Annotated in this window: 49 protein-coding genes, 1 tRNA gene and 2 pseudogenes (1 of these 52 cut by a window edge); 32 read left to right on the top strand and 20 right to left on the bottom strand. The window is 63.1% G+C overall.

Going from position 1 to position 51717, the window contains the following annotated elements; translation table 11 throughout:
• The 5 genes from O7A70_RS03515 to O7A70_RS03495 form a co-directional block, all read left to right on the top strand.
• Nucleotides 1-127, top strand: a 127-nt coding sequence (locus O7A70_RS03515) for a 2-oxo acid dehydrogenase subunit E2 (protein WP_337139036.1), incomplete at its 5' end; no start/stop codon positions are given.
• Between the two features lie 238 nt (nt 128-365).
• Nucleotides 366-1352 (top strand): ABC transporter substrate-binding protein, encoded by a 987-nt coding sequence (locus tag O7A70_RS03510; RefSeq protein WP_337139012.1) that lies wholly within the window; start codon nt 366-368, stop codon nt 1350-1352.
• Nucleotides 1353-1494: 142 nt separating this feature from the next.
• A complete protein-coding gene (locus O7A70_RS03505; protein ID WP_337139011.1) occupies nt 1495-3198 on the top strand; it encodes an ABC transporter permease in 1704 nt (567 codons plus the stop codon).
• Nucleotides 3186-4265, top strand: coding sequence for an ABC transporter ATP-binding protein (locus tag O7A70_RS03500; protein ID WP_337139010.1), 1080 nt, complete (start codon nt 3186-3188; stop codon nt 4263-4265). The genes O7A70_RS03505 and O7A70_RS03500 overlap by 13 nt, the downstream gene beginning before the upstream one ends.
• Before the next feature lie 216 nt (nt 4266-4481).
• A complete protein-coding gene (locus O7A70_RS03495; RefSeq protein ID WP_337139009.1) occupies nt 4482-5648 on the top strand; it encodes a DUF930 domain-containing protein in 1167 nt (388 codons plus the stop codon).
• Here the strand turns inward: O7A70_RS03495 and O7A70_RS03490 are convergent.
• On the bottom strand, nt 5645-6319 hold the full coding sequence (locus O7A70_RS03490; RefSeq protein ID WP_337139008.1) for an HAD family hydrolase: 675 nt from the start codon (nt 6317-6319) through the stop codon (nt 5645-5647). The genes O7A70_RS03495 and O7A70_RS03490 overlap by 4 nt on opposite strands.
• A gap of 108 nt (nt 6320-6427) precedes the next feature.
• Nucleotides 6428-7069, bottom strand: coding sequence for a hypothetical protein (locus O7A70_RS03485; protein ID WP_149907509.1), 642 nt, complete (start codon nt 7067-7069; stop codon nt 6428-6430).
• Nucleotides 7070-7261: 192 nt separating this feature from the next.
• On the opposite strand from O7A70_RS03485, the gene O7A70_RS03480 reads away from it, so the two are divergent.
• The 5 genes from O7A70_RS03480 (at nt 7262) to ptsP (ending at nt 12040) form a co-directional block, all read left to right on the top strand.
• Nucleotides 7262-7699 (top strand): transcriptional regulator GutM, encoded by a 438-nt coding sequence (locus O7A70_RS03480; RefSeq protein ID WP_015315467.1) that lies wholly within the window; start codon nt 7262-7264, stop codon nt 7697-7699.
• A gap of 117 nt (nt 7700-7816) precedes the next feature.
• Nucleotides 7817-8584 carry a PTS glucitol/sorbitol transporter subunit IIC gene (srlA, locus tag O7A70_RS03475; RefSeq protein WP_027143558.1) on the top strand — a complete coding sequence of 256 codons (768 nt, stop codon included), beginning with the start codon at nt 7817-7819 and terminating at the stop codon, nt 8582-8584.
• A gap of 16 nt (nt 8585-8600) precedes the next feature.
• Nucleotides 8601-9599, top strand: coding sequence for a PTS glucitol/sorbitol transporter subunit IIB (srlE, locus tag O7A70_RS03470; protein ID WP_027143557.1), 999 nt, complete (start codon nt 8601-8603; stop codon nt 9597-9599).
• 26 nt (nt 9600-9625) lie between these two features.
• Complete coding sequence (locus O7A70_RS03465) at nt 9626-10006, top strand: PTS glucitol/sorbitol transporter subunit IIA (RefSeq protein ID WP_140616782.1); 381 nt, start codon at nt 9626-9628, stop codon at nt 10004-10006.
• 57 nt (nt 10007-10063) lie between these two features.
• Nucleotides 10064-12040, top strand: a complete 1977-nt coding sequence (ptsP, locus tag O7A70_RS03460) for a phosphoenolpyruvate--protein phosphotransferase (RefSeq protein WP_337139007.1) — start codon at nt 10064-10066, stop codon at nt 12038-12040.
• Between the two features lie 40 nt (nt 12041-12080).
• On the opposite strand, the gene O7A70_RS03455 is transcribed toward ptsP, so the two are convergent.
• The gene (locus O7A70_RS03455) at nt 12081-12881 is read right to left on the bottom strand and encodes a hypothetical protein (protein ID WP_337139006.1); all 801 of its coding nucleotides are present in this window, start codon (nt 12879-12881) and stop codon (nt 12081-12083) included.
• 155 nt (nt 12882-13036) lie between these two features.
• Between O7A70_RS03455 and O7A70_RS03450 the strand changes: the two genes are divergently transcribed.
• Complete coding sequence (locus O7A70_RS03450; protein WP_337139005.1) at nt 13037-14062, top strand: sugar-binding transcriptional regulator; 1026 nt, start codon at nt 13037-13039, stop codon at nt 14060-14062.
• On the opposite strand, the gene O7A70_RS03445 is transcribed toward O7A70_RS03450, so the two are convergent.
• The 3 genes from O7A70_RS03445 to O7A70_RS03435 are packed head-to-tail and all read right to left on the bottom strand — an operon-like array spanning nt 14049 to nt 17227.
• Nucleotides 14049-14900, bottom strand: a complete 852-nt coding sequence (locus O7A70_RS03445; protein ID WP_337139004.1) for a TIGR01459 family HAD-type hydrolase — start codon at nt 14898-14900, stop codon at nt 14049-14051. The two genes, O7A70_RS03450 and O7A70_RS03445, sit on opposite strands and share 14 nt — an antisense overlap.
• Nucleotides 14897-16171: an FGGY-family carbohydrate kinase gene (locus tag O7A70_RS03440; RefSeq protein ID WP_337139003.1), complete on the bottom strand. Its 1275-nt coding sequence runs from the start codon at nt 16169-16171 to the stop codon at nt 14897-14899. The genes O7A70_RS03445 and O7A70_RS03440 overlap by 4 nt, the downstream gene beginning before the upstream one ends.
• A gap of 15 nt (nt 16172-16186) precedes the next feature.
• Nucleotides 16187-17227 carry a class II aldolase/adducin family protein gene (locus O7A70_RS03435; RefSeq protein WP_337139002.1) on the bottom strand — a complete coding sequence of 347 codons (1041 nt, stop codon included), beginning with the start codon at nt 17225-17227 and terminating at the stop codon, nt 16187-16189.
• Nucleotides 17228-17407: 180 nt separating this feature from the next.
• Between O7A70_RS03435 and O7A70_RS03430 the strand changes: the two genes are divergently transcribed.
• The 8 genes from O7A70_RS03430 to O7A70_RS03395 all read left to right on the top strand — a co-directional run bounded on the left by O7A70_RS03430 (nt 17408) and on the right by O7A70_RS03395 (nt 25817).
• A complete protein-coding gene (locus tag O7A70_RS03430; protein WP_337131930.1) occupies nt 17408-18190 on the top strand; it encodes a DeoR/GlpR family DNA-binding transcription regulator in 783 nt (260 codons plus the stop codon).
• The gene (locus O7A70_RS03425) at nt 18187-19566 is read left to right on the top strand and encodes an FGGY-family carbohydrate kinase (protein WP_337139001.1); all 1380 of its coding nucleotides are present in this window, start codon (nt 18187-18189) and stop codon (nt 19564-19566) included. Before O7A70_RS03430 ends, O7A70_RS03425 begins: the two co-directional genes overlap by 4 nt.
• Complete coding sequence (locus O7A70_RS03420) at nt 19563-21107, top strand: sugar ABC transporter ATP-binding protein (protein WP_337139000.1); 1545 nt, start codon at nt 19563-19565, stop codon at nt 21105-21107. Before O7A70_RS03425 ends, O7A70_RS03420 begins: the two co-directional genes overlap by 4 nt.
• Nucleotides 21104-22102 (top strand): ABC transporter permease subunit, encoded by a 999-nt coding sequence (locus tag O7A70_RS03415; protein WP_337138999.1) that lies wholly within the window; start codon nt 21104-21106, stop codon nt 22100-22102. Before O7A70_RS03420 ends, O7A70_RS03415 begins: the two co-directional genes overlap by 4 nt.
• An 80-nt stretch (nt 22103-22182) precedes the next feature.
• Nucleotides 22183-23121 carry an ABC transporter substrate-binding protein gene (locus O7A70_RS03410; protein WP_337138998.1) on the top strand — a complete coding sequence of 313 codons (939 nt, stop codon included), beginning with the start codon at nt 22183-22185 and terminating at the stop codon, nt 23119-23121.
• 73 nt (nt 23122-23194) lie between these two features.
• Nucleotides 23195-24088, top strand: coding sequence for a sugar phosphate isomerase/epimerase family protein (locus tag O7A70_RS03405; protein WP_337138997.1), 894 nt, complete (start codon nt 23195-23197; stop codon nt 24086-24088).
• 134 nt (nt 24089-24222) lie between these two features.
• On the top strand, nt 24223-24576 hold the full coding sequence (locus tag O7A70_RS03400; protein WP_337138996.1) for a cupin domain-containing protein: 354 nt from the start codon (nt 24223-24225) through the stop codon (nt 24574-24576).
• A 362-nt stretch (nt 24577-24938) separates the two neighbouring features.
• Complete coding sequence (locus O7A70_RS03395) at nt 24939-25817, top strand: MBL fold metallo-hydrolase (RefSeq protein WP_337138995.1); 879 nt, start codon at nt 24939-24941, stop codon at nt 25815-25817.
• Between the two features lie 183 nt (nt 25818-26000).
• Here the strand turns inward: O7A70_RS03395 and O7A70_RS03390 are convergent, their stop codons facing one another.
• The 4 genes from O7A70_RS03390 to O7A70_RS03375 all read right to left on the bottom strand — a co-directional run bounded on the left by O7A70_RS03390 (nt 26001) and on the right by O7A70_RS03375 (nt 29312).
• Nucleotides 26001-26786, bottom strand: a complete 786-nt coding sequence (locus O7A70_RS03390) for an HIRAN domain-containing protein (RefSeq protein ID WP_337138994.1) — start codon at nt 26784-26786, stop codon at nt 26001-26003.
• 885 nt (nt 26787-27671) lie between these two features.
• Nucleotides 27672-27914: a hypothetical protein gene (locus O7A70_RS03385; RefSeq protein WP_337138993.1), complete on the bottom strand. Its 243-nt coding sequence runs from the start codon at nt 27912-27914 to the stop codon at nt 27672-27674.
• Between the two features lie 71 nt (nt 27915-27985).
• Nucleotides 27986-28062: transfer RNA gene (locus O7A70_RS03380), tRNA-Arg, on the bottom strand.
• Between the two features lie 86 nt (nt 28063-28148).
• A complete protein-coding gene (locus tag O7A70_RS03375) occupies nt 28149-29312 on the bottom strand; it encodes a M20 aminoacylase family protein (protein WP_224614642.1) in 1164 nt (387 codons plus the stop codon).
• Nucleotides 29313-29606: 294 nt separating this feature from the next.
• On the opposite strand from O7A70_RS03375, the gene O7A70_RS03370 reads away from it, so the two are divergent.
• Both O7A70_RS03370 and O7A70_RS03365 read left to right on the top strand, forming a co-directional pair.
• Nucleotides 29607-30773 (top strand): D-alanyl-D-alanine carboxypeptidase family protein, encoded by a 1167-nt coding sequence (locus O7A70_RS03370; RefSeq protein WP_337138992.1) that lies wholly within the window; start codon nt 29607-29609, stop codon nt 30771-30773.
• A 62-nt stretch (nt 30774-30835) separates the two neighbouring features.
• Complete coding sequence (locus tag O7A70_RS03365) at nt 30836-31933, top strand: CobW family GTP-binding protein (protein ID WP_337138991.1); 1098 nt, start codon at nt 30836-30838, stop codon at nt 31931-31933.
• A gap of 3 nt (nt 31934-31936) precedes the next feature.
• On the opposite strand, the gene O7A70_RS03360 is transcribed toward O7A70_RS03365, so the two are convergent.
• The 5 genes from O7A70_RS03360 to O7A70_RS03340 all read right to left on the bottom strand — a co-directional run bounded on the left by O7A70_RS03360 (nt 31937) and on the right by O7A70_RS03340 (nt 35954).
• Nucleotides 31937-32185 (bottom strand): sulfurtransferase TusA family protein, encoded by a 249-nt coding sequence (locus O7A70_RS03360; RefSeq protein ID WP_337139035.1) that lies wholly within the window; start codon nt 32183-32185, stop codon nt 31937-31939.
• A 53-nt stretch (nt 32186-32238) separates the two neighbouring features.
• On the bottom strand, nt 32239-33558 hold the full coding sequence (locus O7A70_RS03355) for a murein L,D-transpeptidase family protein (RefSeq protein WP_337138990.1): 1320 nt from the start codon (nt 33556-33558) through the stop codon (nt 32239-32241).
• Nucleotides 33559-33800: 242 nt separating this feature from the next.
• Nucleotides 33801-34751: an acetyl-CoA carboxylase carboxyltransferase subunit alpha gene (locus tag O7A70_RS03350; protein WP_337138989.1), complete on the bottom strand. Its 951-nt coding sequence runs from the start codon at nt 34749-34751 to the stop codon at nt 33801-33803.
• Nucleotides 34752-34848: 97 nt separating this feature from the next.
• Nucleotides 34849-35766: a site-specific tyrosine recombinase XerD gene (locus tag O7A70_RS03345; protein ID WP_337138988.1), complete on the bottom strand. Its 918-nt coding sequence runs from the start codon at nt 35764-35766 to the stop codon at nt 34849-34851.
• A gap of 35 nt (nt 35767-35801) precedes the next feature.
• Entirely contained in the window at nt 35802-35954 is a 153-nt protein-coding gene (locus tag O7A70_RS03340) for a hypothetical protein (RefSeq protein ID WP_015315495.1), read from the bottom strand.
• A 210-nt stretch (nt 35955-36164) separates the two neighbouring features.
• Between O7A70_RS03340 and O7A70_RS03335 the strand changes: the two genes are divergently transcribed.
• The 4 genes and pseudogenes from O7A70_RS03335 to O7A70_RS03320 all read left to right on the top strand — a co-directional run.
• Nucleotides 36165-36776, top strand: coding sequence for a shikimate kinase (locus O7A70_RS03335; RefSeq protein ID WP_337138987.1), 612 nt, complete (start codon nt 36165-36167; stop codon nt 36774-36776).
• Nucleotides 36773-37909 (top strand): 3-dehydroquinate synthase, encoded by a 1137-nt coding sequence (aroB, locus tag O7A70_RS03330; RefSeq protein ID WP_337138986.1) that lies wholly within the window; start codon nt 36773-36775, stop codon nt 37907-37909. The genes O7A70_RS03335 and aroB overlap by 4 nt, the downstream gene beginning before the upstream one ends.
• A 1-nt stretch (nt 37910) precedes the next feature.
• On the top strand, nt 37911-38801 hold the full coding sequence (locus O7A70_RS03325; protein ID WP_337131647.1) for an HlyC/CorC family transporter: 891 nt from the start codon (nt 37911-37913) through the stop codon (nt 38799-38801).
• A 184-nt stretch (nt 38802-38985) separates the two neighbouring features.
• Nucleotides 38986-39786: pseudogene (locus O7A70_RS03320) on the top strand (alpha/beta hydrolase); the annotation flags it as partial.
• Nucleotides 39787-39864: 78 nt separating this feature from the next.
• Here O7A70_RS03320 and O7A70_RS03315 read toward each other — a convergent pair.
• The 3 genes from O7A70_RS03315 to O7A70_RS03305 are packed head-to-tail and all read right to left on the bottom strand — an operon-like array spanning nt 39865 to nt 44701.
• Nucleotides 39865-41409, bottom strand: a complete 1545-nt coding sequence (locus O7A70_RS03315; RefSeq protein ID WP_337138985.1) for a SpoVR family protein — start codon at nt 41407-41409, stop codon at nt 39865-39867.
• Nucleotides 41410-41418: 9 nt separating this feature from the next.
• The gene (locus tag O7A70_RS03310; protein ID WP_337138984.1) at nt 41419-42732 is read right to left on the bottom strand and encodes a YeaH/YhbH family protein; all 1314 of its coding nucleotides are present in this window, start codon (nt 42730-42732) and stop codon (nt 41419-41421) included.
• Between the two features lie 19 nt (nt 42733-42751).
• Entirely contained in the window at nt 42752-44701 is a 1950-nt protein-coding gene (locus O7A70_RS03305; protein WP_337138983.1) for a PrkA family serine protein kinase, read from the bottom strand.
• Between the two features lie 259 nt (nt 44702-44960).
• Here O7A70_RS03305 and O7A70_RS03300 point away from each other — a divergent pair.
• Nucleotides 44961-45233 (top strand): annotated as a pseudogene (locus tag O7A70_RS03300) (thiamine pyrophosphate-dependent enzyme); the annotation flags it as partial.
• Between the two features lie 38 nt (nt 45234-45271).
• Here O7A70_RS03300 and O7A70_RS03295 read toward each other — a convergent pair.
• The gene (locus O7A70_RS03295) at nt 45272-45574 is read right to left on the bottom strand and encodes a BolA family protein (protein WP_337138982.1); all 303 of its coding nucleotides are present in this window, start codon (nt 45572-45574) and stop codon (nt 45272-45274) included.
• A 179-nt stretch (nt 45575-45753) separates the two neighbouring features.
• On the opposite strand from O7A70_RS03295, the gene O7A70_RS03290 reads away from it, so the two are divergent.
• The 6 genes from O7A70_RS03290 to O7A70_RS03265 all read left to right on the top strand — a co-directional run bounded on the left by O7A70_RS03290 (nt 45754) and on the right by O7A70_RS03265 (nt 51451).
• Entirely contained in the window at nt 45754-46383 is a 630-nt protein-coding gene (locus tag O7A70_RS03290; protein WP_032922426.1) for a J domain-containing protein, read from the top strand.
• A gap of 123 nt (nt 46384-46506) precedes the next feature.
• Nucleotides 46507-47493 (top strand): cobaltochelatase subunit CobS, encoded by a 987-nt coding sequence (gene cobS / locus O7A70_RS03285; RefSeq protein WP_127276014.1) that lies wholly within the window; start codon nt 46507-46509, stop codon nt 47491-47493.
• A gap of 11 nt (nt 47494-47504) precedes the next feature.
• Nucleotides 47505-49403, top strand: coding sequence for a cobaltochelatase subunit CobT (cobT, locus tag O7A70_RS03280; RefSeq protein WP_027143521.1), 1899 nt, complete (start codon nt 47505-47507; stop codon nt 49401-49403).
• Nucleotides 49400-50428 carry an esterase-like activity of phytase family protein gene (locus tag O7A70_RS03275; RefSeq protein ID WP_337138981.1) on the top strand — a complete coding sequence of 343 codons (1029 nt, stop codon included), beginning with the start codon at nt 49400-49402 and terminating at the stop codon, nt 50426-50428. Before cobT ends, O7A70_RS03275 begins: the two co-directional genes overlap by 4 nt.
• Nucleotides 50429-50600: 172 nt before the next feature.
• Entirely contained in the window at nt 50601-50969 is a 369-nt protein-coding gene (locus O7A70_RS03270; protein WP_337139034.1) for an ArsR/SmtB family transcription factor, read from the top strand.
• Entirely contained in the window at nt 50966-51451 is a 486-nt protein-coding gene (locus O7A70_RS03265) for an SRPBCC family protein (protein ID WP_337138980.1), read from the top strand. Before O7A70_RS03270 ends, O7A70_RS03265 begins: the two co-directional genes overlap by 4 nt.
• A 28-nt stretch (nt 51452-51479) precedes the next feature.
• On the opposite strand, the gene O7A70_RS03260 is transcribed toward O7A70_RS03265, so the two are convergent.
• Nucleotides 51480-51717 carry the 3' end of a spermidine synthase gene (locus O7A70_RS03260; protein WP_337138979.1) on the bottom strand. 437 nt of this gene lie beyond the right edge of the window, so the window shows 238 of its 675 coding nt (coding positions 438-675); the start codon falls outside the window, past its right edge; it ends in the stop codon at nt 51480-51482.

Below are 51717 nucleotides of genomic sequence, written 5' to 3'. Positions count from 1 at the left end.
CAAAATAGCCACCGTGATGTCGGTGACGCTGTCGACCGACCATCGCGCCGTCGACGGCGCGCTTGGGGCGGAGTTGCTGGTCGCCTTCAAGAAGCTGATCGAAAACCCGATGGGCATGCTGGTCTAGCACCGATCTCCGGCTTTATCGGATGACCTCCCGCCCACATTCATCCCGGCGGAGCCTTGCACAAAGCGCCTGTTGGGCGTCGACGCGCCTCTCGCGCGAGAAGGTGGTCCTGATCTCATCTTGATCCAAGCCTCGATGCGCTGTGTCATCCACCAGTCATATGCGCCGTGCAGGGAGGAAGAGACGGGGTGCTGGTCAGGGGCCAGACCGGTCATGCACAGACAGGACAGGAGGTCTCATGAAGACGCTATTCATCAAGCTGTTGGCCAGCCAGCTGGCGCTCGCGGCAACTTTGTTCGCCGGCGTGGCAAATGCCGAAACACTGACGCTCTACACATCCCAGCCGGAAGCGGACGCGGCCAAGACCGTGGATGCCTTCAAGAAGGCGCAGCCCGGCATCGACGTCACCATCTATCGCTCCGGAACCAGCGACATCCTGACCAAGATGGCGGCCGAGTTCGCCGCAGGCAGCCCGCAGCCCGACGTGCTGCTCATCGCCGACGCGGTCTCGATGGAACTGCTGAAGAAGGACGACAGGCTGATGGCCTATCCCGAGGCAAAGCTCGACGGGGTCGACGCGGATGCCTATGATGCCGACAAGACCTATTTCGGCAGCAAGCTGATCACCACCGGCATCGTCTACAACACCGCCGCCGCCGAAAAGCCGCAGCATTGGGCCGATCTCGCCAAGCCGGCTTATGCCGATGGCCTGGTCATGCCAAGCCCGCTCTATTCGGGTGCGGCCGCCTACCTGCTTTCGGGCTTCGCCGGCGATACCAACTATGGCTGGGATTTCTTCCAGAAGCTGAAGACCAACAACACCGTCAGCGTGCGCGGCAATGGCGCGGTGCTGAAGTCGGTGGCTTCGGGCGAGAAGCCCTATGGCATCCTCGTCGATTTCATGGCGATGAACGCCAAGAAGAAGGGCTCGCCGGTCGAGTTCGTGTTCCCCAGCGAAGGCGTACCTGCCGTGACCGAGCCGGTCGCCATCATGAAGACCACCAAGAACGTCGATGGCGCCAGGAAGTTCGTCGACTTCATTCTGTCCGATGAGGGCCAGAAGCTGGCGCTGTCTATGGGCTACCTGCCGGCACGCGCCTCGGTCGGCCGTCCCGACTGGCTGCCGGAAGGCGTCAAGGTCAAGGTGATGAAGTTCGACACCAAGGCGATCGTCGCCAAGACCGACGCCGACAAGGCGAAATTCCAGGAACTGTTCGGCGGCTGAACCGTCGATCGCGGCGGGGTGCCGGCAGCGGCATCCCGCTCGCTTCGCCAGAGCAATTCCAGGAAAAGTGCGAAGCGTTTTCCGTCCGGAATTGCGCCGAAATGAACCGCACCCGGTCGCATGGACCCCAGGAAACGCAATCATGCCGACACGCATCAGGGAAAGCCGTGGCCAGGAAATGGTCCTGACGGCGGCGGCGGCCGTCGTCATCGTCCTGCTTTCGATGTTGCCCATGCTACGCCTCGTCAAGGAGATCGTGGCGCCCGGCGGCATCTTGTCGACCACGGCCGTGGAAGCCGGGCTGAGAAGTCCGACAACCTGGATCGCGACGTGGCACACGCTGGTCGTCGGCATCGGCGGCACGCTTCTGGCGGTGCTTTCGGGAACACTGGTGGCCGTGCTTGTCTCGCTGACCGACATACGCTGCCGAAGCGCCCTGGTGCTCTGCTACGTCATGCCGCTGATGATCGCGCCGCAGGTGACGGCACTGGCCTGGCTGCAACTGTTCGGCCCGGCGAGCCCGTTCCTCAAGCTTTTCGGGGCGGCTCCCCCGCTCGGCACGAAGAACCCGCTCTATTCGACCTCGGGCATCATCCTCCTGCTTGGCGTACAATACGGGCCGCTGGTCTTCCTGCTGGTGCGGGCCGGCCTGCGCAAGCTGCCGCGCGAACTGGTCGAAGCCGCGCGTGCCGGCGGTGCAAACTGGTTCACCGTACTAGCCACCATCGTGCTGCCCTTGATGACGCCCTCCATCATGGCGGCGGCAGCACTTGCCTTCGTTTCCTGCGTCGGCAATTTCGGCATTCCGGCCTTTCTCGGCATTCCCGCCAACTACCTGGTGCTGCCGACCCTCATCTATCAGAAGTTGGCCGGCGGCGGTCCGGCGGTGCTCGGCGAGACCGCGTTCCTGTCCGTGCTGATCGGCATCATCGCCATGGCCGGCATCCTCGCCCAGGAGGTGATGAGCCGCCGCCGCGACTACCGCATCTCTTCGACATCAATGCCGGCCGAACCTTATGAACTGGGCCGCTGGCGGCCGGTCGTCCAGGCCGGCATGTGGCTGCTCATCGTATTGGTGCTGGTCCTGCCGCTGTTAGGGCTGGTGCTGACCTCGCTGGTGCCGGGCTATGGCATTGCGCTCACCGCCAATACGGCGACGCTCGACAATTACCGTTTCGTGCTGTTCGAGCATGATGCCGCCAATCGCGCCTTCTTCAACAGCTTCTGGCTGTCGATCGCCGCAGCGTTCTTCGCCGTCATCGTTGCCGTGCCGGTGGGTTACCTGATCGCCTGGGGCAAGCAGCGCTGGGTGCGGCTGCTCAATCTGTCGGTAGAACTGCCCTACGCCTTGCCCGGCGTGGTGCTGGCGATCGCTTCGCTGCTCTTGTTCCTGCGGCCGATCCCGCTGACCGGCATTCAGCTCTACAACACTGTCTGGATCATCCTCTATGCCTATCTCGCCCGCTTCCTGGTGCTGGCGCTGCGGCCCACCATCAGCGGCTATCACCAGATCGACCGGGCACTGGAGGAGGCAGCGCAGGTGGCGGGCGCCGGCCTGTTCACGCGCATGCGCACCATCATCTTTCCGCTGGTCGCGCCGGCGGCAATTGCCGGCGGCCTGCTGATCTTCATGACGGCGCTCAGTGAACTCACGGTCTCGGCATTGTTGTGGTCCTCGGGTTCGGAGACCGTCGGCGTGGTGATGTTTTCCTTCGAGCAGGGCGGCGATTCCAACTACGCGGCGGCGATGTCCGTCGTCACGGTCGCCGTCACCTTCGCGCTGATGCTGGTGACCAACCTACTTGCCCCTCATCTTCCGAGCGGAGTTCTGCCATGGCGCGACTGACCCTGGACCACGTGACCAAGAGCTTCGCCGATTTCGATGCCGTGAAGGATGTCTCGATCGATGTCGCTGACGGCGAGTTTCTGGCGGTGCTCGGACCTTCCGGCTGCGGCAAGACGACGTTGCTGCGGCTGATCGCCGGTTTCGAGAAAGTGACCTCGGGCGAAATCCGCATCGGCGGCGACGTCGTTTCGAACAGCGGCGGCAGCATCGCGCCGGAAAAGCGGCGCGTCGGCATCGTCTTCCAGAATTACGCCCTGTGGCCGCACATGAGTGTTGCCGAGAACATCGGCTATTCGCTGAAGGTGGCCAAACTCGACAAGGCGGTTGCGCGCCAAAAAGTGGAAGACGCGCTTGCCTTGGTCAATCTGCAGGGCCTGGGTGAGCGCAGGCCGGCCAATCTTTCCGGCGGCCAACGCCAGCGCGTGGCATTGGCGCGTTGCCTGGTGGCGACACCCTCGCTGGTGCTGTTCGACGAGCCGCTCGCCAATCTCGACGTGCATCTCAGGGCCTCGATGGAGGACGAGTTCGCCGCCTTCCACAAGCGGACGGGCACGACCATCGTCTACATTACCCATGACCAGACCGAGGCGATGGCGCTGGCCGACCGCATCGCGGTGATGGATCGTGGACGCCTGGCGCAGCTTGCGAGGCCGCGCGACCTCTATCATGAGCCGGCAAATGAAATGGTCGCTTCCTTCATTTCGCAAGGCATCCTGCTGCCGGCGGACGTGCTGACGGGCGAGGAAAGTGGCCATTGCAAGGTCCGGGTACTCGGAAGCGAGCTGGTGGTCCGCTGCCGGCGTGGCGAGCGGCCGCGGGCCGGCGCCAGGATCTGCTGCCGCTCCGCCGACATCGAGATTTCGGCCGATGCCTCGGGCTTCGACGGTCTCGTCAAGCGGGCGGTCTACCAAGGCGGCGCGGCGCGCATCGAATTCACGCCCAAGGCCGATCCCGACCTCACCTTGCATTTCGAGCAGCCCGATCCGGTTGTGCTGGAGAACGGGGCGCAGGCGCGCCTGCGCATAAAATGCGGCTGGCTGATCCCGGCGGCGGGACCAGCCTTTTGATGATGCTGGACCTGCTTGGCGGTTTCGGCGAAAAGGGCCGCACCCAGCCTCGCCGTGAGCAGCGGCAATGATCGCATCTTGCTCGATGTCGCGCCGGCGCCTCGGTAACACGGCCTTGCCCGCGGTGATCCAGATCACCAACCTGTCAGCGGCCAAATTGCGCCAATCCAATGCTTATGCTTGAAGCCGCCGCCATTTCATTCCACATCGGTCAGGATGAAGGGCGAGACAGGAGAGCGGCGTCGGAATTTGCTGTGGGGTATCCCCGCATCGCTGATCCTGCATGCGCTTGTCGCGGGGCTCCTGATCTATGGCCTGCCCACGCCTCGCCAACAGCCGCAGGAGGAGGAGCCGGTCAATGTTGCGCTCGTGCCCCCGCCCGATCAGCCAAAATCGAAACCTGCCCCTGTACCGTCCCCTAAGCCACCGGAACCGAAGGTTGAAAAACCGCCTGAGCAGAAAGTTGAAAAGCCGGCTCCGCAACCTCGGAAGCCTCCGCCAATCGAGGTGCTGAAGCCTGTTTTTCAGTTCGGCGACAAGGATGCGGGCCCCCGGAAGTCCCTGGATGGGGCCAGCGCTCAAGACAGTTCGCCGTCGCCGACCAAGGATGAGGATCCGAAGCCGCCGGTCGTGCAGAAGCCTGCCGAGACCCAATCCGACGTGCCGGCAGGCACCGAGAAGCCGGCGGATTCAGCTGAGGCCGGCGAAAAGCCGGTAACCGACGCGAAGGACACCGAGCCCGCGCAGGAGAAGCAGGCAACTCTGACCCAGGACGCAGATAAGCAGCAGGCCGCCAAACAACAGGCAGGAGTGCAGGACTCCGCCAAGCAGACAGGCGCGGCACCAACGCCGCTGGCCATAGACGGAGACGGTGAGGTCGAGCTTCCAACGTCGGCTGCGAAGCCGGAGCCTAAACCGACAAATACACCGAAGCCCAGCTCTTCAAAGGTTGCGAAGTCCCGAAACGGGGGCGCCGGAAGCCCAGGTTCCACTGACGTAGCCAGCGCCGCATCGCGCAGGTATTCAGGCCTTCCGGGCGTTCGCAAGCTTTACTCGCAGGGCGCTACGGGTGACGCGCTGGCCACGACCTCGATGGGTGGCGTGCCTCGCGGTCAGCGTGGTGCCAAACTTTGCGCCAGCGCGTTGCAGCAGCAATTGCTGGACGCCTCCTATTTTCCCATTTTGATCCCAAGTGTTCCGCTGAAGGCCGGCAATGTTCTTGACGCCCCTGACGTTGCTTTCCGTACCTCAACCACGTGGTTCCATCTGGGCTTCCGCTGCGAGGTCGACAGCGACGCGACCAGGGTCTTGTCCTTCGACTTCCGTGTCGGAGCTGTGATTCCGCCTGGCGAATGGGCGCGCCTTGGACTACCCGCTCGCTAGGCCGGCACACCAAGCCTAGCCAATTGCCGGCTAACTTCATGCCAGTCGGCGCAGATGAAATCGGCACCGGCCGCAGTCAGCCGAGCGGCATGCTCGGCATAAGTATGTCCGCCACCGATATAGCCGATCGCGGTCATGCCGGCGGCGACCGCGCCCTGGATGCCGAAAGGTGAATCCTCGATGACGATGCAGTCCGCCGGGTTGGCGCCCATCTTCGCAGCGGCGAACAGGAAAATGTCCGGCGCCGGCTTGCCGTTCTTGACCATCGAGGAGCTGTAGATCGCATCGCCGAAGAACCGCGCCAGTCCGGTGATGGCCAGGCTGTGGTTGATGCGCTCGACGGAGGACGACGAGGCAACGCAACTGCCGCCCTCGAGCGTTTCCAGGAATGCGGTGATTCCCGGTGTCGGCTTCAATTCCTGCGAAAACAGGGCTTTAGTCTCGGCCCAGATATCGCCGTCGGCCGTCGCGGGAAACTGATGGCCGGTCAATTCCTTGATCCTGACGATGATGTCGGCCTGCTTCATGCCGACGCACTGGGCGATGATACCGCCGTGAACGCCCGGCATGCCATGCTTGTCGTAGACACGTTCATAGGCCTTGGCGGCCAGTGGCTCGCTGTCGACGAGAACGCCGTCGCAATCGAAAATGATCAGTCTTGACGGCGCCACGCGTTTCTCCCGGCCTCTGTCAGATTTGGCACATCGCTATCGACAAAAAGTCAAATGTTCAATAGCGGGCACTCGCGGCCTCGTGAATAGGGGGCAATAGAGGCCAATTCAAAGCTGGCGCAAGGCGTCGCTGGCGCGGGAGGACCCCAACGCTCGTTGCATGGCCTGCCGCGACTGCGCACGGTCGGGCGTGATCCAGTTCGGTTCCGCGCCCAGGAAGCGGTCGAGGAAAGCCACGGCATAGGCCGGCATTTCGGTGACGTTTTCGCGATAGGACCACCAGGTGCGCAGGTCGTCGGCGCATTTGTCGATGCTAGGCGCTGAACCGAACTCCTGCTCGTAGATGGCCGAAATCACCGAGACGCAGTAGTTGGTGTAGAGAAAGCCTTCCGGCCAGAAGCGGATGATGTCCAGCGTGCCGGCATTCTGATCCGTTTCGATGAGCTGGGTAAGGCCGGAGATCTCCCTGGCCGGCGCCTGCTTGATCAGTTCGCGCAGCACGAGGCCGGCGGCAAAGACGATGAAATCGGCGCGGTCGATCGCGGCGAAGCGCTTCTGCGCTTCCATCACCTCGACCCAGTCGAGAAAAGCCCGGGTCAGCTTCGCCTCGTCGATTTCGAAGCGTACGCCGAATGTGTCAGAAACCACCTTGGCGCTGCCGCGGAAGGTGGCGCGGAACCAGCGCAACTGCCGAAGCCGGTGGCGCAGATCGGGCATGAGGGCCAGTTCATCCCTGAAGGGCAGTTCCATTTCCTGTATCCCGTTTCCCCACAGGCTAGCACAGTCGTGCCCCCGCCGAAATCGCGCGGCGGCCCTGTGGATGACCGTGGTTGAGGCCAATATCATACATATTGACATTCGCGGAAACAAATGTTCTCACTTTGCTGTTGTCGCGTGCCGGTCCAAGGTGCGCCTCGACTGAGGCTTCGGGAGGAGAACCGAATGGCGATTTGGCAGTGGGGACTGCTCCTGCTGGTTATTGTGTGGGCGTTGCAGTCGCTCGGCGTCTGGCTGCAGATGCGGCACTATTCGGATGTCTTTCGGGGCGTCACCGATCAGTACAAGGATGGCTTCGTCGGCGCTGGCAATTTTCGCGGTCGATTTGCCAAGGGAACAATCGCGCTGGTCGTGGTTACGCCCGACCTGATCGTGCGCCGCATGATGGTGATGAGCGGCCGTTCCGTGTTCACCAAATTCAAGCGACATGAAGAATTCGAGGGTGTCCCCCTCGATCGACTCCGGTCCAACCCTGCGATCATGGGGGAGGGGGAACCCGGTGTGGCCGAGGCCGTGAAGCGGGCGATCGAACAGATCGACAAAGCACGGTCGGAGCCGGGGAAGAAGCCGGGCCTGGCCGGCTTGAATGTAGCAAGGGCCTAGAGTCGGATGATTTCCAGGTCAAATCGACCTGAAATCTGAATCCGCCTCTGGATCAAAGGGATAGAGGAGGCCGTGCGCCGACTGGGATCAACCGGCGGGCCGGCATAAGGAGGAGAAATGTCTGTATTTTCGTTGTTGGCGCAGCATGCCGACATGGCCGTGCATAACCTGCATATCGCGGGTGCCATGGTTTCGGACGCTGCATTGCATGGCAGGCTCGCCGTCGAGCATGCTTCCGATCATCTCGTGATCCTTGCGCAGGCGCAGACCGACGGGGCGCCGGTTACCGCCGAGCAGCTGAAGGAACAGCTGAAAAATGTGCAGCAGGAAGAGCAGCTTGGCTGGCTCACTGCCATCGGCAAGTACTTCATCGGCATCTTCCAGAAGGGCGGCGAGGTTTTCGCCGGCTTTGTCACCGGCATCATCCCGACACTTGTCGTGCTGATGACAGCCTTCTACGCCGTCACCGAACTGGTCGGCGAAGAGCGTGTCCACGGCCTGGCGCGTGGTGCTGGCCGCATCGCGCTGACCCGCTATACCGTGCTGCCGCTGCTGGCGGTGTTTTTCCTCACCAACCCGATGGCCTACACCTTCGGGTCGTTCCTGGAAGAGAAGCACAAGCCCGCCTTCTACGACGCGGCCGTGTCCTACGTGCATCCGCCGCTCGGCCTCTTCCCGCACATCAACCCTGGCGAATATTTCGTCTGGGGAGGCATGCTCGTTGCCTTGCTCGATCTCGAGAAGCGGGGCGTTGTCGTCGCCGGTTACCACGTCAAGGTGGCGATCTGGTACGCGATCGTTGGTCTCGTCGTGATCCTGCTCAAAGGCATGCTGACCGAGCGCATCACAGCCATCATGGCACGCCGCCAGGGCGTTGAGCTGTAAGGGCGGGGAGGACATCATGGCCAAGACATACAAAGCCGTAAAAGTATCCCGGGGTTCCACCGGCTGGGGCGGCCCGCTCGTCATCGAGCCGACCGCGCAGCGCGACAAGGTCGTCTCCGTCACCGGTGGCGGGATCCATCCCGTGGCCCAGCTCATCGCCGACATGACCGGCGCCACAGCCGTAGACGGTTTCAAGGCGCCGCCGGTGGAAGGCGAGATGGCGGTTGTCGTCGTCGATTGCGGTGGCACCGCGCGATGCGGCGTCTATCCGCGCAAGCGTATCCCGACCGTCAACCTGACGCCGGTCGGCCAGGCTGGGCCGCTCGCCCAGTTCATCACCGAGGATATCTACGTTTCGGGCGTGAAACCGGCCAATGTCACAATGGCGGACGGTTCCGAGGCGGTCACAACTGCGGGGGGAGCAGCGTCGATGAGTTCTACCAACAACACTGCGACGCCGACGGCGCTGCCCAGCGAGGGTGGCTTGATCGGGTTCATCAGCACGATCGGCCGCGTCATGGGTCGTGTCGTCGGCATTTTCTTCAATGCCGGCCGCCGGACCATCGACCAGGTCGTCCGCAACGTGCTGCCGTTCATGGCCTTCGTGACCATGCTTATCGGCCTGATCCTGTACACCGGCATCGGCGACGTGCTGGCGCAGCCGATGGGACCGCTGGCCAACAACATCGTCGGCCTGCTGGTCATCTCGGCCATCTGCGGCCTGCCGTTCCTGTCGCCCATCCTGGGGCCAGGCGCCGTCATCGCGCAGGTCATCGGCGTCGCCATCATCGGCCCGCAGATCGCCAACGGCACGATTTCGCCGGCAATGGCGCTGCCGGCGCTGTTTGCCTACAACACCCAAGTCGGCTGCGACTTCGTTCCTGTCGGCCTTGCGCTGGGTGAAGCCAAGCCGAAAACCATCGAAATCGGCGTGCCGGCGGTGCTCATCAGCCGCCAGATCATGGGTCCGGTCTCGGTGCTGATCGCCTGGATCGTCTCCCTGATCGTGTTCTAAACACCAGAAATAACGAGGTTCGCCATATGTCGGTTCTTCTCAAGACACGGGTCACGGCAATAGGACCCGAAGTGGCGGACCTCGCCGAGGGCGGCGTGGTCATCCTGTTCGCGGATGGCTCGCCACCGGAGCTTGCCGAGGTTTCCGTGCTCCACAAGACGGAGATCGGACCCAGCGACGGCGCGCCTGAAAAGGGCGCGTCGATCACCCTTGGCCCGGTTTCGGCCGTCATAACCGCCGTCGGCTCCAGCGCCTGGAGCAAGGTCCTCGAGATGGGCCACGTCGTCATCTCGTTCAACGGCGCCACCGAGGCCGAAAGGCCGGGCGAGATCTGTGCATCGCAGGTCGATACACAAGCGCTCGTGGCCGCCCTGAAAACAGACGCGATCATCACCATCGCCGCCTGAAAGCATTCGCGCTCCAGCCGGTCTGGCCTTGGCGCCCAAAAAAGCAGAGTATTTGCCATGGAACGCTCGACCATCGTCAGAGTGCATGAAGGTTTGCACGCCCGTCCCGCCACGCGCTTCGTCAAGCTCGCCAAGGCTTTCGAATCCGACGTCGAACTGGTCAAGGACGGCAAGGCGGTCAGCGCCAAGAGCTCGGTCAAGCTGATGCTGCTGGCGGTCAAGGAAAACCAGGAAGTCACCGTGCGGGCGAACGGCGCCGATGCCATCGAGGCGATCGAGGCGCTGATCGGCTATCTCGAGAACCCCAAGGCGGGTCTCGACGACGAAGAAACCCACGCCCCGGCGAATGACGCGGGCAAGGAAGCGGCGCCCGCGTCCCAATCCGCGCCGGCGGTATCAGCCGAAGCGAATGGGTTGCGCGGTGTCGCCGCAAGCGAGGGCGTCGCCATCGGGCCGGCATTCGCGCATTTCCCGCCTGACATCGCCGGACAGGGCCGCATGTTGCAAGCCGATGAGATCGCCGGCGAAATCGAAAGGTTCCGCGCCGCCGTCGCCGCTGTCCAGGCGCGCATGGATCGGGCGCTGGCGCAGGATAGTCTGTCGGCCGGTGACCGGGGCATCGTCGCCGCGCTCAGGGATATCGCGGCCGACGACAGCCTGACCGGCGAGGCCGAGAAGGCGATCAAGGGCGGCAATGACGCGGTCTCGGCCATGATCATCGCCGCTTCCACCATCGCCGCCGATTTCAGCGCCGTCGATGATCACTACCTCAATGCGCGGGCGGACGATGTCCATGCGGTCGGACGGCAGATCTGCCTGGCGCTGCTGGGTCAAGACGACGTCAGCCTCGAAAATATTTCGCAAGGTGCGATCCTGATCGCCGACGACATCGGCGCCTGGGACCTGGCGCGTGCGCCGCTGAAACGCATCGGCGGCGTGGTGTGCGGCCATGGCGGCGCCACTTCGCACATCGCCATCATCGCTCGCTCGCATGGCATTCCGGCGGTACTGGGCCTTGGCGACCGGATCAATGCCTTGCGCACGGCTCAAGAAGTAGCGCTCGACGGCAATACGGGCCAGGTGATCATCGATCCCGATGCGGCGACACGCGCCGATTTCGCCGGCCGGGTCGAAGCGGCGGCGACGGAACGTGCCGGCCTGGCCGCCTTCAAGACGGTGACGCCGAAGCTGGCGGACGGCAAGGTGATCGAAGTCGCGGCCAATATAGGCTCGCTCGAGGAGATCGAGGCGGCGCAGGAAGTCGGCGCCATGGGTGTTGGCCTGTTCCGCACTGAACTCCTGTTCATGCGTCACATGCACCTGCCGTCGGAAGACATGCAGGCCGAGACCTATGCGGCGCTGGCCAAGGCCTTCGCGCCTTATCCGGTCATCGTTCGCACGCTCGACATCGGCGGCGACAAGCCGATCGCCGGCATCGAGTTTCCCGACGAGGAAAATCCGTTCCTCGGCTGGCGCGGCATCCGCATGTGCCTCGACCGGCCCGATATCTTCAAGCGCCAACTCAGGGCGCTGCTAAGGGCCGCCGTACACGGCAACATCAAGGTGATGCTGCCGATGGTTTCCGATCTTGGCGAGGTGCGGCAGACGCGCGTTCTTGTCGATAAATGCGCCGCCGAACTCAAGGCCGAAGGCGTACCGCACGCTACGTTCGATCTCGGCGTGATGATCGAGACCCCGGCCGCTGTGCTGATCGCCCCGGCACTGGCCAAGGAGGTGGCTTTCTTCTCGATAGGCACCAACGACCTGACCCAGTACATCATGGCCGCCGACCGGCTCAATCCGACCGTTGCGAAGCTCAACGACGTCACCAATCCAGCCGTCATGTCTGCGATCGAACTGACGGCCAGGGCCGGCGTCGCCGCCGGTATCATGGTGGGCATGTGCGGCGAGGCGGCGGGCCGGCCGGATCTCATCCCCGCCTTCCTGGAGATGGGTCTCACCGAACTGTCGATGAGCCCGGCCTCGATCCAGCGCGCCAAGAAGACGATCATGGCGATGGCGGCCGGGGAGTAGCCCTGCGGCCGCTCTGTTTTCTGAACTGCGCCAGGAGGCCTTATGGCAAATGCGCAAGCAAGGTGGCGAAGACAGGTGTCAATTCATCGGCCGGGCTCGTTTTGGCGCAGGCCTGGATGATGCGGTCGCGGCGGATATCGGCGGCCAGGATCGCGATTTCCAGCATGTCGGGCTCCGGCGCGTCGTTGCGGCCGTTTGTCGCCAGCCCGCAGGCCAGGACGACCGGCGCCAGGCAGCTTATGTCGAGCGCCCTATCACCCATTGCCGTCGCTTCCGGGGCGGTGTCATCAAAACGGATCGGGCGCTGGCCGAGGCACTCGATCAGCAACGCCGAACACGTCGCCGCGATCGCCTGCAGTCCAGCACCAGGCGCGGCCAGGGCGGCCAGCAGATCGCCATGGCGCTTGCGCATGGCCGCGTGGACGGCGGCGAACCCGGCTTCATGGATACGGGCATGGTCGATCTTCAGCCCGGCAAGCACCGCCTTGGTCAGATAATACATGTCGCGCCGGAACAGGCGCTCGGCGCTCAATTGCTGGTCTTCGGCCCCTGCCGGGAAATAGGTGCCGAGGCCTTTTACGGTCGTTCCGTCGACCCTTATCGGACGTTCATGCGGGACGAAGGATTCGGCGATCGACAGCGCTTCGTCGACGGCACTCGCGGCATGGCTGAGCAGGCCTTCGATGCCTTTGCCCGGAAACGGCGGCAGATGGCTGGTCGCTTCGTGCAGCAGGCTGGCCTCGCTGGCGCCGTCATGGCGGCTCTGGCGGATGATGTCACGGACTTCCCGCAGCCGGTCCTTGAGGTTGACGCGGACATCTTCGGAGATTTGTCGGAGCATCGCGGTTCGCCTCGAATGTGCCGTGCGGAGCCACCTGCAATGGCCCGCCCACCGACTCTACATTGTTCCTATCGATTGGTAGATCAATAGGCGATACTAGACCAGCACGCAGAATCGGCGACGGCGCGCGTCCGCCGCCGCGGGGGAGGGATCATTTGGCCAGGGGACGACAAACCGACGAAAGGCGGGCCGACGAAAGGCGGGCAGGAGCCGAAGCGACCGAGCAGGTCGTCAGCGAGAGCCGGACGGACCGCCTCAGGATCCGCGCCGCCTGGATGTATTTCGTCGAGCAGATGACGCAGAACGAGATCGCCGACGTGCTTGGGGTCGGCCGTGTCACCATCGTGCGCATGCTGGCGGAGGCGCGGTCGCGCAACGAGGTCAAGATCACCATCGAGAGCGAGCTTCTGGAGATCGTGCGGCTGGAACGCGCGCTTGAAAAGACCTTCGGCCTGCAGCAGGCGCTGGTGGCGCCGCTGACAGCAGCCGATGCCGACCCGATCCCGGCAATCGCCGCCAAGACCGGCATGTTCCTGTCCGATGCGATGAAGTCCGGCATGCAGGTCGGCGTCGGCTGGGGCAATACGCTGTTCCACACCTTGCCGTTCATCAGCGCCAAATCGCTGACCGATTTCAAGGTGATTTCGCTGCTTGGCGGCGTCGGCATCGCACGCCGGACCAACCCGGCCGAGTTCGCCTGGCGCTTCGCCCAAATCTTCCAGGGCGACGGCTATCTGATGCCGACGCCGGCCGTCGTCGACAGCGTCGAGACCAAGATCGCGCTGGTCGAACGCTGCGGCCTGCAGGAGGTTTTTGAAATGGCCGACGCGCTCGATGCCGTTCTGCTGAGTGTTGGCGGCATCGCTTCAGCCACCACCTTCTCGCGCGGCGGCTTCCTCAGGGAAGCGGACCGGGAGGCGCTGCTGGCGCGCGGCGCCGTTGGCGACCTCCTGTTCCATTTCTACGACCGCAATGGCGATCTGGTCGACCATCCCGTCAACAACCATGTGATGTCGGTGAACGTCGACCGGCTGCGCAAGGCGCCGATCCGCATTCTGACCTCCGGCGGCGCGGAAAAGACCGATGCGCTGCTCGGCGCCATGAACCTGATTGCGCCGACAATCCTGATCACCGACGAGGAAAGCGCAAGGCGGATGCTGGAAGCGGTCAGCGAAAGCTGAACGAACTCGTGGTGTAATCCGGCCAGGCCTTGTGTTCGTCGAAAACAGCGGCGAGGTCAGGCGTGCCGACCAGTATTCCACCCAGCACCAGCGCCGTTGCGATTCCGACACCATTGCCGCCTGCAATATCGTGTTCGACACTGTCGCCGACGCAGATCACGCTGCCGTGCTCTGGTTCGCCGGCCAGTGCGAGTGCCGCCTCGAAGATCGCCGGATAGGGCTTGCCGATGCGGGTGACACCGCCGCCCAGGGTTTCGTAGAGATCGGCGATCTCGCCGGCGCCGAAGCGAGGTCCGACCGCCGTCAGCATGATCTTGTCGGGATTGGTGCAGAAGCACGGTACTTGCCGCGCCGCCGCCGGGGCGAGCAGCCGGCGATAGTGGTCGAGGTCGTGGCGGTCCCCCTCGCTGGCCGAGATCAGCACCAGTTCGGCGTCTTCGCCAGCCTCCGCCAGCCCGAACGGCAGGCCTTCGATCGCGCTGCGGTCGCCGTCGCGGCTGATCAGCAGACACTTCGTGCCGGACCGCAAGGCTCCGGTCGCCGCCATCTCGTTGAAACGTCGCCACGCCACCTCGCCGGAGGACACGAAATGGTCCCAACTGCCGGCCTCGAAGCCAAGCTTCAGCAGGCGTGCCTCGTTGGGCCGGGCGCGCTTGCCGGAATTGGAGATCAGCACCACGGTCTTGCCGGCGCGCTTCAGCGTGGACAGTGCCGCCACCGCGCCGGGATAGGGAGCCTGCCCGTCATGCAGCACGCCGAACTGGTCGAGCAGGAAGACCTGGTAGCGTTCCGCCAGCGGCCCGATGCCGTCGAGACGTTCGAGCTTTTTCGTATTCATAGAAGCCCTGCCTCGCTTGCGCCTTTCAGCGCCAGCCGTGCCGTACCCGCGGCGGCCTCGTCCGACAATGCCGGCAGGAACGCGACGCCGAGCTTGCGCTGCCGGATCGCGCTCCACACCGGGTTAGCGGCGCCGCCACCGACGCTGCGAATGGAGGTCAGGGCCGGCGCGCCGAGTTCGGCCAGCCTGCTGTAACCAAGCGCCTCAATCGTCGCCATGCCCTCGAACATCGCCTTGAGGTAATCGGCATCGTCAGCGGGCCGTGGGGTGAGACGTGGCGGCAAGGCCGGATCGGCCACGGGAAACCGTTCGCCAGCCGTACCAAGCGGATAGTAGTCGAGGCCGGTCTCGGTCGTGGGGTCGATGATCGCGCTGAGTTCGATGATCCGCGCGAGCGGAAAATGCTGCGCCAGCACCTTGCCGCCGGAATTCGAGGCGCCGCCCGCCAGCCACACATCGCCGAGCCGATGGCTGTAGATGCCGAAGCGCGGCGCCGAGATCGGCCGGTCGGACAGGATCTTGATGGTTAGCGAGGAGCCCAAAGCGGTGACGCCGTCGCCGGCCGCGGTGGCGCCCGTCGCCAGGAACGAGGCACAGCCGTCCGTGGTGCCGGCAACCACGACCACATCGCGCGGCAGGCCGAAAAGCTCCGCGGCGGCTGCGGTGAGCGTGCCGGTGACATCGCCCGGTTCGGCGACATCGGGCAGCAGGTCCATGCGCATGCCGGTGGTCGCGATCCAGTCCGGCCAGCGGCGGGCCTCGACATCATAGCCGGTCTTGAGCGCATTGTTCTCGTCGCTGACGCCGAAGCGTCCGGACAGGTTGCCGGCGATCCAGTCGGCTTGGTGCAGCACGGCTGCTATGCCGGGCTGATGCTGGAACCGCAAGGCTTTGGCGAGGCCGGAAGTCGCCCCGTGGGCGGCGCTCGCTGCCGGCGCCTCACGGGCGACCATGGCCGGGATGTCGGCGTCATCGACCTTGTCGTTGTACATCAGTGGCTCGGCCAGCGGCCGCCCATCGATGTCGACCGGCAGCAGCGTGCCCGACGTGCCGTCGACGGCGACGGCCCGGATCGCGGCGCGGTCAATGCCCGAAAGCAGATCCGCCAGCGCCGCCTGGACCGCTTGCCACCATATCAGGGGATCACGGGGGTTCTGGCCAAATCTGTCGAGTGGCACGGCGGATTGGCCGGCGATGGAAAAATCCTGACGCATGGCGACGGCGCGGGCGCCGGAGGTGCCGATGTCGATGCCGACGACAAGTGGCGTCATGTCGTCCGTCCCCTGTTAGGCCGTGCTGGCGGCGTTTAGCTTCTGGCGATACTGCTCGGCGTCCCAGTTGACCAGCTCGTCGTTCTCGGCGGCGGTGAGATAGTTCAGCCGCGCCTTGCCATCGACGCGCGCGGTCACGTCGGCGAGGCAACGCTGCATGGCGTCGGCACCCGCGCCGGCGTCGCCGCGCATCAGCACGCCGGCGCGGGGAAACAGGATTGCCACGGGTGCCGCGCCGACCCGCGCGACGACGCCGGCCACGTCCTCGCCCGGCTTCGCAACGACCGAGCCCTGGCCGAGGAAGATGACATGGTCCGGATAGAGGCTGCCGGCCTCGGCCATATCCAGGCTTTCCGCATCGAGCGCGACCGCGTGCGCTTCGACATCCGCCGGCAATCGGTAGTCGCCGGCCAGCGCCGTCAAGGCCGCGATATCAGGTGCTGCGGTCGTGCGCGGCTGCCGCGCCAGCAGCGACCGGACGCAGTGCAGCAAGGCTTCCGCCGCGGCGACGGTTTCGGCGGCGACCACCAGCCCGTGATTGCCAAGGATGAGCACGTCGACCCCCGGCCGCAATTTCTCGGCAATGCCGCGGGCGAGCGGCAGGCCCGGCCGGAAGTAGGGCACCCAGGCCCATTCGATGCCGCGAAGCCGCCTGGCGACCTCGGCCTCGCCATCGGCTTGCACGGCAATCGAAATCGTGTCGACGCAGTGGACATGCAGAACCACGCGTTGCGGCATCAAGGCATGCACCGTAGTCTCGATCGACGGGCGCAGGCCACGCGGATTGAGGTCTTCGATGGCGAAGGCCTGTGGTTTGTCGGCGGCTGGATCACGCTGCTCGACGGCCTTGAGCAGCGGTGCCATCGCCACCGGCACCATGATGTCGTCGCTGAGCGCATCCTTCAGCCAGGTCCCCGAGGCCTTGATCCACAGCGTGTCGCCGGCCTTGAGCGAGGTGTTGCCGCCCGCCGCCTGTGTCATATGCGGGTTCAGCCCGATGCTGGCCGAAAGCGCCCGCAAGGCGGCAAGTTCCTGTGCATCAGCTTGGGTTGCCATGGCCCTTTTCTCCAGCGCTCGCACAAAATCCCGTCGTCGGGACCGGTGTTGGCGATGGTATCGCAGATGTGAGTGATCTGCGTCAATGCTGATCTACTATCGTCAAATCGGCTTGCAATCCGACTAATGTTGAGTAAGTTGCACCAATTGCCATGGAAAATGGCGTCAGGGAGGAAAGGGTTGAGCGACCTCGGCCGCCAGCGTCAGATCGTCGAACTGCTGCGGGACCGCCCGTTCGCGTCCGTGCGCGAGTTGCAGGAGCGGCTCGGTGTCTCGGCGGCGACGGTCCGGCGCGATATCGACCGGATCGATGAGGCCGGTGAAGCCCGCAAGGTCTATGGCGGTATCTCGGCACTTGACGGCGCTTCGCATGCGGGCGTCGCCTATGCGCGGCCCTATGACGAGAACCGTGACCTTGCCGTCGAGGCCAAGCGGCAGATCGCGGCGGTCGCCGCGACCATGGTGCGCGATGGCGATGCCGTCATCGTCCATGGCGGCTCGACCTGCTTTCATCTCGGCGTCAAGCTCGCCGACCGCAGCATCCGGCTCTACACCAACTCGATGCCGCTCGCGGCCTATCTAAGCGATCATGGCCATTGCAGCCTGACGGTTGCCGGCGGCGACCTGCACCGCGAACCAGGCATCATCCATTCGCTTACCCAGGCAACGCCTTTCTATGCCTCGAAATTCTTTCTCGGCACGCAAGGCCTCAACCAGGAAGGGCTGCTGGAATCGCATCCGCTGCTGGTGCGCTCCATCGTCGACCTCAGCCTCTGCGCCGATCAGATCGTGGTGCTGGCCGACAGCCGCAAACTCTCGATCCACGCCCGCAATGTCGCGCTGCCGCTGTCGCGCATCGGCACGCTGGTCACCGATGACGGGCTCTCCGATGCCGATGCGCGCATGCTGGAGGATGCCGGCGTCATGGTGCGGATTGCTTCAACCTCGGGAGCCCTCGCGTGAACGTGGCGGTGCTCGACTTCGGCAAGACCAATTCGAAGCTGTTCGTCTTCGGCCAGGACGGACGCATCCTCGAAGAGCGCCGCACGCAGCCGAAATGGACGCGACAAGGCGGTTTCAGCGTACTCAACGAGGCCGCCCTCCATGACTGGGCGCACGGTGCCGTCACCGACGCGGTCGAAAGCCACGGGGTGGAAGGAGTGGCGGTGTCGGGCCATGGCTGCACCTTCGCCCTTGTCGACGACAAGGCGCTGACCCATCCGATCCTCGACTACGAACAGGAGCCGCCGGCTGAAATCGCGGCGCGGATCGACCGCCGTATTCCGGATTTCGCCGAGACGTTCTCTCCCCGCCTGCCGCTCGGCTTCAACTATGGCCGTCACATGCTGTGGCTGCAGGAAGTCGACCCCGACACGTTCGCGGCGGCGAAATGGTTCCTCGGCTATCCCCAGTACTGGAGCTGGCGCCTCGGCGGCCTGCCGGTCTGCGAAGTGTCCTATCTCGGTTGCCATTCGCATTTGTGGGCGCCGCGCGAACGCGACTTTTCCTCGCTGGTCGACGCCGAAGGCTGGCGCGGCCAGATGCCGGCTTTCGAACGCGCCGGCGCCGTCATCGGCGAGCAGCGCTTCGGCAGTGCCGGGCGATCGATCGTCATCCACAACGGCGTCCACGACTCCAATGCGGCGCTGTACGCCTATCGACGGCAAGGGCTTGGACCGCTGACCGTCGTGTCGACCGGCACCTGGGTCGTCGTACTCAATCCCGACTGTCCGCTCGAAGCGCTCGACCGCGACCGCGACATGCTGGTCAATGTCGATGTCGACGGTGGTCCGGTGCCGACCATACGCTTCATGGGCGGGCGCGAATTCGCCGTCATCAGCGGCGGCTGGCAAGGCGCCATCCCGCCTGGCCCGATACAGCAGGCGATCGATGCCAGCCTCATGGCGCTGCCGAGCTTCGCTCCGGGCGGGCCGATGCCGGATCGGCCTGGCCGGCTGGTCGGGCGCACGCCCGATGCCGGTGAACGCGCGGCGGTGGCGCTGCTTTACGTGGCGCTGATGATCGATCTCTGCCTCGACCTCATCCATTCCGACAATACCGTCATCGTCGATGGCGGACTGAACACTGGCGGCCTGCTTGCCGGGCTGCTGGCGCAGCTGCGTCCCGGTCAGGCCTTCCTGCAAGGTGCCTCGCTGGAAGGCAGCGCCACGGGTGCCGCGGCACTCGCCTTCGAGAGTGTGGGCCGCGACTTCGCCGCCGAGCCGCCGGAGCCGGTGCAGGCGACACAATTCGGCGGCCTCGCCGGCTATCGCGACACCTGGCGCGATAGCGTTGCCGGGCATGATAGCGCCGCCAGGGCGGCCGGTGGTGCGCGATGAGCGCGGCAGTCCAGACGCTAGCGGCGCGCCAGCCGGTGCTGGAGATGCGCCACATCTCCAAGACCTTTGGCGCGATACGCGCCCTGCAGGACGTCTCGCTCAGCGTCCACGCAGGCGAAATGCACGCGCTGATGGGCGAGAACGGCGCCGGCAAGTCGACGCTGATGAAGGTGCTGTCCGGCGCCTATCGGCCGGATCCCGGCGGCGAGATCCTGATCGATGGCGCGCCCGCCGCGACCGGCGATCCGATCAAGGCGCGCGCCGCCGGCATCGCGGTGATCTACCAGGAACTGTCGCTGGCGCCGAACCTGACGGTGGCGCAGAACATTTTCCTCGGCAACGAGCCGCGCCGCTTCGGCGTCGTCGACCGCGACCAGTGCAACCGGCGCGCCGCCGAGATCGTCGGCCGGCTCGGTGTCTCCTTCTCGGCGCGTGCCCTGGTTTCCAGCCTGTCGCTCGGCGAGCGCCAGCTGGTCGAGATCGCCCGGGCGCTGTCGACCAATGCGCGCATCATCGTCATGGACGAGCCGACCACTTCGCTGACCTCGCGCGAGACCGACCGCCTGTTCGAGGTGATCGCGACGCTGAAGGCGCAAGGCATCGCCATCATCTACATCAGCCACCGCATGGAAGAGGTCTACCAACTCGCCGACCGCGTCAGTGTGCTGCGCGACAGCGGCTATGTTGGCACGCTCGATCGCGCCGACCTCAACGCCTCGCGCCTGGTGTCGATGATGGTCGGCCGCGACCTCTCCGCCTTCTACAAGAAGGATCATCGCCCTCCGGACGAGAAACGCGCCGTCGCGCTCTCGGTGCGCGGCATGTCCGACGGGCATCTGCTGAAGAACTGTTCGTTCGACCTCCATCACGGTGAGGTGCTGGCACTGGCAGGCCTCGTCGGCTCGGGCCGCACCGAGCTTGCCAGGCTGATCTTCGGCGCCGACAAGCGTAGCGCCGGCACGATGGAACTCGACGGCAAGCCCGTGACCGTCGGTTCGCCGCGCGAGGCGCTCGATGCCGGCATCGCCTACCTCACCGAGGACCGCAAGGAACTCGGCCTGTTCCTCGACATGTCGATTTCGGACAACATCAGCATGGGCGTGCTGGCCAGGGATGCGCGAGCCGGCGGCCTTCGCGATTTCACCGCTGCCGACAGGCGAGCGGCAAAGGCCATTGCCGACCTGTCCATCCGCACCGGGTCGGCACAAGCCAATGCCGGCTCGCTGTCGGGCGGCAACCAGCAGAAGGTGCTGCTCGCGCGCCTGCTGGAGACCGAGCCGAAGGTCGTCATCCTCGACGAGCCGACCCGCGGCGTCGATGTTGGCGCCAAGTCGGAAATCTACCGGCTGATCGACAATCTCGCCAACAAGGGCATCGCCATCCTGATGATCTCCAGCGAATTGCCCGAGGTGATCGGCGTCGCCGACCGCGTGCTGGTGATGCGCGATGGCGCGATCGCTGGCGAGGTGACGGCATCCGAAGGCGAGCCGCTTCGTCAGGAAGCGATCATGGAACTTGCGACGGGAGCGTCTCAGCGATGACAGACAGGACGACCGGGACGAAGAGCGTGGATCAGGCGGCGGTCAGGAGCCGGCGGCTGCGCACCACACTTGCGGCGCTTGGCATGCTGCCGGTGCTGGTGCTGCTGGCCGGCGGCTTCCAGTTCATCAATCCGCGCTTTCTGACCGGCACCAACCTGCTCATCGTCACACAGCAATCGTCGATCAACATCGTGCTTGCCGCCGGCATGACCTTCGTCATCCTGACCGGTGGCATCGACCTGTCGGTCGGCTCCATCCTCGCCGCCTCGGCGATGGTGGCGGTGCTGGTGTCGCTGGTGCCGGACTGGGGCCTGCTCGGCGTGCCGGCGGCCATCCTGGCTGGGCTGGGCTTCGGGGTCATCAACGGGCTGCTGGTCGCCTATATCAGGCTGCCGCCGTTCATCGTCACGTTGGGTTCGCTGACCGCCGTGCGCGGCGTTGCCCGCCTGCTCGGGCAGGACACGACGGTGTTCAACTCAGACCTGCCGTTCGACTTCATCGGCAACGGTTCGGTGCTCGGCATCCCCTGGCTGGTCATCATCGCGCTGTCGGTGGTGGTGCTGTCCTGGCTGGTGCTGAAACGGACCGTGCTCGGCACCTGGATCTACGCCGTCGGCGGCAATGCCGAGGCAGCCAGACTGACCGGCATCAAGGTCCCGCTGGTGCTGCTCTTCGTCTACGGCGTTTCCGGCCTGCTCGCCGGCCTCGGCGGCGCGATGTCGGCGGCCCGGCTCTACGCCGCCAACGGCTTACAACTCGGGCAGAGCTATGAACTCGACGCCATCGCCGCCGTCATCCTCGGCGGCACCAGCTTCGTCGGCGGCGTCGGGTCGATCTGGGGCACGCTGATCGGCGGCCTGATCATCGCGGTGCTGTCCAACGGGCTTATCTTGGCCGGTGTCTCTGATATCTGGCAGTACATCATCAAGGGATTGGTCATCATCGTGGCGGTCGCCCTCGACCGCTACCGGCTCCAGGCAGGGGCGAGAACGTGAGTGACCTGGTCGCCGGCATTAAAGACCGGCTTGTGTAACGCACCGTGAGAGGCGCGGGGCATCAGGAGGAAGTAAGCGTAATGAAGACCATCGCCAAACTGCTCTGCGGCGCCGCCCTCGCGGCCGTCGCCATCGTGCCGGCATCGGCCAAGGACCTCAACAAGGTCGGCATCTCGGTCGGCCTGCTCGGCAACCCCTTCTTCGTCGCCACCATCAAGGGCATCGAGGATGCGGCCAGGAAGATCAATCCGAAGGTCGAGGTGACATCGGTGTCGGCCGACTATGACCTCAACAAGCAGGTCTCGCAGGTCGATTCCTTCATCGCCGCCGGCGTCGACGTGATCATGCTCAATGCGGTCGACGCCAAGGCAATCGCGCCGGCGGTGAAGAAGGCGCAGGCCGCCGGCATCGTCGTCGCCGCCTTCGACGTTTCGGCGCCGGGCGCCGACGTCACGGTGATGACCAACAACGTCAAGGCCGGCGAGGAAGCCTGCCAATACCTGGTCGACCACACCGGCGGCAAGGGCGACTACGTCATCCTCAACGGACCGGCGTCTTCGTCGATCCTGGAGCGGGTGAAGGGCTGCAAGAACGTGCTTGCCCAGCATCCCGACATCAAGATCCTGTCCGACGACCAGAATGCCGAAGGCTCGCGTGACGGCGGCCTGAAAGTGTTCCAGTCGCTGCTCACTCGTTTTGACAAGATCGACGCGGTATTCGCCATCAACGATCCGACGGCGATCGGCGCCGAACTCGCCGCCAAGCAGCTCAACCGTTCCGAGTTCGTCTTCACGGCGGTCGATGGCGCACCCGATATCGAGAAGGAACTGGCGTCCGGCAAATCGATGATCAAGGCTTCGGCCTCGCAGGATCCCTATGTGATGGCCGGCCAATCGCTGACCATGGCGGCCGATCTGCTGGCCGGCAAGAAGCCGGCGGAGGCCACCGTGCTGCTCGACCCGAAGCTCATCACCGCCGACAACCTCAAGGATTACAAGGGTTGGACCGCGGCCCGCTAAGCCTCCCAAGGCTGGTGCGGCCGGGGCGATCCCGGCCGCACCCATTCTCATTCATCTAATGCCGGAGACGATCATGTCGCGCATCGGAATCCATTCCTTCGTCTGGTCGGCAAGCTCGGCGCAGGGCGAGCTCGAACGCACGCTGGCCAATACCAAGGAGGCCGGGTTCGACCTGATCGAATTCTCCTATCTCGACCCCGCCAATGTCGATATTGGCGGGCTTGCCAAACGCATCGCCGACCTTGATCTCGGCGTTGCGATCAGCATTGGATTGCCTGGTGATGGCGATGTGTCGAGCGCCGACAAGGCGATCGCCGCGCGCGGCGTCGAGATACTCAACGAGACCATCGCGCTGACGCGCGACCTCGGCGGCAGCAAGGTCGCCGGCATTCTTTCGACCAGCCATGGCCTGCAGGTCGAGGCGCCGACACGCGATCAGTGGAACCGCAGCGCGGCAACGCTGGCCAAGGTCGCCGAGACGGCGAAGGCCGCCGGCGTCACGCTCAACCTCGAAATCGTCAATCGCTTCGAGAGCAACCTGCTCAACACCGCCGCGCAGGGCCTCGCCTTCATCGAGGACACCGGGTCGGACAACATCTTCCTGCATCTCGACACCTTCCACATGAACATCGAGGAGGCCGATGTCGGTCTCGCCATCCGCCACGCGGCAGCCAAGATCGGCTATGTCCATATAGGCGAGAGCCATCGCGGCTTCCTCGGCACCGGCAACATCGACTTCGCCGCGATATTCGATGCGCTGACCGCCATCGGCTATGCCGACGACCTCAGCTTCGAATCCTTCTCCTCGGAGATCGTCGACGAAAACCTGTCGAGGAAGACCGCCATCTGGCGCAATCTGTGGACCGACAATATGGCCCTCGCCAGGCACGCGCGCGCCTTCATCAGCCTCGGGCTGGAGACGGCGCAACGCAAGGCGGAGTTGGTCTCGGCACGGCACAAGCCATAGCACTCCAAGTGGGCGCGGGCAGCGGGCGGGCCATGCCGGGATGCGCGGCCGCACCTGTTCGCTTTGCACGGCATTGCTCCCGTCATGTGCATCGGCTATCCGACCGCGAACACATGAAGCAAACGGAGCCCGGCATGACGAACAAAACCATCCTCAAATTCGGCCCCGTCGAGCACGCGGAAGCCGGCGACCTGCCTGGCTGGATCGTGGTCGAGGGTCAGCCGACCATGCAGACCGCCGTCCAGCACACGACTGCGGATGGCAAGGTAATATCGGGAACCTGGCGGGCCTCGCCCGGCACCTATCATGCGACCTACACCGACTATGAGTTCGTGCACATGATCGCCGGCCGCATCATCATCACGCCCGATGGCGGCACGCCGGTCGAAGTTGGCCCCGGCGACGCCTTCGTGGTGGAAGCCGATTTCAAGGGCACCTGGAAGATCATCGAGCCGGTGACCAAGCATTTTGTCGTCCGGGTCGGCTGAGCCGGCCTGATCGCATTCGAAGCATGAAAAGTCCCGCCATGGTCGCCATGGCGGGTGACCACGGCCAGCTTCGCGCACATTGCGGCATAGCTACCCGCACCGCTATTGCGATCAACCTGCTTCGCTGGGTGTCGCCGATGGCTCAGACCAGGTGCGCTGACTTTGCGCGGACATTTTCTTCGGCGTTGACGGCACCCTTGAGCACGACGGGGGCCTATGCGGCATGCCAGTCGATAGCTGTACCACAGGGTGGCCATCGGCAACGGGTCGCCATTGCCGGAACATGCCCTGGGCCTATATCCCTAGCGAATTCGCGGTCGGCCCGACCTCGGTCGCGCCTCCGTAGCCAGAGGATGTTCGGCATGACAAGGTTCAACTCCACGACCAGGCTATTGGCGATGACGGCCTTGACGCTGCTCTATCAAGGCGTGGCAATGGCGCAGATGCCGGCGCAGCAGCCGGATGCAAAATCATTCAAGCTTGGCAAGCTCGACATCGTCGCACTGCACGACGCCCAGTTCGTCAAACCCAACGATGGCAAGACCTTCGGCCTCGATCACAGCCCCGCGGAAGTCGGCGAACTGCTCAAGGCGGCGGGGGCGCCGACCGATACCATCACGCTGAGCGTCGACGCCCTGCTGGTCAAATCGAAGACCAGTGTCGTGCTGATCGACACCGGTGTCGGCGGCGCGCTGCAGGACAGCCTGGCCAAGGCCGGTGTCAAACCCGGTGACGTCAACGAGATATTGATCACCCATTCTCATCCCGATCACATCGGCGGACTGGTCAAGGATGGCAAGCTGGCTTTTCCCAATGCCACGATAAGGATGTCGGACGTGGAGTGGGATTTTGCCAAGTCCAACAAGGATGCGGCCGATATCGTCAAGGTCATCGCCGACCATGTGAAACCATTCAAGGCCGGCGCCCAAATTGCGCCTGGCATCACCTCGGTAGCGCTCAAGGGCCACACACCTGGCCACGTCGGCTACCAGATCAAATCCGGAGAAGAACGGCTGTTCGATATTGGTGACACGGTGCACAGCTCAATCATCTCGCTCGCCAAGCCGTACTGGGCCTTGGCCTTCGACGGCGACAAGCCGGAAGCGGAGCAGAACAGGGCCAAGACCCTGACGACGCTGGCCGAGGACCACGAGATGATCTTCGCACCACACTTTCCGTTCCCGGGTGTCGGGCAGATCGAGAAGGACGGCGACCACTTCAAATGGGTGCCGAGCGAGTAGGCTCGAGCAAATTCGACTCGTGAGTGAGGTGGCTCTGGCAACCCGAAGCTGATGGCAACCACCCCCTCCATTCTCAAAGCTGGTAACCTAGGAGTATGGCCGAAGGGCGGATGCGCCTTAGGCGCGCCGAAAGCGTAGGGTGGTTGCGATATCGGCGACTCCATTTGGCGTTTATGTCAACAGTCAACTTTGCGGTGTCCGTCTTTCGACAATATCCACGACGCTCATGGCCTTAAAATCCACGATAGTTTTGTGGTCTTCATCGTCACATGGTCTGAAGCCAGATGGCCAACGACTGACCAATTCGCACAAGAGGCGGAATTGAACGGGCGCATCTGGATTTACCTGTCTTACCTGAACTCGCAGCTTATTCTTCGCCCCTTCCGCGAGGCGCCTTAGGTCACCTGCAAGATAGCGAGGGAAATAACCAATCATCGCAGCGGGATCGCTTATTCTTAGCGCGACGGCACTTGAGTCGAACGGATTTTGAAGATCCAGCATTGGAAACAATCGTTCTCCAGGTGTCAGGTTAAGAGTTCGTTCTTGAGCTTCTTCAAGAACATGTCGTCCGCCGTGGCAGAAAAACACCATTTGATACAATCCAGTCCCCGATTTTTCGGGTACCGGATGAACTTGAAGCGTATCTGTGGCTCGCCCACCGCCCATCCGCGCCATTAGTAAAAGCGGGTCGGAGTGCTGATTTCTGTAGATTCCGGACCACCGAGCATACTGACTGAACTCCGGCCGACGCTCATTCATTACGCGATTTGCAAAAATAGGGAACAACTCTGTAGACACGTAGATAGCTCTGATGTCAGTCAGTCCGGCGAACGGCGAGAAGTTGGAGGAGTGCAACGCGCCGTTTGTATACGCGAAGACATAGTGGCCTTGGCTGCGCTCAAGCTTCGCCACCGGATACCAATGGCGAGTGATAGGGTCTTGCCAATTAATGAAGAAGACGTCACTCACCGCCACGACTCCGCAGTTCGAGAAGCCTACGCTTGTTAGCTGATAGTAGGCGAATTCCGAACTCCTTCTGAGGATCACTCATGACAGTGGTTGGCACCATCGTGAAAATATTCTCAACCGAGGCGTCGGATGTCGATCCAAGTGTGTCGAGCCATTGGAGGCCACTGCTTCGATCTGCTCGAGCAGCGGAGGCAAAAGCTTCGACGGTCCCCAGTGGCTTTTTGTCTGTTGTGTTTTCAAATAATGCAGAGCGGGCCTTTGCAGCGAACGCATGGACGGCGTACCGCACATCTTTAGTCGCAAGCCGCTCAATTCGTTCTTTATCAGACAGCTCTCGTCCTAGACTAGACGCATGATCAAAGGTCGGAGAGAGACTGACTGATCCATCTTTTGCTCGGATTAATCCCCAATTCTCGTTATGTCGATCGGTGTTGCCTGTCCACGCGTCCAACATCAGGTACCCGATGAAGTGGTGCCACGCGGGGCGAAAGAGTGGCCGTAGATTGACGGCGAGCGCAGCAAGTACCCGGCCCACCGTATGTTCCCGTTGTAAGTATTCTCGGGTGCCATCGGTTGCTTTTGTGGAGCGGGCAATCAATTCATTCCCAAGGATCAGCCGACCGCCATCTTCGACCAGAGACGGCGTGATGATGCATCGCCGTCCTTGGCAAGTTGCCAGGTCATAGTGAGCATGGGGAAGTCCTCACAGCGTAGCGAGTTCACATACGATTTTTTCTGCCCAGTCCTCGCCGGTATCCGGTCTCCCGAATTTTACTAGGCATAGTTTTTCGCCGCGCTTAACCCAAAACTTCTCCTTAGTGCCGAGGTTTTCGGGGAGTTCTGTGTCGACCGAGACAATATCAATGATAGGGTACACTAGGACAGTCACAGAAGTAGCGCTTTTTCGGCTGTAACGGGCTCGCGGGCCTCGTGGGTCTTCGGGAAAAGGTGACCGCAAGTGTCCATCGTCGGCACAAATGGAATATGGTCGAGACGCTCTTGAACCATCATCACAGCGATCGGACCATACTTAGGACCTTGCCTCTTCACTATATCGGCGGTGGCCCCGATGTCGGGTTCCAACTGCTCTTCTGTGACATCTCCGAACGTCTTCATGTCACGCACCATGTCGCGTTCACTGGCCGGCTTGCAGGAAAACAATATAAGGCCGTGACCACAGAACGGGTCTTTTTTCCTGATGGTGATCCCGACAGGAATCGAACCTGTGACCTACAGATTAGGAATCTGCCGCTCTATCCTACTGAGCTACGGGACCACGCGGCCCGACACATAGCCGCTTCGGATCGTTTCGCCAAGAGGGCCGGCCGAACGCAATTCGGCCGGCGTTTTTACTGACCGGCCTCAAGCGGCTAGCGCCGTCTCCGCCAGTTTCACCCAATAGCTCATGCCGTGCGGGATGGCTTCGTCGTTGAAGTCATAGGCCGGGTTGTGAAGACCGGCGGTCTCGCCATTGCCGATGAAGATGAAGGCGCCGGGCCGGGCTTCCAGCATGTAGGAGAAATCCTCGCCGCCCATCACCGGCTGGATCGCGCGGTGCACCTGGGCATCGCCCGCCACGTCGGCGGCCACATCGCTGGCGAAGACCGTCTCATCCGCATGGTTGAACGTCACCGGGTAGTTCGCGTCGTAGTCGACTTCGATCGTCGCGCCATAGGCGGTAGCCAGCCCCGCGCAGATCGCTCGAATACGTTCCTCCGATTTCTTGGCCACTTCCTTCTTCAGCGTGCGTACGGTGCCGGCGATCTCGGCCGATTCCGGAATGATGTTGTAAGCGTCGCCCGCGTGGAACTTGGTCACCGACACCACCACGGCCTCGACCGGATCGGTGCTGCGCGAAGCGATCGTCTGCAGGGCGCCGACCAGTTGGCTGGCGATGACGATCGGGTCGATCGTGCCGTGCGGCATCGCCGCATGGCCGCCTTTGCCTTTCACGGTGATGGTGAATTCGGCCGTCGCCGCCATGATCGGGCCTGGACGGATGGCGAACTGGCCGACCGGCAGGCCGGGCATGTTGTGCATGCCGAACACTTTCGCGATAGCGAAGCGCTCCATCATGCCGTCCTTGACCATCTCGTTGCCGCCGCCGCCGCCTTCCTCCGCCGGCTGGAAGATCACCGCAACGGAGCCGGCGAAATTGCGCGTCTCGGCGAGATATTTCGCCGCGCCGAGCAACATCGCGGTGTGGCCATCATGGCCGCAGGCATGCATCTTGCCCGGAACGGTCGACGCGTAGGGCTTGCCGGTGATCTCCTTGAGCGGCAGTGCATCCATGTCGGCGCGCAAACCGATCGTGGGGCCTTCCCCCTGACGGCCGCGAATGATGCCGACGACGCCCGTCTTGCCGAGGCCGGTCACCACATCGTCGCAGCCAAACTCTTTCAGCTTTTCGGTGACGAAAGCCGCGGTCTTGAAGACATCGAAGTTCAGCTCTGGCGTCTGGTGCAGATGCTGTCGCCAGCCGGCGACTTCGTCCTGCATTTCGGCGGCGCGGTTCAGGATTGGCATGGTGGTTCCATTTCGTTGTTGGTGCAGCCGGCTTCAGCCTGAGGTTTTGCAAATGGGCCGGTGCTTTGCAATTGTGCCGTAGGCTTTGCAATTGTGCCCCGGGCTTTGCAATTGTGCCCCGGGCTTTGCAATTGTGATTGTCAGGCGCTTTGCCATGTTGGCGTCACATAGGGTAAATAGCACCGCAATAATGCGGTCCGGTTTTTGAGGGTCGGATCCTTATGCTGGCGGTCACGTAACGAAATCTTACGGAACCAGGGGCAATCAGGGCAAGAGGCGATTTCGGATTCGATCATGCGGCACAGGCATTTCCTCAAACTATTCCCGGCTGGCGCAATCATGCTGTCGGTTCTGGCCGGACCGGCGCTGGCCAATCCGGTGGTGGTCTTCGACCTGAAGAGCGGCCAGATCCTGCAGCATCAGGATGCGTTCAAGCGTTGGTATCCGGCGTCGCTCAGCAAGTTGATGACCGCCTATGTGACCTTCAGGGCGATCGCGGCGGGGGAAGTCCAGCTCGATTCGCCGATCAAGGTGACCAAACACTCCGCCGGCGAACCGCCGAGCAAGATGGGTTTTAAGCCGGGCTCTGTGATGCGGCTCGACAATGCGCTGAAGATGATGCTGGTCAAGTCGGCCAACGACATCGCCATGGCGGTCGGCGAGAATGTCGGCGGCTCGCAGGCCGCTTTCGCCGAAAGGATGAACGCCGAGGCGGCCCGGCTCGGCATGAACGGCACCCACTTCGTCAACCCGAACGGCCTTTACTCGCCCGACCAGTACACGACGGCGCGCGACCTTTCGATCCTGGTGATGGCGATCCGCCGCGAGTTCCCGCAATATGCGCCGTGGTTCTCGATCGAGGGGCTCGCGGTCGGCAAGAAGGCGATTCCGAACTACAATCTCCTGATCGGCCGTTATCCCGGCGCCGACGGCATGAAGACCGGCTTTGTCTGCCCGTCCGGCTTCAACATGATCGGTTCGGCGACCCGCAATGGGCGCACGCTGGTGGCTGTCGTGCTCGGCGAGAAGTCGGCGGTCAGCCGTGCCGAAACCGCGGCCAAATTGCTCGATCTGGGCTTTGACGCGCCTGCCGCCGGGTCGACCACCGTCACCACGCTCGCCCCCTACGGCGATCTGATCTCGCCCAACGACATGCATGACGAGGTCTGCAAAAAGAAGACGAAGGCGGAGCAGTCCGAAGCGCCGCCCGCCACCGCCGCCAAGGACGCGCCGAAATCACCCTATCAGGAGAAGCTCGACCATGTGCCGACACTGGTTGCCGTCGGCCTCGGCGGCGCCACCGGTCCGGCGCCGAAAGCGATCCTCGACGAGGGCGCGCAGGAATATGCCGATGTGCCGATCCCGACCTGGCGGCCTGACAAGCCCATACCCACCGGCACCGGCCCGAAAGTCGCGGGTGCCGCCGCGCAAGGCGACCAGTCGGCCAAGGTCGCGAATTAGAGCATAATCCAAAAAATCCGGTTTTCGCTGGAGATCATGCTCAAATCAAAAGGCAGAATCAGATGAACGGTTTCCCGATCCCCGTCTCGGTGCTGACCGGCTTCCTCGGCGCCGGCAAGACCACGCTGCTCAACCGGCTCCTGAAGGATCCGGCGCTGGCTGACACCGCGGTCATCATCAACGAGTATGGCGAGGTACCGATCGATCATCTGCTGGTCGAGCAGGCCTCCGACGGCATCATCCAGCTTTCCGACGGCTGCCTGTGTTGCACGGTGCGCGGCGAACTTGTCGACACGCTGGCCGACCTGGTCGATCGGCTGCAGACCGGCCGCATCGCCCGCCTTGCCCGCGTCATCGTCGAGACCACGGGGCTGGCCGACCCGGCACCGGTGCTGCAGTCGATCATGGGCCATCCGGCCCTGGTCCAGGCTTTTCGGCTCGATGGCGTCATCACCCTGGTCGATGCGGTCAACGGCGATGCGACACTCGATGCGCATGTCGAGGCGGTCAAGCAGGTCGCGGTCGCCGACCGCATCGTGCTCTCCAAGGCCGATCTGGTCGCCGATCCCGGCGATCTCGAAACGCTGCGGGCGCGCCTGCGGCAGATCAATCCCGGGGCTCGACTGCTCGATGTCGGGGAGACGAAAGCCGGTGTGGCGGCGCTGTTCGACTGCGGCCTCTACAATCCGGCCACCAAGTCCGCCGACGTGCGGCGCTGGCTCGGCCAAGAGGTCGCGCATGATCACGACCATGATGGCCACCATGACCATCATGATCATGCCCATCGCCACGACCAGCGCGTAAAAACCCATTCGCTGGTGCATGACGGGCCGGTGCCGTTTTCAGCCATCGAGATGTTCCTCGATCTCCTGCGTTCCACACATGGCGAGCACTTGCTGCGGATGAAGGGCGTCATCGAACTGCAGGAGGACCCGTCGCGGCCGCTGGTCGTGCATGGCGTGCAGAAGATCCTGCATCCGCCGGTGCGGTTGCCATCCTGGCCGGACAGCCAGCGCGGCACGCGTCTGGTGCTGATTACGCTCGACATGCCGGAAGACTATGTGCGCCGGCTGTTCGCTGCCTTCACCAACCGGCCGTCGGTCGACACGCCCGACCGCGCGGCGCTGGAACACAATCCGCTGGCGATCGCCGGACGTTGAGTCTTACGGGCGCTGTTCGCCGCGTTCGACCAGAAAGCGATGGCCATCGGGCATCGCCGCTGTCTCGATCAATTGGTGACCGCTGTCGGCGCAGAATGCCGGAATGTCGATGACGGCCAGCGGGTCGGTGGTCTCCAGCCAGAGCCTGCTGCCGGGCTGCATACCAGCCAGGCGTTTTTTCGCCTTCAGTGCGGGCAAGGGGCAGTTCAGCCCCTTCAGGTCATAGACCGCGGCTTGTTTTAAGTCATGCATATCGTTGACCCAAAAAACCGCTACGCACTCTTGGGCGACATGCATTGGCCAACTCAGCCGCCGAACATGCCGAGCAGCTTGTTCTTCAGCTTCGTCACGCGGCTCTCATCGGCACTTGCAGCCTGCGTCTCGGCCGCAGGTGCGGCCTCGGTTGGGGCAGCGATGGTCGCGGTGGCGACGGGAGCTTCCTTGGCGGCCTTGGCCGCTTCCTTTGCAGCCACAGCTTGCGCCTTAGCTGCTTCCTTTTCAGCCAACGCCTGTGCCTTGGCTTGCTTGGCGGCCTCGATGGCCGCCAGCCTCTGCTCCTCCGCCTTCTGCTTGGCTGCCTTCTCGGCGTCGAGCGCGGCCATCTTGCGGCCGGCGGGCGAATCGATGCGGCCCATGCGCGCCGTCTCGGTCACCGAACCGTCGGTGTTGAGCGACGGCGGATCGATCGGCACGCGCTCGCCACGAGCCCGGCGCTTCGACCAGTCGGAGACGATGCTGGCTTCCTTGATGCCGGCAATCGTCGGCTTGGGTGGCGGCACGCTGGCCTTGAGCGCGCTGTTGAAGGCCGCGTCATAGGTGCTTTGATAGGTGTTGTAGGCGCTCTTCAGCGAATCCGGCTGCGTGGTCGCCGGGCAGGGACCGGTCGGATTGAAGGTCTGCCCATCGGCGGCCACCTGGTTGAAGACGTAGCGCTTTTCGCAGACGTCGACCTTCGGCGGCACCTTGGTGACCTCGAAATTGTCGTAGCCGACCTTGAGCATCTTCCAGAATTCGTAATTCGGGTCGCTGCGGTAGCGCGCCATATTGGCCGCGGTCATGCGGAACGGAAAAGCCTGGATCTGGAACTCGGTCTGCCCGCCTTGGAAGGCGTCACGACCGAAGGCGTAGATCTGCTCGATCTGTGCGTCGGTCATCGAATAGCAGCCCGATGACGAGCAGGCGCCATGGACCATCAGATTCTGCCCGGTGCGGCCATTGGCACGATCATAGGCGTTGGGAAAGCCGATGTTGAACGACAAATGGTAATTCGAGCGCGGATTCATCTGCGACGGTCGAACCGTGTAAAAACCTTCCGGCGCCTGGCGGTCGCCTTCCGTGTATTTCGGCCCGAGCTTGCCCGACCATTTGCAGATGTCATAGCTCGCTACCATATCGTAGCGGCCGTTGGTCTTGGCCTTCCAGATCTCGAGCTTGCCTTCTTCCTTGAAGATGCGCGCCATCACCGAGGAGGTGCGGACCATACCCTTGGCTCTCATGTCGGCAAGGATCTTGTCGGGCAGCGGCTTGTTGGCTTCCGGGGCAAAGTCCTTCATCGACGAATCATTGCAGCCCGCGACGGCTATCGAGGCGGCAAGGACTCCAGTACGTGCAAGCTTGGCAAACATGGGCAAGGCTATGTCTTTTTTCTCGGGCCAATGGCTTCGAAACAGCCAAACCCGCATGCTGAACACCGACGGACCGTAAGCCCGTTAACCTTGAAAATTCCTTACCGCAAGGCTCGGCCAATCTCTCACGGTGATTTCATTGAACCGAATGGGGCGGCATTTTTGTGGCGAAATTGCTCATCGCCGCCACATTGCCAAGGACAGGGAGCTTCCGCCAGCCGTGTTCCGCCGCCCAAGGGGCGTCAGAGGCTGCGGCCCATCGCCAGGTATTTCTCGCGGCGCTGTTCGCGGAAATCGGTGTTGGCGCCGGCAAATTCCTTCATCGTCTTGGCGATGAGATCGCCCGTCGCGGCAATCACCGTTTCGGGCCCGCGCTGGGCACCTCCCATCGGCTCGGGGATGATGGCGTCGATGATCTTCAGTTCCAGCAGGTCCTGGGCGGTGATCTTCATGTTGGTCGCCGCGTCCTTGGAGCGGGTCGTGTCGCGCCACAGGATAGAGGCGGCGCCTTCAGGCGAAATCACCGAATAGATGGCGTGTTCCAGCATGTAGACGCGGTTGGCGGTGGCGATCGCGATGGCGCCCCCCGAGCCGCCTTCGCCGATGACTACCGAGATCGACGGCACTTTCAGGCCAAGGCAGGCCGAGGTCGAGCGGGCTATGGCTTCGGCCTGGCCGCGCTCCTCGGCGCCGACGCCGGGATAGGCGCCGGCCGTGTCGACCAGCGTCAGCAGCGGGATCTTGAAGCGATCAGCAAGCTCCATCAGCCGCACCGCCTTGCGATAGCCTTCGGGGCGCACCGAGCCGAAATTGTGCTTCAGGCGGCTCGCCGTGTCCGAACCCTTTTCCTGGCCGAGGATTGCAATGGGTTCGCCGCGAAAACGGGCAAAACCGCCGACGATCGCCTGGTCTTCGCCGAAATTGCGGTCGCCGGCGAGCGGCGTGAAGTCGCTGAACAGGCTCTTGATGTAGTCGACGCAGTGCGGCCGGTCGGAGTGGCGCGCCACCTGCACCTTCTGCCATGGCGTCAGCGCCTTGTAGAGTTCGCGCAGCGCATCGCGCGAGCGCTTCTCGAGCCTGGTGATCTCATCGGCGACATCGACCGCCTCGCCGTTCTCGGCAAGCTTCTTGAGCTCGAGGATCTTGAGCTCAAGATCCTGCACCGGCTTTTCGAAATCGAGGTAATTGTACATGCTTGGGCGGACCGATGCGTCGGAAGGCAAGACTGCGGAACCATTGAAACCTAGGCTCCGGGCGGTGAAATGTCGTCCTCACATAGCGATATGAGGTCTAGTCGGCAAGCGGATGATGATCGTTGACCAGCCGCACCAGCCGCTCCTCCAGCACGTGGGTGTAAATCTGTGTCGTCGATATGTCGGCATGGCCGAGCAGTTGCTGCACGGCCCTGAGATCGGCGCCGTTCTGCAGGAGGTGGCTGGCGAAAGCATGGCGCAGCACGTGCGGTGAGATCTTGGCCGAGGCAATGCCGGCGCGCGCCGCCAATCCTTTCAGATCACGGGCAAAGACCTGGCGCGAGAGATAGCCGCTGTCGGATGCCGCCGGAAACAGGAACGGGCTGTTGGCGAAGGCGGGCAGCTTGGCCCGAGCGCCAAGCCAGCTCCGCATCGCCGCGCGCGCCTTGGCCGACAGCGGCACCATGCGTTCCTTGTCGCCCTTGCCGCGCACCATGAAGAAACGGTCGTCGCGTTGCGCCACCGTCACCGGCAGGCCGACCAGCTCGGAAACGCGCAGACCCGTGGCGTAGAGCACTTCGACCAGCGCATGCAGGCGCAGCGCCGCCAGCCTGTCGGCGTGGCCGAGCCCGGCATCGCCGGCTTCGTGCGCGGCGCGGTCGATCAGCCGGCCGGTTTCGGCCTCGCTCATCGTCTTGGGCAGCGGGCGGCCCTTTTTCGGGCTGTCAAGCGTGCCGGTCGGGTCGTCGCCGCGCAGACCTTCGGCATAGAGGAACTTGAAGAATTGGCGGATCGCCGACAGTTTGCGCGCCTGCGAGGTCGGCGCGAAGCCGCGCGCGGCAATGTCGTCGAGATAGGCCCTGATATCGGCGGCACCTGCGCGGGCAAGTCCGCCATCGATCCCGTCGGAAGCATCCTCCAGATCGCGGCGATAGGAGGAAAGCGTATTCTCGGCCGCCCCCCGCTCGGCACTCATCATTTCCAGGAAGGCCTCGATACGGGCGGCGCTGTTCATTTCCTTGAGGCGGTTCCGAGTCAGTTTTTTGGGGTTCAGTTTTTCTTAGGATTGAGCTTTTCCGGCGGAATACGCACGCTCATTTCCGCCTTTTTAGGCTCGACGAACATCACCAGCGCGAACATCGTACCATAGGCAATGCCGGCCAGAATCGCGAGAGTCACGACAAAGCGAAACAGTGTCGGCATCAATTCTCGCCCGTCTTTTTGTTCTGCGTTTCCAAACCCTGTGCCCTTATGGGACGCCAACCCGGCCAATTCAAGGAAGAAGCGGGGCCCTGTTAGCAACTTCTGATGCGAGCGTCGCCCTGTCCATATCAGCCCAAGGCACTCGGCACGCTTGACGCAAACCGGCTTTTCATGTCGATACGCCGGCAAAGAGGGCCCAAGAAACAGCTGATGAACGCGTTACAGGCAAATCCTCCAGGCGAGACCCATGCCGCGCTGCTTGGCCGGCTGGGCGGCCGGTCCATTGTCTTCGTCGGGCTGATGGGCGCCGGCAAGACGGCGATCGGCCGCAAGGTGTCGACGATGCTTTCGCTTCCCTTCATCGACAGCGACCAGGAGATCGAGAACGTGTCGCGGATGACCGTTCCGGAACTGTTCGAGCGCTATGGCGAGACCGAGTTCCGGGCTCTGGAACAGCGTGTCATCCTGCGCGTGCTTGAAAACGGCCCGCAGGTCCTGTCGACCGGCGGCGGTGCCTTCATGAACGCGCAGACGCGCGAAGCCATCGCCACGCACGGCGTGTCGGTGTGGCTGAAGGCCGAGCTCGACCTTCTGATGGACCGCGTTTCCAAGAAGCAGAACCGGCCGCTTTTGAAAAGCGCGGATCCCCGCGCCGTGCTGGAGCGGCTGATGGGGGAACGCTATCCGGTCTATGCCACCTCTGACATCACCGTGCCGACCCGCGACGATCGCAAGGAGGTCATCGCGGCCGAGGTGCTTGAGGCGCTGTGCCGGCATTTCGGCATCGATGCGATAGCCGCGACGGGCGAGGTCGATACATGAGCGCGGATCAGCCTGTCACCGTCGAAGTCGGTCTGGGCGACCGGGCCTACGACATCTTGATCGGTTCCGGCCTGCTGTCGCGCGCCGGCGCCGAGATTTCACGTCGGCTGCCCGGCACACGCGCCGCCGTCGTGACCGACGAGAACGTCGCCGCCGCGCATCTCGATGCGCTGAAGGCCGGGCTCGAAAAGGGTGGTATCCAGCCGGCCGTCATCACCATGCCGCCCGGCGAGAAGACCAAGAGCTTTGCCCATCTCGAGGCGGTGGTCGATGGCGTCCTGGCAGCCAGGCTGGAGCGCGGCGATGTCGTCATCGCCCTTGGCGGCGGCGTCATCGGCGATCTCACCGGTTTTGCCGCCGGCATCGTGCGGCGTGGCATGAATTTCGTGCAGGTTCCGACCTCGCTTCTGGCGCAGGTCGATTCCTCGGTCGGCGGCAAGACCGGCATCAACAGCCCGCGCGGCAAGAACCTCGTCGGGGTCTTCCTCCAGCCCAAGCTGGTGCTGGCCGACACCGAAGTGCTCGACACGCTGCCGATCCGCGAATTCCGCGCCGGCTATGCCGAGCTTGCCAAATACGGGCTGATCGACCGGCCGGAATTCTTCGCCTGGCTGGAAGCCAACTGGGAAAAGGTGTTCGCCGGCGGACCGGAACGGGTCGAGGCCATTGCCGAGGCCTGCCGCGCCAAGGCCGATGTCGTTGCCCGTGACGAGTTCGAGACCGGTGACCGCGCCTTGCTCAATCTCGGGCACACTTTCGGCCATGCGCTGGAAGCCGCGACGCAGTATGACGGCGCTCGCCTTGTCCATGGCGAAGGGGTGGCCATCGGCATGGCGCTGGCGCACCGGTTCTCGTCGCGGCTCAATCTCGCCAGCCCCGACGACGCGGCCCGCGTCGAGGTGCATCTGCGTGCCGTCGGGCTGCCGTGGCGGATGGCCGATATTCCGGGCGAACTGCCAGATGCCGAGGCCCTGCTTTCATTCATCACGCAGGACAAAAAGGTGTCGCGCGGCGCGCTGACGTTCATTCTGACGCGCGGCATCGGCCAGGCCTTCATCGCCAAGGACGTGCCTGCCTCGGAAGTGCTGTCGTTCCTCAGGGAAAGCCACCCAGCCAGCCGGAAAGCCGGCTGAGATGGACACTGGCTGGATCGTCGTCGCCGTCCTAGCCATCGTCGTCCTGCTGGTCTTTGCCGTGCGCATACGCCTGCTTGCTATGTTCGGCTATGAACTGTCGCGCATCGAGCCGCCGCGCTCGAGCCAGGACGAATTGCGCGGCGCGGTCGACGATTTTCGCCGCGACGGGCAGATGGTGCGCGAGGACCGCGACCGCATCGGCGGTCTGTTCGATCTCGAAGAGCTCGAAGTGTCCGACGTCATGGTCCACCGCACCAACATGCGCTCGGTCAATGCCGACAACGCGCCGGAAGCGGTGGTGCGCGAGATCCTGCAGAGCCCGCATACCCGCATGCCGCTCTGGAAAGGTTCGCTCGACAACATCGTCGGCGTGCTGCACGCCAAGGATCTGCTGCGGGCGCTGAACGAGGTCGGCAACGATTTTTCGCAGATCGACGTGATGAAGATCGCGTCAAAACCCTGGTTCGTGCCCGACACCACGACCTTGCAGGAACAGCTCAACGCCTTCCTGCGCCGCAAGGCGCATTTCGCCGTCGTCGTTGATGAATATGGCGAGGTCGAGGGGCTGGTGACGCTGGAGGACATCATCGAGGAGATCGTCGGCGAGATCGCCGACGAGCACGATGTCGACATCCAGGGCGTCAAGCAGGAGGCCGACGGTTCCGTCGTGGTCGAAGGCACGGTGCCGATCCGCGACCTCAATCGGGCGCTCGACTGGAACTTGCCCGACGAAGAGGCGACCACCATCGCCGGCCTCGTCATCCACGAGGCGCAATCGATCCCCGAGGAGAAGCAGGCTTTTACGTTCCACGGCAAGCGCTTCGTCGTCATGAAACGCGACAAGAACCGAATTGCCAGGGTCAGGATCCGGCCGGCCGGAGATAGTTGAGCGGCTCAGTGCTTGATGGGATCGCCGAGCCGCTCTAACTCTTTGGTCTTACGCAATTCCCTAGGGAAAGCGCTAGCGGTTTTCCCGAAAAAACCGCTACGCACTTTTCCTGGAATTGCTCTTGAGCCGTCGCCTTATCGATCCTCACTGGAACTCCCGCCCGCCGGGATGCATTCTTTCGCCGATGACGATCGATCGGCGAACCCTGCTCCTGGCTTCGATGTCCGCCTTGTTGCCTGCCGGCGTGTTGGCGGGGCAAGACAAGCCATCGCCCGAAACCTTCGACTATGGTCCCGCCAAGCTCGACATCTACGCGCCCGATGGCGCGAGAGACCTGCCGGTGGTCTTCTTCGTCCATGGCGGCGCCTGGCGGTTCGGCAAACGCAGCCAGGTAAACGCCAAGCCGGCCTTCCTGCTCGCCAACGGCTTCTGTTTCGTCTCCATCGACTACCGCATGCTGCCGCAGGCGGATGTCGCCACCCAGGCGGGCGACGTCGAGAAGGCCTATGCCTATATCAGGGCCAACATCGCCCAACATGGCGGCGACCCCAACCGCATCGTCGGCATGGGCCATTCGGCCGGCTGCCATCTGATTGCGTTGACCGGCATGCGCGGCGAATTGCCCGGCGTTGCCGGGCTGCTTCTCGACGATACCAGAGCCTATGATCTTGCCGCCCTCGCCAGAAATGGCGGCATGGTGCGGGCCTATTCGCGGGTCTTTTCCGATCCTTCGCAATGGGCGGCGCTGTCGCCGGCGAGCTATGTGGATGGTCGCAAGCATCCGCCGACGTTCATCGCCTATTCTCGCGCCGATGGTCGCGGCGAGCAGTCCACGGCTTTTGCCGAGCGCCTGCGCGCCAGCGGCACTGATGTGACACTGTTCGACGGTAGCGCCTATACGCACATGTCGATCAACCGCGACTTCGGCGAGGGCGATGATGCGCTGACCAAAGCGGCGCTGGCGTTCCTGAAATCGACGGTCGGCAGAGCGCACCCAGCGTGCCTGCGGAGCATGTTCCACTCGTTCCGCTCGACAGCCTACGATGCGGCCCGAAGCCGAAACTCAGCAGTCATTGCTGGAGCGTTCGTTGAGTGTCGCACCGGTTTCGGCGTCGACCGAAGCTAGGCTGACTTCGTAACCCCAGAGGCTTCGGATGTGGCGCAGAGTGGCATCGCGGCTGCCATTGTCGAGCAGTACGCCCTCCTTCACCTCGTGCTGCAGCCGCAAATGCCGGTTACCGAGCAGGTCGACGTCCACTACCTGGATATCCGGCCGGCTCGCCCCGATGTCGTAGCTCTGGGCCAGCGCGGCACGTATCTTTTGATAGCCGCGCTCATTGTGGATCGAGGCGACCTCGTAATGCGAGTCGTCGGCTTGGTCGGCCAGGACAAACATCCGCCATTTCCGTATCAGGGCTGGGCTGAGGTGCTGGCGGACGAAGGATTCATCGCGGTGATTGGCCCATGCGTCCAGGAGCACGTCGCGCCAGTCACCGCGGCCCGCAATGTCGGGAAACCAGTCGCGGTCCTCCGCCGTCGGCTCGATCGAAATGCGCTGGATGTCCTGCATCATGTCGAGGCCGAGCGCGTATGGGTTGATACCGGAGAACCGGGGGTCGTCGAAGGCCGGCTGGAAGATCACATTGGAATGGTTGCGCAGGACCTCGAGCATGGCGCCCTCGCTGATCTGGCCGCGGTCGAACAATGCATTCATGAGGGTGTAATGCACGAAGGTGGCGCAGCCTTCATTCATCACCTGCGTTTGCCGCTGCGGATAGAAATACTGCGCAACGACACGCACGATGCGGATGATCTCGCGTTGCCACGGCTCCAGGACAAGGCTGTTCTTCTCGAGGAAATAGAGCAGATTTTCCTCGGGCAGGTTGAGCGATTTCTTCCGCTCCGTCAGGCCCTCATCCTTCTTCTCGGTCTTGCTGGTGTCGTGTGAAGGAGGCAGCGTGCGCCATAAATCGTTGTAGGAGCGCTCTTCGTATTCCAGGCGCTCGCGCAGCCCTTCACGCTGCCGCTCGGACGACAGCTTTGGCGGCCTGTGGTATCGGAACACGCCTTGCTCCATGAGCGCGTGGGCGCTATCGAGAATGCTTTCCACGGCTGACAATCCGTGCCGCTCCTCGCATCGGGCAATGTAGCCCTTGGCGAACTCCAGGTAGCTCAGGATTCCCCCGGCGTCGGTCCACTGCTGGAAAAGATGATTGTTCTTGAAGAAATGATTGTGTCCGAGCGCCGCATGCGCCGTCACCAGGGCCTGCAGGGCCATGGTGTTTTCCTCCATCAGGTAGACGATGCAGGGATTGGAATTGATGACCAGTTCATAGGCCAGCCCCCGTCCGCCCTTGCGGTAGAGAAAGTCCTGGTACAGGAAATGCTTGCCGAACGACCAATGACGATACATCAGCGGCATGCCGACCGATGAATAAGCGTCGAGCATCTGTTGCGAAGAAATGATTTCCATCTGCACCGGATAGGTGTCCAGCTTGAGCTCCTCGACGGCGATTGCCGCGATCGCCTCATAAGCCTGCGACAATTTCTGGAAATCCCAGTCGGATCCGGAAAAGAGCAAACCCGGTTTGCTGGCTGTCCTGGCCATGTTTTCCCCTCAGGCACTCTTCCGGAGCGCGGGCTGTTTGGCAAAGAGCTGGCGAAAGACAGGATAGATATCGGCGGCCGTGGCTATTCGGCTCATCTGGAAGTTCGGCCAGTTTGACTCGATGGCGCTGTAGGCCCGCCAGAGCGACGTCCCGTTTTCGGTCGCGCCGAAGATGTGGCTCTCGCGTTCGTCGATGATCTCGACATAGGCGAAATACTGGCACAGGCGCATGAGCTTGCCGTTCAGCAGGGCGATGCAGCGCTCGGAATCGGTGGCGAAATTGTCGCCGTCCGAAGCCTGGGCGGCGTAGATGTTCCACTCGCTCGCGGGATAACGCTGCTCGATGACGCGATGCATTTCCTCGAGCGCGGTGGAAACGACGGTGCCGCCGCTTTGCGTGCAGTAGAAGAAGGTTTCCTCATCCACCTCCTGCGCTTCGTGCGTGTGGCGGATGAAGACGATTTCGGTACGCTCATAACGTCTTTTCAGGAATAGGTGCAGCAGCACGAAGAAGCGCTTGGCAAGGTCCTTCTCGCGCTCGCCCATCGAGCCCGACACATCCATCAGGCAGAACATGACCGCTTTCGCATTCGGCACCGGGCGCGGGTCGAAGCGGTTGAACCGGATGTCGACCGGGTCGACGAAGGCAATCCGCCGGCGCCGGCGCTCCAGCCGCTCGATCTCCTCTTTGAGGGCCGCGACGCGCTCGCGCGTCTGAGCATTGGGCCGTGCGGCCTCCAGCGAGGCGAGGTCCTGCATGATCGCGTCTACCGCCGCTTGCTTGGGGCGCCTGAGCGCAATGCGGCGGCCGTGGCTGTTGCGCATCGTGCGGCCGACATTGATGTTGGTCGGCGAACCGGTGGCCGCGAAACCCGCCCGGCGTGGCTTGAAGGCAAGGATCTCCTTGAGATTGAGCTTCACCAGGTCGGGCAGTTCGAGATCCTCGAAGAAAAGATCGAGCACCTCCTCGCGCGACAGGACGAAACGAAAGTCGTCCTCGGATGCGGTGTTTCCCGGTGACGAACCGCCCTTGCCTCCGCCCTGGCCAGGTTTGGGGATCAGATCACCCTGGGCGAACTGCCTGTTGCCCGGCAGGATGTGCCGGCGCCGGCCGGTGTCCCTGGCGTCGTTGAAGGTCGGCTCGCCGGTGCCTCTCTCGGGCATCGGCACGACATGCTCCGCGTCCACGTCGGCGATCCGCCCAGCGCGGATCTGGTCGCGAATGCTGCGCTTGAGTTCCTCGCGGGCACGCCTGAGGAAGCGCTGGCGATTGCCAAGGCTTTTGTCCTTCGGATTGAGGCGGCGGTCGATAAAGATCGGCATGCAACCATTCGGGCTGCTCTCAGCCCGCCTTGTTCACCCGCATGTACCAATCGACCAGCCGGCGGACCTGCCGTTCCGTATAACCGCGCTCCACCATCCGCTGGACGAATTCACTGTGCCGTTTTTCGGTGACGCTGTCCTGCTTGGAGCCGAAGCTGATCACCGGCAGGAGGTCCTCGACCTGGCCGAACATGCGCTTTTCGATCACCTCGCGCAGCTTCTCGTAGCTCGTCCATGACGGGTTGCGACCGTGGTTGCGCGCCCGGGCACGCAGCGTGAACTTCACCACCTCGTTGCGGAAATCCTTCGGATTGGCGATGCCTGCCGGCTTTTCGACTTGCGACAATTCGCTGTCCAGCACCTCGCGGTTGAGGATTTGGCCGGTATCGGGGTCCTTGTAGTCCTGGTCCTCGATCCAGGCATCGGCATAGGCGATGTAGCGGTCGAACAGGTTCTGGCCATATTCGCTATAGGACTCCAGATAGGCCTTCTGGATTTCGTGGCCGATGAACTCGGCGTAACGGGCGGCCAGTTCCGACTTGATGAATTCGAGATAGGCCGCTTCCATCTCCTTCGGAAACTGCTCCCGCTTGATCGCCTCTTCCAGTATGTACATCAAATGCACCGGATCGGCGGCCACTTCCGCGGTGTCATAGTTGAACGTCTGCGACAGGATCTTGAAGGCAAAGCGCGTGCTGACGCCGGTCATGCCTTCGTCGACGCCGGCAGCGTCGCGATATTCCTGGACTGACTTAGCCTTCGGGTCGACTTCCTTCAGGTTCTCACCGTCATAGGCGCGCATTTTGGTGTGCAGCGGTGAATTGTCATGCTCGGCAAGGCGCGTCGAGACGCTGAACCGGCTGAGGATGTCCAACACCTCGGGCGCGCAGGGGCTGGCGGCCAATTCACTCTCGCGCAGCAGTTTTTCGTAGATTTGCCTTTCTTCGGTGATGCGCAGGCAATACGGCACCTTGACCACGAGAATGCGATCGAGAAACGCCTCATTGTTCTTGTTGTTTTTGAACTGTTGCCACTCGGATTCGTTGGAATGGGCAACGATGATGCCCTGGTAGGGAAAGGCACCGAAATTCTCGGTGCCGTTGTAACTGCCTTCCTGGGTCGCCGTCAGCAATGGATGCAGCACCTTGATCGGCGCCTTGAACATCTCGACGAATTCGAGCAGACCCTGCGTCGTCCGGTTCAGCCCGCCGCTGTAGGAATAGGCGTCGGGGTCGGACTGGCTGAAATTTTCCAATTGCCTGATGTCGACCTTGCCAACCAGGGCGGAGACATCCTGATTGTTCTCGTCGCCAGGCTCTGTCTTGGCAATGCCGATCTGGCGCAGCCGCGACGGCATCAGTTTGACGACACTGAATTTGGAAATGTCGCCGGACAATTCGTCGAGGCGCTTGGCCGCCCATGGCGAGATAAGCCCGTTCAGGCGGCGCCGGGCTATTCCGTATTTGTCCTCCAGGAGATCGCCCATGCGATCTGGATGGAACAGGCCAAGCGGCGATTCGAAAACCGGACTGATCTGGTTGCCGACCTTCAGCGTGTAGATCGGGCGCTCCTCCATCAATTTCTTCAACCGTTCGGCCAAGGAGGATTTACCGCCGCCGACCGGGCCCAGGAGGTAAAGGATCTGCTTGCGCTCCTCGAGGCCCTGAGAGGCATAGCGGAAATATCCGGCGATGCGCTCGATCGTATCCTCCATCCCATAAAAGTCGGAGAAGGACGGATATATCTTGACGGTCCGGTTCGAGAAAATGCGGCCGAGCCGCTCGTCCTTGCTGGTGTCGACCAGGTCAGGCTCGCCGATCGCCTCGACCATTCGTTCCGGCGCCGAGGCATACATCGACTTGTCCTCGCTGCAGGCAAGCAGATATTGCTGGAGACTTATCTCCTCCTGGGCGGCGTTTGCATAAATTTCCGAAAAGAGGTGGAAGACGTCGGATGGGTTCTCACGCATGATCATTGCCTTCAGAGCCATTCTGGCGGGGCACACACATTCAACTGCGGGATGGCATTGTTTGTTCCGTCGACGCGCATGCATCTGGCATCAAAATCCTGGCATCGCTCCAGCCCGAATGGCTGCCTGTCCTGATTGAGCGCTCGCAGCGTCCGCGGAGACTCTTGCGATCTGGAGATCGACCGTGACTTCGGCAGGGATGGCGACGCGCTGACCGCCGCGGCGCCCTGTGGCTGGATCATGCCAAAAGCGGCGGCGGCAGGCGCGGGAACATCTCGATGTGGTGACGATCGTCTTTTCCAACCGCACCTATGCGATCCTGCATGGCGAGATGCGTAATGTCGGCGTGAACGCGATCGGCGAGAATGCTAGGCGCATGCTCGATCTCGATCATCCGGCGCTGGACTGGGTTTCGCTGGCCAAAGGCATGGGCGTGGAGGCGGCGCGTGCGGATAGCTGCGAACGTTTCGACGCGCTGCTCGACGCTGCCTTGTCTCGCCCGGGGCCGTTTCTGATCGAAGCGGTTATCTGAGCGCAGCGTGAGAGGCGCAGGCTGGCTCGCAGCTTGGCCTACCAGCGCGTCTGTTCACCGGGCGCCGCGGGCTCGATCGCCAGCGCGTGCACGCCCGCGTTCAACTCGTCGGCCAGAAGCTGGTTGACGGCGCGATGACGGTCGATGCGGCTCATGCCCGTAAAACTCCGAGAGACGATGCGGACCCGGAAATGCGTCTCGCCGGCGCCGTCGAATTCTGTGTGGTGACCGGATTCCACGTGATGATGGCCGGCGTGGAGATGGCTTTCGTTGAGGATGACGAGCCGCTCGGGCGAAAATGCCTTGTTGAGCTTGTCTTCCATGGTCGCCTGTATGGACATCGTCTTTTCCCTTCACCACATATGGCTGGCCCGCCGCCAGGAAAACCGGAAATCGGTTTCACCAGGCCGCCAGCGTACAACAAAATCGGTCATTCGCCCGCTTTAAGCCGCGATTCAGCGGTTAGGGCGATGATCGCGAAAATGTCAATTCTTGTTTCGCATCTGCGAACGCCCCATAAATGGGTGAGATGAAGCCGTATCCCAAATATTTCGAGAAGATTCGCGTCCGTCCAGACAAGGACGCGGAGGTGAAGGCGCACGCGCCGATCTGCCAGTGGGATGGCTGCAAGGAGGCGGGCACGCATCGCGCGCCTGTCGGGCGCATGAAGGAGGGCGAGTATTTCCGCTTCTGCTTCGACCATGTGCGCGAGTACAACAAGGGCTTCAACTACTTCTCCGGCGTGCCGGACACCGAGGTCGCGCGCTTCCAGAAGGAAGCGATGACCGGCCATCGGCCGACCTGGAAGATGGGCGTCAACGGCGCCTCGACACGCTCCTCGCCCGATATGGCGCAGATGCGCTCCGGCCGCGCCGGCTACTACAACCGCATGCGCGACCCGTTCGACCTGTTCAAGGGGCCGAAGGATCCGCGCGAGGCGCGCGAGCGCAAGGCCAAGCCCCTTGAGGCCAAGGCGCTGGAAACGCTTGGCCTTGATACAAAGGCGACTGGCAAGGACATCAAGGCGCGCTATAAGGAACTGGTGAAGCGTCACCATCCGGATGCGAATGGCGGCGACAGAGGTTCGGAAGACCGGTTCCGCGATGTGCTTCAGGCCTATCGCGTGCTCAAACAGGCAGGCCTGTGCTGAGCGACCCTACGGTTCGTGTCGTTTTGCAACTTTCATAAGGTTGGAAAAGGCTCTAAGACCGCCCCCGAACAAAATGGATTGCCGGCGAAACGCGACGTTTCGCCCGTGGAGACGTTGAGAGATATGAACAAGGTCGATCGCGACATCGCCAATCTGCCCGACACGACGGTGTCGGTGAAGGAGAAATTCGGCTTCGAGTCCAAGATGGTGGTGCCGGCCTATTCGGTGACATCAGAGCATGTGCCCGACATCGATCCCGACTATCTGTTCGACAAGGCGACGACCTTGGCGATCCTCGCCGGCTTCGCCTACAACCGCCGCGTCATGGTCTCGGGCTATCACGGCACCGGAAAATCGACCCATATCGAACAGGTCGCCGCCCGCCTCAACTGGCCGTGCGTGCGCGTCAACCTCGACAGCCATGTCAGCCGTATCGATCTTGTCGGCAAGGACGCGATCGTCGTCAAGGACGGCTTGCAGATCACCGAATTCCGCGACGGCATCCTGCCGTGGGCCTACCAGCACAATGTCGCGCTGTGCTTCGACGAGTATGACGCAGGCCGTCCGGATGTGATGTTCGTCATCCAGCGCGTGCTGGAATCGTCCGGCCGCCTGACGCTGCTCGACCAGAGCCGGGTCATCCGCCCGCATCCAGCGTTCCGCCTGTTTTCGACCGCCAACACGGTCGGGCTGGGCGACACGACCGGCCTTTATCACGGCACCCAGCAGATCAACCAGGCACAGATGGACCGGTGGTCGATCGTCACCACGCTGAACTATCTGCCGCACGACAATGAAGTGAACATCGTGCTCGCCAAGGCCAAGCATTATCGCGACACCAAGGGCAAGGACATCGTCAACAAGATGGTGCGCGTCGCCGACATGACGCGCTCGGCCTTCATCAATGGCGATTTGTCGACGGTGATGAGCCCGCGTACCGTCATCACCTGGGCCGAGAATGCCGAGATATTCGGCGATGTCGGCATGGCGTTCCGGCTGACCTTCCTCAACAAGTGCGACGAGCTGGAACGTTCGGTGGTCGCCGAGTTCTACCAGCGCGCCTTCGGCCAGGATCTGCCAGAGAGCGCGGCCAACGTGGTGCTGGGCTAAGCAGAGCCTCGATGGCGGGTCCAGGCGACAACACGCGCAACAAGTCGAAGACGGGGTCTGAAGCCGACAGCTTCAAGCGCGCCGTCACCGTCTGCATGCGCGCCATCGCCGGCGACAAGGAGATGGAAGTCGGCTTCGCCAAGGACAGGCCGGCGCTGGCGGGCAGCCGCGCGCGGCTGCCCGAACTGCCCAAGAAGGCATCGAAGGCCGACATCGCGATCACCCGCGGACTTGGCGATTCCATGGCGTTGAAGCGCGCTTGCCATGATGTTCGCATCCACAGCAAGCTGGCGCCCGAAGGCAAGGCCGCCCGCGCCATCTACGATGCGGTCGAGCAGGCTCGCGTCGAGGCGATAGGCAGCCGCGCCATGCAGGGCGTCGCCGACAATATCGGCTCGATGCTTGAGGACAAATACACCAAGGCCAACCTCGTCGACGTCAAGGACAAGGCCGACGCGCCGATCGAGGAGGCGCTCGCGCTGATGGTGCGCGAAAAGCTGACCGGCCGGCCGGTGCCGAAGAGCGGCGAGCGGCTGGTCGAACTCTGGCGGCCCTGGGTCGAGGAGAAAGCCAAGGCCGACCTCGATGGCCTGTCGGAAAAGCTCGAGGATCAGCAGGCCTTCGCCCGCGTCGTGCGCGAGATGCTCGCCTCCATGGAAATGGCCGAGGAACTCGGCGACGACCAGGAGACCGAAGACTCCGAGGACAATGACGACAACCAGCCGCAAGGCGAGGAACAGAGCGAGGAGGGCGGCGAAGACGATTCCGGCTCCGAGCAGTCGCAGTCCGAGGACGCCGAGGCGTCGGCAGACGACGAGCAATCGGCGGAGACTGAAGCCTCCGACGCAACGGCCGACGATCTGTCCGACGATGACGATGCCGACGCCGAGACACCCGGCGAGGCGCGCCGCAACGACAATCCCTTCACCAATCTGCCGAAGGAAATCGACTACAAGATCTACACGTCAGCTTTCGACGAGACGGTTGGCGCCGAGGAGCTTTGCGAAGAGGAAGAGCTCGACCGGCTGCGCGCCTTCCTCGACAAGCAGCTCGCCAATCTGTCGGGCGTCGTCGGTCGGCTCGCCAACCGGCTGCAGCGCCGCCTGATGGCGCAGCAGAACCGGTCCTGGGATTTCGACCTGGAAGAGGGCTATCTCGACCCGGCGCGGCTGGTGCGCGTGGTCATCGATCCGATGCAGCCGCTGTCGTTCAAGCAGGAGCGCGACACCAAATTCCGCGACACGGTGGTGACGCTGGTGCTCGACAATTCCGGTTCGATGCGCGGCCGGCCGATCACGGTCGCCGCCACCTGCGCCGACATCCTGGCGCGCACGCTGGAGCGCTGCGGCGTCTCGGTCGAGATCCTCGGCTTCACCACGCGGGCGTGGAAGGGCGGGCAGGCGCGCGAGAAATGGCTGAAGGACGGCAAGCCGCCGAACCCCGGCCGGCTCAACGATCTGCGCCACATCATCTACAAGTCGGCCGACCATCCGTGGCGGCGGGCACGGCGCAATCTCGGCCTGATGATGCGCGAAGGCCTGCTCAAGGAAAACATCGACGGCGAGGCGCTGCTGTGGGCGCACAACCGGCTGATCGCCAGGCCCGAACAGCGCAAGATCCTGATGATGATCTCGGACGGCGCGCCCGTCGACGATTCGACGCTGTCGGTCAATCCGGGCAATTATCTCGAACGCCATCTGCGCGCCGTCATCGAGCTGATCGAGACGCGCTCACCGGTCGAACTGCTGGCCATCGGCATCGGCCATGACGTCACCCGCTATTACAGGCGCGCCGTCACCATCGTCGATGCCGAGGAACTGGCCGGCGCCATGACCGAGCAACTGGCTTCGCTGTTTGCCGAGGAAAGCGCGAAGGATACGCGGCGCGGCGGCACGCGACGCGCCGGATGATTTTTTCGCGGGGCGGGTTTCGGGACACGCTTTTTGCCGCCATCGCCTTGCTTGCCGGCATGGCTTCGGCGCCAGCCCGTTCGGCCGGCTCGGCTGCAGTTGAGCCTGTCGCAGTCTCGGCCCGCCCGATCACCGAATTCCATATTAGCGGTACCGACAAGCAGTTTGGCCAACTCGAATTCGTCGGCGGGCTGGAAATGACCTCGCCATCACGCGATTTCGGCGCGCTGTCGGCCTTCCGGTTTCTGAAAGCCGGCGGCGATTTCATCGGTGTGGCCGATACCGGTTACTGGTTCTTCGGCTCGGTGGCCCGAGACGCAGACGGGCGACCCGTCGGCATCCAGAATTTTCGCATGCAGCAAATGGTCGATCAGAGCGGCCAGCCGATCGACGAAAAACGGGAAGTCGATGCCGAAGGCCTCGCGGTCAAGGACGGCATCGCGACCGTCGGTTTCGAGCGCAACCACCGCGTCGTCCAGTTCAGGATCGACCCGGACAACATGAAGGCGCCGTTCAGGCAGCTGGATTTCCTGGTGCCGGCGCGGGAACTGCGGCAGAACCGCGGCTTCGAGACAGTCACCTATTCAAATGCCAATGGCCAGCATCAGGGCGGCCTTGTCGTGGTCTCGGAGAAGAGCCTCGATCGGGCCGGCAACATCTACGCCGCCATCATCGAAGGGCCGCGCAAGGGCGTCTTCACCGTCAAGCGCAACGGCGATTTCGATATCACCGACGGCGCCTTTCTGCCCGATGGCGACCTTTTGCTGCTGGAGCGCAGTTTCACCATGACGGGCGGCCTCAAGATGCGGCTGCGGCGCATTTATGGAGAGAGCGTCGAGAAGGGCGCCGTTGCCGACGGGCCGGTGCTGCTGCAAGCCGACATGGGCTACCAGATCGACAATATGGAAGGGCTAGACGTCTGGACCCGCGATGACGGCGCGCTGATGGTTTCGCTGATCTCCGACGACAACCAGTCGATCCTGCAGCGCAATCTCTACCTGGAATTCATTCTGCACCAGGATTGAGTGGCAGCTTCGCCGCGACGCCTATTGGCGATTTTGTCCATGCGTCGGCCATTCCCAGCGTTCTCCCTGACAGACCACTAAATTTGAATGAGTTTGTCGACCATGACCGTGTTCGCGAAAACACTTTAGTCTGGACTTGACAATTGAGATGGTGCGAACGATACTCAAGTCCATGCTTAACCATTCAGAGATCGACGGCATCCTTCGCGCTCTTGTCGAGCCCACCCGTCGGCAGATCCTGGAACAGTTGAGCAGCGGACCGGCCACCGTCAGCCAGCTGGCGGAGCCGTTCGGCATGACCTTCGCCGCCGTGCTGCAGCATCTCCAGGCGCTGGAGGCCTGCGGTCTGATCCGCAGCGAAAAGATCGGGCGGGTGCGCACCTGCCGGATCGAACCGGGCGGGCTCGCTCCGCTCGCCGACTGGATTGCCGAGCGCCGCCTACCGGCGGAACGCCATCTCGACCGTCTTGGCCAGATCCTGGCCGAGACGGATCAATCCCCCGAGAAAAATCAGGACCAGAAAAAGGACGAACCGCAATGAACCAGATTGCCCCCGTCAAGGACGAGCATTCCGTCATCCACTCCACCTTCACCATCGAGCGGACCTATCCGCAATCGCCGTCAAGTGTCTTCCATGCCTTCGCCGACAAGGCGACGGTGCGACGCTGGCGCATCGAAGGCGATGGTTTTGCCGTTGCCGAATTCAGCTTCGACTTTCGCGTCGGCGGCGGCGAGGTGTCTCGCTTCAGCTATGGCGGCGGTCCGGAGATCAGGCTCGACGCGCAATTCCAGGACATCGTCGCCGACCAGCGCATCGTGTTTTCCTACAGGATGGCGGTCGGGCCGCAGCCCATGTCGGCATCGCTGACCACCGTGGAGCTGACGCCTTCAGGCGATGGCACAAGGCTGACCTACACCGAGCAGGGCGCTTTCTTCGACGGCATCGATTCCGCCAAGGGACGGGAGGAGGGGACTCGCGGGCTGCTGGAGGCCCTTGCCGCCGAACTTCAGCGGTCAAAATAGCCCCGGCCGCCGACGATCTTGGTCAAGATCATGAGGCTTTGGTGGCTATCCAGATGACATGGCGCGCGCCGCGCTTGCCGTTGGCGCGCGTGTTGACTTCGTCGACCGCGAAACCTGCCTGTTTCAGCCGCCGCGTGAAGCCGGCATCCGGCCCCTGCGACCACACCGCCAGCACGCCGCCCGGCTTGAGCGCGGTACGCGCGGCGGAGAGGCCAGCCGCACTGTAGAGGGCGTCATTGCCTTTGTGGACGATGCCCTCGGGGCCA

This window comes from Mesorhizobium sp. Cs1299R1N1, from assembly GCF_037179655.1.
In the GTDB taxonomy this organism is placed as follows: Bacteria; Pseudomonadota; Alphaproteobacteria; order Rhizobiales; family Rhizobiaceae; genus Mesorhizobium; species Mesorhizobium salmacidum.
This window is presented reverse-complemented; position numbering and strand designations above follow the sequence as displayed.

Coding starts and splice junctions, on each gene's coding strand:
- O7A70_RS03335 (WP_337138987.1), top strand. CDS start 36,165: ATGAACGCGTTACAGGCAAATCCTCCAGGCGAGACCCATGCCGCGCTG.
- O7A70_RS03310 (WP_337138984.1), bottom strand. CDS start 42,732: ATGCCGATCTTTATCGACCGCCGCCTCAATCCGAAGGACAAAAGCCTT.
- O7A70_RS03400 (WP_337138996.1), top strand. CDS start 24,223: ATGACGAACAAAACCATCCTCAAATTCGGCCCCGTCGAGCACGCGGAA.
- O7A70_RS03495 (WP_337139009.1), top strand. CDS start 4,482: ATGAAGGGCGAGACAGGAGAGCGGCGTCGGAATTTGCTGTGGGGTATC.
- O7A70_RS03265 (WP_337138980.1), top strand. CDS start 50,966: ATGAACCAGATTGCCCCCGTCAAGGACGAGCATTCCGTCATCCACTCC.
- O7A70_RS03455 (WP_337139006.1), bottom strand. CDS start 12,881: ATGCTCCGACAAATCTCCGAAGATGTCCGCGTCAACCTCAAGGACCGG.
- O7A70_RS03355 (WP_337138990.1), bottom strand. CDS start 33,558: ATGTTTGCCAAGCTTGCACGTACTGGAGTCCTTGCCGCCTCGATAGCC.
- O7A70_RS03445 (WP_337139004.1), bottom strand. CDS start 14,900: ATGAATACGAAAAAGCTCGAACGTCTCGACGGCATCGGGCCGCTGGCG.
- O7A70_RS03510 (WP_337139012.1), top strand. CDS start 366: ATGAAGACGCTATTCATCAAGCTGTTGGCCAGCCAGCTGGCGCTCGCG.
- O7A70_RS03415 (WP_337138999.1), top strand. CDS start 21,104: ATGACAGACAGGACGACCGGGACGAAGAGCGTGGATCAGGCGGCGGTC.
- srlA (WP_027143558.1), top strand. CDS start 7,817: ATGTCTGTATTTTCGTTGTTGGCGCAGCATGCCGACATGGCCGTGCAT.
- O7A70_RS03370 (WP_337138992.1), top strand. CDS start 29,607: ATGCGGCACAGGCATTTCCTCAAACTATTCCCGGCTGGCGCAATCATG.
- O7A70_RS03340 (WP_015315495.1), bottom strand. CDS start 35,954: ATGCCGACACTGTTTCGCTTTGTCGTGACTCTCGCGATTCTGGCCGGC.
- O7A70_RS03420 (WP_337139000.1), top strand. CDS start 19,563: ATGAGCGCGGCAGTCCAGACGCTAGCGGCGCGCCAGCCGGTGCTGGAG.
- O7A70_RS03365 (WP_337138991.1), top strand. CDS start 30,836: ATGAACGGTTTCCCGATCCCCGTCTCGGTGCTGACCGGCTTCCTCGGC.
- O7A70_RS03290 (WP_032922426.1), top strand. CDS start 45,754: ATGGGTGAGATGAAGCCGTATCCCAAATATTTCGAGAAGATTCGCGTC.
- O7A70_RS03465 (WP_140616782.1), top strand. CDS start 9,626: ATGTCGGTTCTTCTCAAGACACGGGTCACGGCAATAGGACCCGAAGTG.
- O7A70_RS03395 (WP_337138995.1), top strand. CDS start 24,939: ATGACAAGGTTCAACTCCACGACCAGGCTATTGGCGATGACGGCCTTG.
- O7A70_RS03325 (WP_337131647.1), top strand. CDS start 37,911: ATGGACACTGGCTGGATCGTCGTCGCCGTCCTAGCCATCGTCGTCCTG.
- ptsP (WP_337139007.1), top strand. CDS start 10,064: ATGGAACGCTCGACCATCGTCAGAGTGCATGAAGGTTTGCACGCCCGT.
- aroB (WP_337138986.1), top strand. CDS start 36,773: ATGAGCGCGGATCAGCCTGTCACCGTCGAAGTCGGTCTGGGCGACCGG.
- O7A70_RS03410 (WP_337138998.1), top strand. CDS start 22,183: ATGAAGACCATCGCCAAACTGCTCTGCGGCGCCGCCCTCGCGGCCGTC.
- O7A70_RS03385 (WP_337138993.1), bottom strand. CDS start 27,914: ATGGTGCGTGACATGAAGACGTTCGGAGATGTCACAGAAGAGCAGTTG.
- cobT (WP_027143521.1), top strand. CDS start 47,505: ATGGCGGGTCCAGGCGACAACACGCGCAACAAGTCGAAGACGGGGTCT.
- O7A70_RS03435 (WP_337139002.1), bottom strand. CDS start 17,227: ATGGCAACCCAAGCTGATGCACAGGAACTTGCCGCCTTGCGGGCGCTT.
- O7A70_RS03305 (WP_337138983.1), bottom strand. CDS start 44,701: ATGCGTGAGAACCCATCCGACGTCTTCCACCTCTTTTCGGAAATTTAT.
- cobS (WP_127276014.1), top strand. CDS start 46,507: ATGAACAAGGTCGATCGCGACATCGCCAATCTGCCCGACACGACGGTG.
- O7A70_RS03270 (WP_337139034.1), top strand. CDS start 50,601: ATGCTTAACCATTCAGAGATCGACGGCATCCTTCGCGCTCTTGTCGAG.
- O7A70_RS03480 (WP_015315467.1), top strand. CDS start 7,262: ATGGCGATTTGGCAGTGGGGACTGCTCCTGCTGGTTATTGTGTGGGCG.
- O7A70_RS03485 (WP_149907509.1), bottom strand. CDS start 7,069: ATGGAACTGCCCTTCAGGGATGAACTGGCCCTCATGCCCGATCTGCGC.
- srlE (WP_027143557.1), top strand. CDS start 8,601: ATGGCCAAGACATACAAAGCCGTAAAAGTATCCCGGGGTTCCACCGGC.
- O7A70_RS03295 (WP_337138982.1), bottom strand. CDS start 45,574: ATGTCCATACAGGCGACCATGGAAGACAAGCTCAACAAGGCATTTTCG.
- O7A70_RS03360 (WP_337139035.1), bottom strand. CDS start 32,185: ATGCATGACTTAAAACAAGCCGCGGTCTATGACCTGAAGGGGCTGAAC.
- O7A70_RS03500 (WP_337139010.1), top strand. CDS start 3,186: ATGGCGCGACTGACCCTGGACCACGTGACCAAGAGCTTCGCCGATTTC.
- O7A70_RS03440 (WP_337139003.1), bottom strand. CDS start 16,171: ATGACGCCACTTGTCGTCGGCATCGACATCGGCACCTCCGGCGCCCGC.
- O7A70_RS03505 (WP_337139011.1), top strand. CDS start 1,495: ATGCCGACACGCATCAGGGAAAGCCGTGGCCAGGAAATGGTCCTGACG.
- O7A70_RS03315 (WP_337138985.1), bottom strand. CDS start 41,409: ATGGCCAGGACAGCCAGCAAACCGGGTTTGCTCTTTTCCGGATCCGAC.
- O7A70_RS03350 (WP_337138989.1), bottom strand. CDS start 34,751: ATGTACAATTACCTCGATTTCGAAAAGCCGGTGCAGGATCTTGAGCTC.
- O7A70_RS03405 (WP_337138997.1), top strand. CDS start 23,195: ATGTCGCGCATCGGAATCCATTCCTTCGTCTGGTCGGCAAGCTCGGCG.
- O7A70_RS03375 (WP_224614642.1), bottom strand. CDS start 29,312: ATGCCAATCCTGAACCGCGCCGCCGAAATGCAGGACGAAGTCGCCGGC.
- O7A70_RS03275 (WP_337138981.1), top strand. CDS start 49,400: ATGATTTTTTCGCGGGGCGGGTTTCGGGACACGCTTTTTGCCGCCATC.
- O7A70_RS03345 (WP_337138988.1), bottom strand. CDS start 35,766: ATGAACAGCGCCGCCCGTATCGAGGCCTTCCTGGAAATGATGAGTGCC.